Consider the following 44,742-nt stretch of genomic DNA (forward strand, 5'->3'; position numbering starts at 1 on the left):
GCTCCTACAGGTTGGGGGGTGTCAGAGGGTCATCGCGGCCAGCCAGCCGAACGCCAGCAACGGCAGGTTGTAGTGCAGGAACGTCGGCACCACCGTGTCCCAGATATGGTGATGCTGACCGTCGACATTCAGGCCGGAGGTCGGACCGAGGGTGGAATCCGAAGCAGGCGAACCGGCATCACCCAGTGCACCGGCCGTGCCGACGATGCACACGATGGCCACCGGGCTGAAGCCCAGTTGCACACACAGCGGCACAAAGATCGCGGCCAGGATCGGCACCGTGGAAAACGACGAGCCGATGCCCATGGTCACCAGCAGGCCCACCAGCAACATCAACAACGCGCCGACACCACGGTTGTGGCCGATGAACGCCGCCGAAGTTTCCACCAGCGAGCGCACGTCGCCCGTGGCCTTGAGCACTTCGGCGAAACCCGAGGAGGCGATCATGATGAAGCCGATCATCGCCATCATCTTCATGCCTTCGGTGAACAGGTCGTCGGTATCGCGCCAGCGCACGATGCCCGACACCGAGAAGATCAGGAAGCCGGCCAGGGCGCCGATGATCATCGAGTCCAGCCACAGTTGGATAATGAACGCCGAGGCAATCGCCAGGCCGGCCACCAGCAGGGTCAGCGGGTTGTATTGCACCGCCACCTGCTCGACCCGCTCGATTTTTTCCAGATCGTACACGCGCTTCTTGCGGTAGCTGATAAACACCGCCACCAGCAGGCCCACCACCATGCCCAGCGCCGGCAGGCTCATGGCGTGGGTGACGTTGACCTGGCTGATGTCCACGCCGCTCTTGGCCACGTTGGCCAGCAGGATCTGGTTGAGGAAGATATTGCCAAAGCCTACCGGTAGGAACATGTAAGGCGTGATCAGCCCGAAGGTCATCACGCAGGCGATCAGGCGGCGGTCCAGTTGCAGCTTGGTCAGCACGTACAACAAGGGCGGCACCAGCAACGGAATAAACGCGATATGAATCGGCAGGATGTTCTGCGACGCAATCGCCACCACCCACAACAGGCCGATCAGCAGCCATTTGACATGGCTACCGCCGTTGGCTTCCTGGCGGTCCACCAGCAGCAGCGCCTTGTCAGCCAAGGCGTGGGCCAGGCCGGATTTGGCAATCGCCACGGCGAAAGCTCCGAGCAAGGCGTAGGACAATGCCACGGTCGCACCACCACCCAAGCCGCCGTTGAAGGCCTTGAGCGTGGCGTCGATGCCCAGGCCACCGGTCAAGCCACCCACCAGGGCGCCGACAATGATGGCGATGACCACATGCACGCGGGACAAACTGAGCACCAGCATGGTGCCGACCGCGGCAATGACTGCGTTAATCATGGTTACCTCAAGCAGAAAAACATAAAAAACAGGCATGCCCGCGCCCAGGCGGCCATAGGGTGGCAGCCAGCGTGCAGGCTTGAAGGAGGTCTTATTAGAGGGCGCGCACTTTGCCGGACGCAGGTTCACATGTCAAAAAACGGACCTTTGTGGTGAGCAGCCTTGCTGTGAAAAGGGAGCTTCTGTGCTGAGCAGCCTTCTGTGGTGTGAGCAGCCTTCTGTGGTGAGCGAGCTTGCTCGCGCTGGGCTGCGCAGCGGCCCCAAAAAGGGCGGGAGCGCTACGCACTCCAGCGCGAGCAAGCTCGCTCACCACAGAAACGCCCTCTCCACAAAAGCAGGTTTAAATTGACTGTATGAATAAAGAAAACTCCAAAACCGCCGATATAGAGCCTCTATGTGTTTTCAGGTAAGGATGTACCGATGTCGCTTAGACAGCTCTCCATTCAATGGAAAATCACCCTGCTCGCCGGCCTCTGCCTGCTGGGAATCGTGACCCTGCTGGTGGGTCTGTCGTTGTATCGCATGGAGCAGAGTTCGCAGCAGGTCAAGGCATCCAGCATGCAGATGCTGGATGAGGCCGCCCAGGCGCGCATCGAGGCCCAAGGCGAAGTGCAGGCATTGGGCATTCGTCGCCAATTCATGGACGCCTATCAATACGGCCATGGCTTTTCCCGCCAGGTGCTGTTCTTGCGTGAGCAGGCCGAAAAGCGCTTTCTCGACGCTTTCGACACCCGTGAAGACCTGACCCGCCAGGTCAAGGCTGCGTTGCAGGCCAACCCGGATTTGCTCGGTCTGTCCCTGGTGTTCGAAGCCAACGCCCTGGACGGCAAGGATGAGCTGTTCGCCGGCCAGGCCGAGTTGGGCAGTAACGACAAAGGCCGCTTCGCCCTCTACTGGTCGCAGCCGACACCCGGCAAGCTGGAGTCGATGGCGCTGCCGGAAAGCGACATGTCCGACACCAGCGTCGGCCCCAGCGGTGAAAAGGCCAACGCCTGGTTCACCTGCCCACGCACCACGCTCAAGCCGTGCGTGATCGAACCGTATTTCTACAGAATCAACGGGCAAGACGTGCTGATGACCAGCATCGTCTTCCCGTTGATGGTCAACGGCAAAGTCATCGCCTCGCTGTCGGTGGACATCAACCTCAACAGCCTGCAGGCCGTGAGCCAACAGGCCAGCCACAAGCTGTACGACGGCCAGACCCAGGTCAGCATCCTCAGCCCCACCGGTTTGCTCGCCGGCTACAGCCCGGACGCGAGTAAACTCAGCCAACGCTTGGACCAAGTCGATACCGCCAACGGTGCGCAATTGATCAGCGCCCTGGCCAGCAGCACGCAAATCCGTAGCCTGCGGACTGACCACCAGTTGAAGGTACTGGCACCGTTCGCGCCAATCCCGGACGGCAAGTCCTGGGGCGTGTTGCTCGATGTGCCGGAGAAAGTCCTGGTCGGCCCTGCTGAAGCGCTGAAAGCACAGATGGACGCCGATAACACCCGTGGCACCTTGCTGGAACTGGGCCTGGGCCTGCTGGCTGCGGTGGTCGGCTTGATCCTGGTGTGGTTGATGGCACGCAGCGTGACCCGCCCGATCCTCGGCGTGGCCCGCATGCTGGAAGACATCGCCAGCGGTGAAGGCGACCTCACCCGCCGCCTGGCCTACGACAAACAGGACGAGCTGGGCCAGTTGGCCGGCTGGTTCAATCGCTTCCTCGACAAGCTGCAACCGATCATTGCCGAGGTAAAGCGCTCGGTGCAGGACGCCCGTGGCACGGCGGATCAATCCGCTGCGATTGCCACTGAAACCAGCGCCGGCATGGAACAGCAGTACCGCCAGGTCGACCAGGTGGCCACCGCGTCCCATGAGATGAGTGCCACGGCCCAGGACGTGGCGCGCAGCGCTGCCCAGGCGGCACAAGCCGCCCGCGACGCCGACCAGGCCACCCGTGATGGCTTGAAGGTGATCGACCGCACCACGCGTAATATCGGGGAGTTGGCGGCGGACATGAGCACGGCCATGACCCAGGTCGAAGGCCTGGCCGCCAACAGCGAAAAAATCGGTTCGGTGCTCGAAGTGATTCGCGGCATTGCCGAGCAGACCAACTTGCTAGCCCTTAACGCCGCCATCGAAGCCGCTCGCGCCGGTGAGGCCGGCCGTGGCTTTGCGGTGGTGGCCGACGAAGTGCGCAACCTGGCGCAACGCACCCAGGAGTCGGTGGAAGAAACCCGCGTGGTCATCGAGCACCTGCAAAGCGGCACCGAAGAGGTGGTCGGCGCCATGGGCAACAGCTATCGCCAGGCCCAGGGCAGTGTCGAACAGGTTGGGCAAGCCGTGACGGCCCTGCGCCAGATTGGCGACGCCGTGACGGTGATCAGCGACATGAACCTGCAGATCGCCAGCGCCGCCGAAGAACAAAGCGCCGTGGCCGAGGAGATCAACAGCAATGTGGCGACGATTCGCGATGTGACTGAGTCGCTGTCGGAACAGGCGAATGAATCGGCACGGGTGAGCCAGGCGCTGAACAGCCTGGCGAATCAGCAGCAGGGGTTGATGGATCAGTTCAGGGTGTGATCAGCCCCTTGTCGGAGCGACAGGCTTATCCCTGACGCTTCGGCAATTCGATCAGCACTTTCAGCCCGCCCAACTCGCTTTCCTGCAACTGCAACACCCCGCCCCACACCTCGACGATGTCCCGCACGATCCCCAACCCCAGGCCATGGCCATCGATCTGTTCATCCAGGCGCGTGCCTCGGCTGAACACCTGGTCGCGTTGGGTTTCAGGAATGCCAGGACCATCATCCTCCACCGCCAACCGGTAGCTGTGCTCAGCCTCGGTGACGGTCAAGCGCACCTCGGCATCCGCCCATTTGCAGGCGTTATCCAAGAGATTGCCGAGCAGCTCCAACAGGTCTTCACGGTCCCAAGGCAGTTGCAGGCCTGACGCAGCGTGGTAGCTCAGGTCCAGGTGTTCGCCGTGGATCATGTTGAGCGTGGCGAGCAGGCCGGGCAGTTCTTTTTCGCAATCAAACAGCGCGCCCGGCAGGGTTTCCCCAGCCAGGCGCGCACGGTTGAGCTCACGGTTGAGGCGTTGTTGCACCTGCTCCAACTGATCGCGCAACAGCTTGCTCAGTTCGGGACGATCCTTCAGCGCCTCGCTCGATGCGGCGCTCAACAGTACCGCCAGCGGAGTCTTGAGGGCATGGCCGAGGTTGCCCAAGGCATTGCGTGAACGCTTGAGGCTGTCTTCGGTGTGCGCCAGCAGGTGGTTGATCTGCGCCACCAGCGGCTCCAGTTCAAGCGGCACCTGGGTGTCGAGCTGTGAACGCTGGCCCTGTTGCAGTTGAGCGATCTGGTTGCGCGCGGTTTCCAGCGGACGCAAGGCCCGGCGCACGGTGACCCGTTGCAGGATCAGCACCAGCAGCAGAGCCGCCAGCCCGAGCACCAGGCCGATCTGACGCATGAGACGAAAGCTTTCCCGCACCGGGGTGTAGTCCTGGGCCACGCTGATGGAAATCGGTTGGCCAAAGCGTTTGTAGTCCGAACGCAGCACCAGCAGTTGCTGGCCTTCCGGCCCCAATTGCAGATTGCCCTTGATTCCGGCTTCGGGCAGGCGCGGCAGTTCCTGATCCCACAGCGAGCGCGAGCGCCAGTGGGTATCGGCAAAGTCGATGCGGAAGTAATGCCCGGAAAACGGACGCTGGTAGGCTGGCGACAGGCGTTGTTCATCCAGCTGAACGCCGTTCGGTCCACGCACCAGCGCCACCAACAGGTTTTCGGCGTCGTTGCGCAAGCCGGCTTCCAGGTAACGCTGCAAACCGGCTTCAAACAACCACAAGCTGGTTTGTGCCAGCACCACGCCGACGATCACCATCACACTGATCAGCCCCAGGCTCAGGCGTCGCTGGATGGACTTCATGCAGGGCTGGCGCCAAACCGGTAACCCTGGCCGCGCCGGGTTTCGATCACGCTGCGGCCCAATTTGCGGCGCAGGTGGTTGACGTGGACTTCCAGCACATTGGAGTCGCGCTCAGTCTCACCGTCGTACAAATGTTCGGCCAAGTGGCTTTTGGACAGGATCTGTTCGGGATGCAGCATGAAGTAGCGCAACAGGCGAAACTCGGCGGCGGTCAGTTGGATTTCCGCGCCATCGCGCAGCACGCACTGACGGCCTTCGTCCAAGTGCAGGCCAGCCGCTTGCAAGGTGGGTTGGTTGGCTTGGCCATGGGAACGGCGCAACAGCGCCTGAATGCGCAGGTGCAGTTCCTCGGGGTGAAAGGGTTTGCTCAGGTAATCATCGGCGCCCGCCTTGAGCCCTTCGATGCGCTCAGCCCAGGAGTCGCGGGCGGTAAGCACCAGGACCGGCGTGGTCAGCGCAGCAGCGCGCCATTGCGCCAGCACCTCAAGGCCGGGCAGGCCCGGCAGGCCGAGGTCAAGAATGATCAGGTCGTAGGGCTCGCTTCGGCCCTGGTACACCGCGTCACGCCCGTCCGCCAGCCAGTCGACGGCATAACCCTGGCGCTGCAGGCCGGCCAGCAGTTCATCGACCAGAGGCACGTTGTCTTCTACCAACAGCAGGCGCATCAGTCTTCCTCGTCTTTGATCAGCACACCGGTGCTGGCGTCCAGCTTGATCTCGCGCACTACGCCTTCGGTGGTCACCAGCTCCACTTCATAGGCATATTGGCCGTGTTTCTTTTCCAGTTCAGCCTCCAGCAGGCGTGAGCCGGGGTAGCGCGCCATGGCCTGCTGCAACAGTTGCTCCAGCGGCAGGATCACCCCCTGCTGACGCAGCGCCAAGGCCTCATCCTGATTGAGGTCGCGGGCCGCCAGGCTGGAGCAGAATGCCATGAGCACCAGCGCGACACGACTGCTGGCGCATAGATTTACCTTCATTACGTATCCTGATGATTCTTGAGAACCCGCCCGGTGAGCGCGTCCAATTCAACGTCCCATTCGATGCCCTGGGCATCTTCCAATTCGACCTCGTAGACGTACTTGCCGTAGGCCTCGTCCAGGTCGGTGTCCAGCAGTGTCGAACCGGGGTGCAAGGCCAGGGCCGTGGCTTCCAGTTGATCGAAGGCGACAATAGTAACAGCGGCCGGCACTTTCAGTGGCTTGTCGGGGTCCACGGCTTGGGCCTGGGTCGCCGTGAGGGCGATGATACCGGCAGCAAACAGCGCGGTGAGGCGCTTCATGATAAGTCTCCGTTACAGGATGTTTTCCTACGCCGGTCACCGTACGCGCTGCAACTTAACTGAAACTGAATTGCCACCATGGCAATTCCCTGCAAGGCCTTTTCACACATTCCGCGAGATTTTCTATAATGCCCCGCTCGCTCGAACAGAGACCGGTATGACAGCCATCCACATCAAGTTTCCCGCGCTGACGCTCAAGGCCGGCAAACGCGCCTTTGCCCGCATTCGCGAGCAAGGCCTCACGCCGGCCGACGTCGGCATCCTGCCCGGCGCAGCCGGCGGCCCCAAGGCACTGGGTATCCAGGGATTGGACCTGGCGCTGTTCGGCGACTGGTTACCCCGCGCGCCACGGGAGCGGGCGTTGGTCGGTGCGTCCATCGGCTCCTGGCGGTTTGCCAGCGCGTGCCTGCCCGACCCGGTGCAAGGCCTGCTGGACCTCGGTCGCCTGTACAATGAGCAAAGCTTTGCCAAAGGCGTGTCGATGGCCGAGGTCAGCCAGAGCTGCCAGCGCATGCTCGACGACTTGCTGGCCGGTCGCGATGCGCGGGTGCTGGACAACCCGAACTATCGCCTCAACATCATGGTGGTCAAGAGCCATGGTCTGCTCGCCGATGACCACCGTGGGCGCCTGGGGCTGGGCCTGTCGTCGGTGATCGCCGATAACCTGCGCGGCCGCGCGCGACTGTCTCGACACTTTGAACGGCTGATCATCCACGACCCCCGCCAGGCGCCACCGGTACATCCACTGAAGGACTTCCCGTCGCGCTTCCTGGCCCTGGAATTGGGCAACCTGCGCCAGGCCCTGCTGGCCTCGGGCTCGATCCCCATGGTGATGCAAGGCGTGCGCGACCTGCCGGGTGCAGGCGCCGGCACCTACCGCGACGGCGGCCTGCTGGACTATCACCTTGATCTGCCCTACCACGGCGACGATATCGTGCTGTACCCGCACTTCACCGATCGGGTCATCCCCGGCTGGTTCGACAAGGGCCTGCCATGGCGACGCAGCAACCCGCAGGGTTTGCAGGATGTGTTGCTGCTGGCGCCGTCCAAGGATTACCTCGCCCGCCTGCCCCACGGCAAACTGCCGGATCGCAGCGACTTCAAGCGTTTCATGGGCGATGACCCAAGCCGCAACAAGTACTGGCAGACTGCGATGAGCGAGAGCCAGCGGCTGGGCGATGAGTTTCTGCAACTGGCGGATAACGGCCAATTGGGCGAGAGACTACTGGCCCTCTAGGCGCTGGCTTACCGCTAACCACGATGCGAAGCGAGCCGCTCTTGATCTTGACTTGCTTTTGATCTCAGGCGCCCCGTAAAACACGCTGGCCGGAATCTGACAGGGATTTGGGGGGTAAACCGGCAGGGATGCCGGTTTAGCCGCCCCGCGCCATGGATGGCGCGTGGCGGCGGCCCCCCAAATACCTGTCGGATTACGGGTACACCGAGCCTGGGCGAGGTGCCGAGTGTTGGGGCAAGAGCGTTTTGCTTACTTTGGGGCTTTTCCAAAGTGAGCCGCCGTAAGGGCGGAACCATTAGCAGCCGTTACCCAAATAACGGATATGTACCCGGTCTGATCCCACATCCAGGTCGGCTGTCAGGCCGCCTTCGCAGGCAAGCCAGCTCCCACATTTGGATTGCTGGGCAACAGTTAGAGAGTGGTCGGCTGTCAGGCCGCCATCGCTGGCAAGCCAGCTCCTACAGTTGGATCGCGGGGTGATAGTTAGATTGTGGTCGGCTGTCAGACCGCCAGCGGCAGCAAGCCCCCTCGCCACCTGCCATCAACATTTCGCCCGCAAGCCGCCCCCTACAGAGGGACGGTATGCGCAGCAACGAATCAAACTGTTAAACTCGCCGCCTGCCAGACATCGACCGAGCTGAAAACACTGTGGAAATCTTCAAGGAATTTACATTCGAATCCGCCCACCGCCTGCCCCACGTACCGGAAGGCCACAAATGCGGGCGCCTGCATGGGCATTCGTTCAAGGTGGCGATCCACCTGAGCGGCGACCTGGATCCCCATACCGGCTGGATTCGCGACTTCTCGGAGATCAAGGCGATTTTCAAGCCGCTCTATGAACGCCTCGACCACAACTACCTCAATGACATCCCAGGCCTGGAAAACCCCACCAGCGAAGTGCTGGCCAAGTGGATCTGGAATGAATTGAAACCCCTGCTGCCTGAGCTCAGTGCAATTCGTATCCACGAGACCTGCACTAGCGGTTGCATCTATCGCGGCGAGTAAACCTGCGATGTGAAGAAACCACCCTGCGCGGTGGTTTTTTTGTGCCTGACACGCCTCCATGTAAAGCACCCTTGACACAGCAATAGCCTGTGCCTAATGTAAAGCACCCTTTACTCATGGAGATGATTATGTCGGTCAAGCGCTTCCTGGTGGAATTCACGGTGACCCTGCTGGCGTATCTGGTGTGCGTCGTGGTTTCCAGCGCCTATATGTCGTCCATGCCCGACGGCGCGGGCAAAATTGCCCTGACGTTGCTGCCGGTCATTCCGATGATCGCGATGGCGATTGCGATCATCCGTCGGTTGAACGCCATGGATGAAATGGGCCGCAAGATCCAATTGGACGCGCTGGCGGTGGCCTTTGTGTGCACGGCGTTGACGACCTTCAGCTACGGCTTCCTGGAAACCGCTGGCTTCCCACGGCTGTCGGCCTTTATGGTGTGGCCGATCATGGGCGGCGTCTGGTGCGTCGCCACGATCATCGGCACAAGGCGCTATCAATGAACAACCTGATGCGCCAGTTGCGCTCGGAACTGGGTTGGTCCCAGGCTGACCTCGCCGAGCGCCTGGGGGTGTCGCGCCAAACCGTCAACGCCATCGAAACCGGCCGCTACGATCCGAGCTTGCCCTTGGCGTTCAAGATCGCCAAGGTGTTCGAGCGGCCTATCGAAGGCATCTTCGAAGCGCCGGCAGACTGATCGACTGTCCAGAGGAGCCCGCTGCAATGATGCGTCCCGCCACTGCTGCTGATGTTGCTGCCATCGAGGCCATTGTCCAGGCGGCCTACTCGCCTTATATCGAGCGGATCGGCCGCGAGCCCGGGCCGATGCTGGAGGATTACCGCCAGTTGGTGCAGAACGCAGGCGTACATGTGCTGGAAAATGCCGGGAGCGTTCAGGGCTTTATTATCCTGCTGGATGATGGCGATACGCTTTTGCTGGATAACCTGGCCGTCGCCCCGGACGCCCAGGGGTTGGGCTACGGGCGATTGCTGATGGATTTTGCCGAATGCCAGGCGCTCACTGTCGGGCGCGCGGCCATCCGTCTATACACCAACGAAGCCATGAACGAGAACATCACGCTGTACACCCGTCGGGGCTATGTCGAGACCCACCGGGCCGAAGAACATGGCCTGCGGCGTGTGTACATGACCAAGCAACTCCGGGAGTAAACCATGGAAAACACTTGGCTGGCCCAGGCCAAACGTTTGCAGGCGTTGGCGTCCACCGGGCTGCACTTTTGCACCGATGATTTCGAGCGCGAGCGCCTGGAAGAAATCGCCGAGATTGCTCACAACATGCTCGCGCAATTGGGCAATGTGCCCTTGGAGCGCATCACCGGGTTGGTCACGGATTTTGCCAAACGCTACTCGACGCCGATGATCGACGTGCGCGGGGCGGTCATCCAAGGCGAGCGGATTCTGCTGGTTCGTGAATTGACCGATGGCTGCTGGGCGTTACCGGGAGGTTATGCGGATATCGGCTTGTCGGCGGCGGAAAACATCGTCAAGGAGATTCGCGAGGAAGCCGGGCTGACGGTAACGGCGCGGGCCCTGTACAGCGTGACGCACAAGGCAAAGGGTTTGTATCGACCGGATGTGCGCGACTTCTACAAACTCTACTTCCTGTGTGAACCGGTGGATCAGTCGGCACCGATGGCGGGGTTCGAGACCACCGAAGTGGGCTTTTTCCGTCTGCACGAGCTGCCACCGCTGTCACGGGGGCGCACTATTGAAAGTGATCTGGAGGCCGCATTCGCCTTCCACCGTGGCGAGACCACCCAGACGCTGTTCGACTGATCCAATTTGTATCACTGCTGCACCGCTTTCGTGCCCAATTGGGCACGGCGAACATTCCTGCCTGCGTTGTCCCCCCTGTTTAGCTATAAATACTGTGCACGGTGCACAGCACCCGTCGTGCGCTCGTCACTGCTGCCGGTTTGGCACGCGCGGTGCAATAGGCCTGCGTCACTCATTCAGGGAGCAAGGCACATGACGCAGCAAGAACCGGGCAACGATTACCCCCTCAGCGAAGTCCCGATGCATGCGCGCAAAGGCCTGGCGTCTACCGCCATGGTGCTGCTGGGCTTTACCTTTTTTACCGCGACCATGTTTGCTGGCGGCAAGCTGGGGGTGGCGTTCAGCTTTACCGAGATGCTCGGCGTCGTGGCCCTGGGTAACCTGCTGCTGGGTATCTACGCCGCAGGCCTGGGTTACATCGCCTTCAAGAGCGGGCTGAATTCGGTGTTGATGGGGCGCTTCTGCTTTGGCGAAGTGGGCAGCAAGCTCAGTGACTTGATCCTCGGTTTCACCCAGATCGGCTGGTACGCCTGGGGCACCGCCACGGCCGCCGTGGTGCTGGGCAAGTATTTCGAACTGAACCAGGGCAGCGTGCTGGCGTTGATGGTGCTGTTCGGCCTGGTGTTCTGCGCCACGGCGTACGTTGGTTATCGCGGGCTGGAGATTCTGTCCTACATCGCAGTACCGGCGATGGGCATCCTGTTGTTTCTGTCGATGTGGGTGGCCACGACCAAAGTCGGCGGGCTGGATGGGCTGCTGGCGGTGGTGCCGACCGGTGAACTGGACTTGTCCACGGCGATCACCCTGGTGTTCGGCACCTTTGTCAGCGGTGCGACCCAGGCCACCAACTGGACACGTTTTTCGCGCTCGGCCAGGGTGGCGGTGCTGGCCAGCCTGATCGGTTTCTTTATCGGTAACGGCTTGATGGTGCTGATCGGCGCCTACGGTGCCATCGTCTATCAACAACCGGATGTGGTCGAAGTGTTGCTGCTGCAAGGTTTTGCCATGGCAGCAATGGCCATGTTGCTGCTCAACATCTGGAGCACCCAGGACAACACCATTTACAACTTCGCGGTGGCCGGCTGCAACCTGCTGCGCACCCAGCGTCGCAAGACCGTGACCCTGGCCGGCGCGGTGATCGGCACGCTGCTGGCGTTGCTCGGCATGTACGACATGCTGGTGCCGTACTTGATTCTGCTGGGCACGGTGATCCCGCCGATTGGCGGGGTGATCATGGCGGACTTTTTCTATCGCTATCGCGGCCAGTACCCGCGCCTGGCAGATGCGCGTCTACCGGCATTCAACTGGCCGGGGCTGGTGGCCTATGGGGTGGGTACCGTGCTGGCGTTCAACTCGCCTTGGGTCGCACCGTTGGTGGGTATCGTCGCCGCGTCGTTGACCTACATCGTGCTTACCGCCGTATTACGCGTGCGTGCGCCTTTGGTTGATGTCCAGGCATGAGCCTGACCCTCGCCGATGTGCTGGCCTTGCCGGGCCTGGAGTCCATGTGCCTGCGTGCCGGCGCGGCTGGCCTGGATAACGGCGTGCGTTGGCCGTATGTGGCGGAAAACAGCGGGATCGCCGAGTGGGTATTGGGGGGCGAACTGGTGTTCGTGACCGGGATCAATCACCCACGCGACGAGGCCAACCTGCTGCAACTGCTAGAGGAAGCCTGCGAACGTCAGGTGGCCGGACTGGTGGTCCTGACGGGGCCCGCGTATATCCAGGCGATTCCCCCGCGTTTGCTCGACGCCGCCGAAGCCGCGGGCATGCCGCTGATCGAACAGCCTTACTCACTGAAAATGGTGTTGGTGACCCAGGCCATTGGTTCAGCACTGATCCAGTCCGAGCAGTTGGGGCGTTCGAAGCATGATGTGCTGGAGCGTTTGCTGACTGGCGATTACCAATCCCTGGAGGTGTTGCTGCATCGAGCCTCGCAACTGGGCATGCCATTGGCCGGGAATTGGCAGGTGGTTCAATTGCAACTGGAGGGCAGTGAGTTGCTGTTTGCCCACGGTGATGCGGCCTGTGTGGAGGTGCATTTGGCCCGCCAACATGACGGTATCAGCCGTCGATTGCGTCAACTCTCGGCCGGTTTACCGGTATTGGGCCGTGCCGGGCAATGGACGATGCTGCTCCCTGCTCCGGATGCTGTCGCAGCATTGGCTAACCGCCACCAATTGGCCAACTGGCTCAAGCCGCTGAACCTGCGCCTGGCACCGCTCAAACTGTTTATCGGCCTGAGCGCCGCCGCTCATCCACCGGCACACCTGGCCCAGGCGCAGGATGAAGCCCGCCAGGCGCTGGCCGCTGCGCGACGCTTCAGCGAGCGCGCCGGGTTGTGCGTGTACGACGAACTGGGCGTACTCAAGTTGCTCAGCGGCGTGCGTGATCGCGCCCTGCTCGACCAGTTCCTCAATGAGCGCCTGGGCCCGCTACTGCGCCATGACCTGCACCATGGCCCCAGCCTGATGCCCACCTTGGAAGCCTGGTTTCACGAGAATGGTAACCTTGTGGCCGCCGCTCAGCGGCTAGCCGTGCACCGCAACACCCTGACGCACCGCGTCCAGCGCATCGAAGCCCTGTGCGGCCTGACGCTGGATAATGCTTATGATCGCCTGGACATCGGCATTGCGCTGATGATCTGGCGGCTGTCTGCCTGATTGTTTTTAGCCAAGAGGAACTTGCCCATGCACATCATCAACGCCCGCCTGCGCAACCGTGAAGGCCTGCATGATCTGCACCTGGAACATGGCCGGATCGCCAGCATCACGCGGCAATCGGGGACACCGACTGCGGCGGCCGACGACCTGAACGCCGCCGGCAACCTGGTGATTCCCCCCTTTGTCGAACCGCATATCCACCTCGACGCCACCCTGACGGCCGGCGAACCGCGCTGGAACATGAGCGGCACCCTGTTCGAAGGCATCGAGTGCTGGGGTGAGCGCAAAGCTACCATCACCCAGGAAGACACCAAGACCCGCGCCAAAAAGACAATCCAGGCCCTCGCTGCCCACGGCATCCAACATGTGCGTACCCACGTCGACGTCACCGACCCGGACCTCACGGCGCTAAAGGCCATGTTGGAAGTGCGCCAGGAAAGCGCGCACCTGATCGACCTGCAGATCGTCGCTTTCCCCCAGGAAGGCATCGAGTCCTATCGCAATGGCCGCGAGTTGATGGAAGAAGCCATCCGCCTGGGCGCCGACGTGATCGGCGGTATCCCGCACTTTGAATACACCCGCGACCAGGGCGTGAGTTCGGTGAAGTTCCTCATGGACCTGGCTGAACGTACCGGCTGCCTGGTGGACGTACACTGCGACGAAACCGACGACCCACACTCACGCTTTCTCGAAGTGCTGGCCGAAGAAGCCCGCAGCCGTGACATGGGCACCCGCGTCACTGCCAGCCACACCACGGCCATGGGCTCCTACGACAACGCTTACTGCGCCAAGCTCTTCCGCCTGCTGGGGCACTCGGGAATCAGCTTCGTCTCTTGCCCAACCGAGAGTATCCACCTGCAAGGTCGCTTCGACAGCTTCCCGAAACGTCGCGGCGTCACCCGGGTCAATGAGCTGCTGGAGGCCGGCATGAACGTGTGTTTCGGCCAGGATTCCATCGTCGATCCCTGGTATCCCCTGGGCAACGGCAACATCCTGCGGGTACTGGAAGCGGGTTTGCACATTTGCCACATGCTCGGCTACCGCAACCTGCAAACCGCCCTAGACCTGGTCACTGACAACAGCGCCAAAGCGATGGCCCTCGGTGACCGCTACGGCCTGGAGCCCGGACGGCCAGCCAACGTGTTGATCCTTTCGGCGGACAGCGACTACGAGGTCATCCGCAGCCAAGGCTTGCCGCTGTACTCGATTCGCAACGGCAAGGTGTTGATGAAGCGCCAGCCGGCGCAGGTGGAGTTTGCGTAAACGCCTGGCTCAGACGATCGAATCGATATCCAGTGTTTGCGCCCTCCCCCATTCGTGATGAAGCGCAGGAGGAATGCGGGCGACCTGCGACAGTTCATGGTTTTCACGGTGGCTGAACCAGCGCTTGAGGCTGGGTTGCAAGTGGGCGCTATGGGCTTGACTGCCATAGACATCACGGGCATCCAGGCGTCGCCAGCGCAGGGTCGCAAGGCGCTCTCGACTGATGTGCAAGCGGTCTATTTCGGTATTCAGAGCTTCGCTGTGTTCATAGCTTCGGTCGTTGACAGGCCTTAGACGCGCCAGTTCCCGGCGCTTGTTGCGCAGTTGCTGGCGCATGGTCTCAAGCGCCAGGTCGAGTAACTCGAACTCTCTTGGCGTGATCAGCGGGCCGTTGTTTTCCTGGGTTTGTTGCCAACGACGCAGCGTCGCCCAGGCCGCCGGAATGTAGCTGGCGGTCATGAAGTGCTGATTGGCCTGGAACAGCTGTTTCAGCAAGTTATCCCGCTCGGGCATGTCGCCATGGAGTTGCAAGGCTCGGTTGCAACCGGCCTCCTGGATGGACTCACACCCAGGCTTCCACAACACCGATGACTGCGTGCCGTCCGGCAACATGATCGGCATGAAATGGTGTTGTTCGCCGTGGTGTTGGTAAGGGTTTCCACCCAAACGCACCATACCGGCGGCGAACAACAGGCCGCCCGGCGCAGGGGCGCTGAACAGTGTGATGGCGCCAGGGATCCAGAGTTTGGCGGTGGTGTTCATCCACGGGGCCGGCACGCTGGGGACCGGGTCGTTGTGATTGACGATGCGGTGGTGGACCAGGGTTGAGGCGCCCTCGGTGAACTCGGCGTCGGCGGCGCGGGGGGCGCCGTAGGTGTAGAGGAGGATGTTGTAGTTGCCCTCGGGCGCTCGGCGTAACCCTTCCGCCAGGAGCAACGCGATTGCGCCGCCCAGGCTGTGGCCGCAGATGATAATTCGTTGGCCTGTGTAGAATTGGTCGAGGTAGCGCAGCACGAAATTGCGCATTGCACGGTACGCTTGGTAGAAACCTTCATGTGCCTTGCCGACACCTTCCACAAAAGCTACTTGATGGGCGTTTGCATCACGCATCCCATCTGCGGCGCTGGCGGTTCCACGCACTGCGATCAGGATTACCTCATCGTGATGGGTGATAAACGCCTGGGTATCCGTACCAAATTTGTCATCATCGAAAAAATGCAGATTCGCCGGATGCTCCTGTTTCTCCCCCAGCTCGGGTTGGTTTTGTGGATACAGTTCAGGATCGAAGGGAAGGATCTCAAATCGCTGGGAGTAAGGGACCTCTTCGTAAATGGGGTAGAAACGCTGCACTTGCTCTGCATCAAATCGCCAACCCTCGTGGTAACCCGAGAGCTGTTCGGCGAATAGATGACCGACGCTGGGATCAAGGGGGAAGCGAACTTGGTCCTGGGGTTTTTTAGGTGGTTCTTGGCCGAAGTTGCAATAACTCAAGGTGGCCATCAATGCCAGTTGATAAAGATTCAAGGCGCAGAAACCGTCTTCGATTGAAAGCATCGGACGGAAGGCTCGCAGTGGCCGGACCTCCAAAGCAGTGTGGTTGTTGGGAAACAACACGACTCCTGCCAAGTTTGATTGGGGCGGTCCAAACCCCAAGTCGCCCATCATTTTTAATGCGTGCCGCTGGGGTTGATGACTCCGCTGCGCAATCGGTGGCAAGTGGGCGACATGACGGACTAAATCGCGCACTTCGACCTGATAGAACCGGTTGGCCTTTTGCTGAGCAGGATTACTTTCGGAGCGCCGACCATCAGCGACAGTAAAGCGAGTCTGCTCAGCCCGAACTTGAAGCTCAGTGATAGGGAGCTTGTAGGTGGAGCGCAACATGAGCCGCTGATACGGCTGTTCTGTTCCTGAGTACATATCGTCGAAAACAAGCACCACAGGCCCGCAAAAAAGATTGTGTAGCTTGGCAAACCCCTCTGCATTCAACCTGCCTTTGTACTCCTGCCCAGCGCTATCGTGGACGGTGTAAGGCAGGCCACCGTACGCCGTGCCCTCGCCCAACTCATTGACCAGACTAAAGCTCACCCAGTGTCCGCGCACTGGACAGGCCGGCTTGCTTTCATTGAAAAATGATTGCCTCTGTGCATCCTGCATCATGGACTTACTCCTTGTTAATTGCATGACGGATAGACATCACAAACGCGACCATCCGGCATTTTTATAGGCTTAACGTCGGTGGTATTGCCGTTACAAAACGCATCCATATCTTCAAAGCTTTTACCTCTACAACGCTTCCAACCGCCCGGAACGACTACCCAGTTATCACCAACAGCCGGTTCTTCCTTATCAGTGACGGTCAGCGTCAACCTGAGCGTTTTTCCCGCTAATTGATCACGGTGAGCAACACCACCCGCCACAGACTTCTGCAACTGTCCCTGTTCATTTATCGAGCGACATTGCAGAAGCTTCCTGATCGCATGAAACGGCCCCACCGTCCTGAACCGCCAATGACATTGCCCAACCAATTCCTGGACACCCGACTCAGGCATTCCAGATTGATCATCCCCGCGATCTCGAATGGCGATACCTGCACGATCTCCACCTACGTCCGTATCACGCTTTCCCCACTTCGCATAAAACTCAAACTCCAGACTTCGCAGTACCGAAGGGCAGCCCTCGATTTTTTCGCTCAGCGGCAACTCAAAACTCACCCGACTTGCCAGAGGTTTGTAGTCCGTAAAAAAGACTTTCCGCTCAGGCCTCTTTCCTCGACGCCGCGGCAAAGTGCAGATTTCACCCGTAGCGGGAAAATAATTTGCGGCCGTTTTAAGCTCAAACTCCGGCGGCAAATCCACCTCCAGCGTAAAGCGGTCAACCGCCTTGCCCGCACACCCCGTCAGCCCCAGCATCCCCACCACACCCCACACACCTAGCCTTCGCCTACTCATCTTTTTTCCCCATCAGTCTCCACTGCTCCACTACCCGCTCAAAGTGATCCGCCGGTGCCTCCCCAGCCAGCGGTTGCCACCGAATGACACTCTCCCGTATGGCCTCCTCCAACCGTCGCACCACCAGAAACGCCAATCGCTCGGCCCCCCGCCATTGCCAGACACGCGCCTGCTCCAACACCTGGCTCAGCCAGATTCTCGGGTCCTGGAATTCCACCAATGCAACCAGGTCTTCGCTGTGTTCGGCCAACAGGTAACGCAGGATATTGGCGTGCAGGATGGCTTCTGCGTTTGGGTTGGGTGTGTTCAGCCAAGGGACCGGGTCGGGCAGCGAGTTCTCGCCAGGGGCCGGGTTGTCCGCGATGCGCCAGCGGTCTTCGTGCCAATAACAGACGCTGATCAAGGGGCCGAGGAATGCCGGCCAGTGCTCTGCAGACATATAGGCCAGCGCACGCGCCAGGGTGCGGTTGTCGTGAAAGCGGTACAGCGATTGCGCTTCTTCCGGTCCCGTCAGCAAACGATCGCGCCAATGTCGAGTCACGGCCGTCAGGTCATCGCTCGGCAAGCTGCCCAGCCAACCCCAGTTACTCTCGGGCTGTTGCAGGAGGTCTCCTAATGCAGGCTCGTTCATCTGCTTCAGCCGCAGGATCACAGGGCCTTCCATCGCGAGTTCCGCCAGTACCGTCTCACCATAGACGCTGCAATAGTCCGACAAGCTGCGCACCGCCAGCAGCGGCGCGCGCGCGGCGCTCTGCCCGTCGAGGATCAAACACAGGTGCCGCCCGACCTGCTGTTGTTGGGCCATCCAGTGGCCTGGCATGTCCTGCATCAGGCAGCCCTCGCCGGCAAATCACACAGGCCTTCACGGCAGCGCGCGCACACCGGGCAGTAGTCCGCCCCCAATTGCCTGGCCAGGGTCATGATCGCGCCCTGTACCTTGGAGACCTCTGGCGCACCGGCCACGCTCAAGGCGCTCGCCGATTGGGTCGCAGACGGTAAACCGCCAAGGGCGATGGGACGACTGCTGAAGATGCCTCCAGCCTGGATGACCAGATGCTCTCCACCAGCCTTGAGGTTCAGTTGCGCCCCGGCATCGATTACCAGGCTGGCACCGGATTTAAGGTGGAGTTGCTGCCCAGCCTCAATGACCAAGGTCTGCGCCACGTGGGTCCGGCTATCGCCCTGCACATCAAGGTAGTCGCTCGCCTTGAGCAGCACTTTGCGATCGCCGGTGACCTGACGATGCTCTTCGTTTTCCAAGTAAACCGTGCTTAGCCCATGGATGACTTCTCGCCGCTCCCCCACGACCTCCAACCGGCTGTCATGACCGACCCGTTGCTCCAGGTCCCGTTGCGCACGCAGGTAGACAAGCTCCTCGCCACGACGGTCTTCCAGGTACACCTCGTTGGCGCCGTCACCACCACGGGAAGTGCGACTACGCAAAACGCTGCGGGTCTTGTGCTGCGGCAAGGAATAGGCCGGCCGGTGCAACGCATTCGGCAGGCAGCCGTTGATCAAAGGGCGGTCGGGATCCCCGTCCAGGAAGGTAACCAGCACTTCCATACCGACCCGCGGGATCATCGTTGCACCAAACCCGTCACCGGCCCACCCGGACGCCACGCGCACCCAACAACTGCTTTTATCATCCGTGTTGTCCAGGCGGTCCCAGTGAAAGCGCACCTTCACCCGGCCATGGGCATCGCAATGCACGTCCTCACCGGCAGGCCCGGTCACGGTTGCGGTCTGGCTGCCATTGATGGTCGGCTTGGGATGCCTGAGGGGCGGCCGATGCACAGCCTGCCAAGGCGTTGCGGTAAAACGATTGCGATAGCCTTGGAACAGGTCGGTTGTGGGCGTTGCTTCCTCCAGCACCTGGGGTTGATAACCCTCATGACGCACTGACGTGATCAACCACAGGTCGTTGCAGGATGGGTCGGGGTGGTCTCGTATCTCAAGGAAGTGCCCGCTGCGCAGAATTGGCTGATCACTCTTGCCCAATGCCCGATGCCGGTCGCGCTGGTGACGCTCCAGGCTCCGACATGCCAATTGCTTGCCACGGGTATGACCGGTGAATCCTGCGGGATACTGATAGTCCTCAAGGGGGAGTGTCGACGCGACACCCGCGCTGTCGTGCAGATGCAAGGAGGGATGTTCGAAGTCGTAATCACGACGCACCGTTTTTTGGCTGCGAATGCCCAGGCGTACGTCGAAACGCTGGATAACCGGCGCATCTGCTTGTGGCCCGCCAGGAGCGCTATAGCGTTGCACGGGTAAACGCCGAAACACGGTCTGGTCATCGCCAAACACCAGCAGATGAGTGTCCACGCTGTGACGAAAATGATAGTGAATTCCCTCCTCCTCACACAACCGCTGGATGAAGTGAAGATCACTCTCTGCGTACTGCACACAGAACTCGCGCGGCGGATAAACCACGGGGCCAAGCTCGAAAACGTAAGCGTCCGCCAGGATGCCATGTTGCTCAAGGACCTCTGCGATGATCTGTGGCACGCTGCGCTGCTGGAAAATCCTCTGGTCACGTCGGTGTGCAAGGTAAGCCAGCCGGGGTGCCAGGGTCAGGTGGTAGCGCGTGGTGCGCCGACCGGGGTCATCACGGCCAATGGCATAGATCAACCCGTGCAGGCCCCCGTTCGTTTCGCCGAAATCCAGGTAGGCGGGTTGGTGGAGCAGCGCCTCCAGATCAAGAAAAGGGTTTTCGCTGACCACCTGTATGTGGATGAAATACAGTTGATCGAGGGTTTCACTGCCTTTAAATGCCAGGACTTGCGAATCGATGTTGAGGGGTGGAAGAACCAGATTGAAACGTGAAGAAACAAACGCGTTAACCATCCGTTGTTACCCGCCGTTAATGAAGGAAAACCCTGAGATATTCCCTCGCGCCAAATGTGAAATCAGTGGCCGAGAAAAAGTGCTGGAACGCCCCAAAGCTTAGTCATTTCAGACAGGAATCGACCGCTTAAAAATAAAAAAGAAGTTTCGTACGGCGAAGTTGGAAGTATCTTTTACAAAACAATAAAACGAGCCAGTGTGCCATCCCCTTAATAACAAGAAATGTCCTACACAAACTTACACCAGCATAACTAACTAACATAGAAACGGCCGACACTGATTTACAGCGTCAGCCGTTAAAAAACTTCATGCCTGCAGCTGCGCAGTGCCGAACAGACTGACGCTCAACAACGTCTCGCCCTGAGTGAGCAAGCGAACCGGCGCAATGCCACCTGGCATCACCACCGACACCTCGCCACTCTCGACCCAGCCCGCCCGCCAAGCGGCACACGCCACCGCACTGGCGCTGGTTCCGGAAGACGCGGTGGGCCCCTCTCCCCGCTCGAACACCCGCGCGATGACTCGATTGCCGGGCAGGCGCGCCGCCCATTGCAGGTTCACCCCTGCTGCACAGGGCCGACCACTACCCGCAGGCGGCGCAAACGCAATGGCCTTCAAGGGTTCGAACAGGGCGGGTTGCTGCATCTGTGTGTTGTCCGGCAACGCCGACACCAGCTCGACCAGCGTCACGCAATGGGGGTTACCCACCCGTACAAATTGGCTGGTTGCCCACTGTGGGTCGATCGCCGCCAAGTCGCTCACATGACTCAGTCCAGTTTCATCCACATCCCTCTGCGCGCCCACCGCCTCGGGCCCGAAACCCGGCCTCCCCAACTCAAGCCAGAACCCCGCGACCTGTTCAAGGATTGCCGGTTCAACCCGTGTCGACACGGGTGATGCCGCGTCCGATTTGTCGTGGTGCACCCGCAACTCACAGGCCTCGCTCATCAGGGCCTGGTCGGTGAGTGCCTGAGCGAAAATCGTCAAGCCGTTGCCACTGCGTTCGGCCAGGGAGCCGTCGGTGTTGACGATCAGCAGGTCAAACGGCGGCTCGGCCTGGAACGGCCCGACCAGCAAGCCATCACAGCGATGAACCTTGGCACCGGCCGGACGTGGTAGCGAGCCCCAACTGCATTCGGCGGCGATAGCCGACGATGTCCAGTTGTTGCGGGTACGCGCAGCCCGCGCAGCGCTCTCGGGTACAGCAATGCCCGCGTCTCTCAATGAGGCCGGGCTGACCACGCCGTAGATATTGCCGCGGGCGTCGTAGAACAGTGCCATGAGGTCGTCCACCTGGGCATGTGCTGAAGGAGGAGCAGATTGTGTGGGATCTCGACGCTATACACCATCCTGCAAGCACTACACTCTCAGTTCCCCTGGATGGACGTTTTCATCAGGCCGAAGTCCGTGCGCAGTCGAGCAAACGCCGTCCTCTCACGCTAGAGGATGCAAGCATGAAGACAATCACCCCACACAGTCCCGTTGAAGCCTTATACCGAGAAGGCCGCAAGACATTTATCGAATTGGTGCCGGATGGCGGTGCACGGTTGGATGCGCTGTTCCATACGGCACCCGCCCTCGGTGAGTTGGCGGTAGGCGTGGTGTACGGCTATCTGCATAGCCGCCCCGGCCTTGACCCACGCTTGCAAGAGGCCGCGATCTTTGCCGCGATTGTGGCAGCGGGCATGGTTGGGCCGCCGCTGAGCGTGCACTTCAAGACCAGTCTCGCAGAGGGCCTTGCGCCGGGTGAACTGACCGAACTGCTACTGGTTGCGTCAGCTTTCACAGGGTTCCCCCGTGCGGTGGCGACGGCCGATCAACTCAACCAACTGTTCGCCAGCGCGGGCCTGCCTTCTCCTCCGCCACCGGCACCACGCGCAATCGTCATGGCTTTTTGCGCCAGTGTACGCAGGGGCCAGCCTTCCTTCCCGGTGGACGCCGAGGTCCGCAAACTCCTGCGCAATCCTCGCCGCCTGTCACTGCACGCCACAGCGGCGGATAGAGTGGTGATCGAGAGTTACAAGGGTAAGGAAACCCACCCCAGAGGGATGCTACTGGTGCGTGTGGTGGGCGCCGAGGTGGTTGAGGTCAAGGTCTATGGGCCAACGTCTGCCTGACCAGGTGCCGAAGGCGGCCTGGAAGGTGGTAATCCACCGCGAGAACCCTGGGGTTCAAAAGCCCCCACAGGGATTACGCACCTTCCAGACCGCCTCCTACACATTCGATACTGCTTGTGTGGCGGCGCGCCGTACTGACGTTCCAGATGTGTAAAAATAAAATTCCCGACCGCCGCAATCCCAAGGGAACCCGGCTCGCGTGCCACGGCCTGATGTGCAAGGATGTCACGCCGGACATCGTTCGTAGAACGCAAAACCAAGGATTTTTCATGACTGCCATCCCCACCTCAGCGCCCGTGGTTCCCGGACGGCTGGAGCAAATGTCGACCCGTATCGCTTTCTTCATTGCCGGCTTCGGCATCGCAGCCTGGGCGCCGCTGGTGCCCTATGCCAAGGCCCGTGCCGATTTGAGCGAAGGCACACTGGGCCTGTTGTTGCTGTGCCTGGGTGTCGGCTCGATCATTGCCATGCCGGCCGCCGGTGCGTTGGCATCGCGTTTTGGCTGCCGTCGCGTGCTCAGCGCCGGGACGATCATGATCTGCCTGGCATTGCCGATGCTGGCGACGGTCAGCTCAATTCCGTTATTGATGGCGGGGCTGTTCCTGTTCGGCGCCGGCCTCGGCACCGTGGACTCCACGGTCAACCTGCAGGCGGTGATCGTCGAGAGAGCCAGCGGCAAGACCATGATGTCGGGCTTTCACGGGCTGTTCAGCCTGGGTGGGATTGTCGGAGCGGCGGGCGTTTCGGCGTTACTGGGGCTAGGACTGTCGCCACTGCAGGCGACCCTGGTAGTGATCGTCATCACGCTGGCGGCACTGCTCAAGGCCGCGCCGCACTTGCTGCCCTACGGCAGCGAGAGTTCGGGCCCGGCGTTTGCCGTGCCCCACGGCGTGGTGCTATTCATCGGTTGCCTGTGTTTTATCGTGTTCCTGGCCGAAGGTGCGGTACTCGACTGGAGCGCAGTGTTCCTCAGTGCCGAACGCGGCGTGGACGAAGCCTATGCGGGTTTGGGTTACGCGGCCTTTGCCTTGACCATGACGGCCGGGCGATTGACCGGCGATGCCATCGTGCGCCGACTGGGCGCTACGTGGGTGATCGTAGCCGGTGGCGCACTGGCGGCGGCCGGTACATTCCTTGCCACATTGTCTCCGGCCTGGGAAATGGCCTTGCTGGGTTATGCATTGATAGGCGCCGGTTGCTCCAATATCGTCCCGGTACTCTATACCGCTGTTGGCAAGCAGACCGTCATGCCAGAACATATCGCCGTGCCGGCCATCACCACCCTGGGCTATGCAGGGATATTGGCTGGGCCGGCGGTAATCGGGTTCATCGCCCATGGCAGCAGCCTGGCCACCGCCTTCCTGTTAATTGGAGGGTTACTTGTGGCGGTGGCTGCCAGTGGAAAAGTCTTGCGGGTCTGAACGTAAGGCGACATCGTCGGCTTGAGGCTTTCAAGCCGCTGATGCGCGCCTGCATACCTTACTTCCCCTTCTCTGCCTTGTCGTTCTCCAGCCAGCGGTCAATGCTGTAGTTCTTCAACCAGCCATCGTCGTTATGACTGCCGAAGATGTTGTAGCCGTTGGCTTTATGACTGTCCAGAGAGGCTATCAATCCTGGTCGTTCCATCAGATTCTTGGCCAGGTAGACCTGTTGTTCGCTGTACTTTTTCAAGGGAAACCCGGTGCGCACATCGCGTAAAGGCTCGCCTTTCTTATCAGTCTGGTTCGGATCCTTGCTGATCTCGATGATTGTGTCTTTTTTGACGTACCGGTGTTTTTCGAAAAAGAATGTGCGGTCTTCGGACTTATCCCTGAAATCATCAAACATGCCTTTGAATGCCTGGACGACCTGAGCGTCGGTTTTCGCATGGAACGGGTCCGCGCTTTGTGTATTGGGGTTGGTATTGCCGATCTGTGCGTCGCCAGCCTTGGTCAGGCTGTCATGAGTGATTTCGCCACCCTTGGCAATAATCGCATCGTTCAATCGGGGCCGGTTGAGTATCTCTCGCGCCAACATAATGGTGCGCTCTGAGACCTTGCTGCTGCTGGGTTCCTCTTTGGCTATCTCTTGTAAGGAGTCCTGGGTCAGCCGGCCATCTTTCTTGAAGGCGTCCAGCAATGGCAGGTTGTTCTTCAAGTCGGTCGCCAGCAGATGGTCGTCCGAGCTGACGAAGGGGTTGCCAACTTTTGTCATGCCTCCATACATATTCTGGCCGTCGAAGTGTCGGTCGGCGCCGTTCGCGAAACGGGTGTTGAATGGCTGCGCCGCCGGCAGCGGCTTACCCAGCGCACGCGCATCGACCTCAAAGCGAGACTGACCGCTCCCCGTTGGCCCAGTTTGCGTATATCTCAGATTATTGAAACGACTAATCATGATTCACCTCCACCCTATCTAGATTTCGTAGCCTGGGCCTTGATTGCCTGATCTTCGAAAAGGCCTCGAAATCAAGATGGCACAAGCAGCTATTGAGTGGTCCCCAGAAAACAACGGTTCCGAAGACTGTCATCCAAAACACTGGATATGCCCCAGGGAATGTTAAGCGCTTGTAACCAGATCCCCCGCCGCGCATCTCTACCCTGGAAAATCTCATTGTTCAAAAACAACGACATCTAGCGCCGGGACAACTTGCTCCAAAAACTGGCTAATATGGAAATCACAGAACTGGGCGCCGACTCCTCCGTCAACACCCGAGAACCTTTGTCAAAATCTTCGGCGGTGGGCGCCTTGAAGCTGAACTTCGGCGAGGATGTGAGGTTGAGCCCCTTTGGCTCTCTTGGATTTTTTACCTCTTGTGCAAGTGCAGCCAAGTTCGGGGCGTTGTACTGAGAGTATCGGGATTCAAATGTTGTCGAGTTCATGGTCCAGACCTAATCCGGTAGATGAAGGCCCCCATCGGCATTCAATGGCCGGTGGATATTTTCTTGGTGGTAGCTCTTTGCAACCAGCTCCACCTGATTGGAGGGTATGGCTGCGCCAAGCGCTTGCGGCCCCCTGCCGCGTAGTGCACCGCAGGGGGCCCCAGGTCTAACGAAGCAGTGCGTACAATTCCTGTCGAGAGATCTTCCCATCGCGCTGCCAACTGTGAACGTTGTCCATAGCCGACATCAGGTTCGAACGCGCCATGACCTCCTGCGCCAACTGGATGAGATGATCGCTGCGTGGATTGCCGGTCAACGGTCGCATCGCAAGCGCATGGAGGTCACGAAGCTTGATCGTGCCGCTGAAGAATCCACCTTTCAATTCATTGAAATGGTTCAGCATTTCCTGAACGATTTGCTTGTCGTCTTTCGATTTCAACGGGTTGTCTGACTGAATAAAGCTCCTGATATCGTCCTTGGACAAACGCCCGTCCAGTCCACCGGTGCTGCCATTTCGATCGAGCGATTGCAGCAGCCCAGGACGACGCAGCAGTTCGTTCGCCAGCCGAATATTCGCGTCCGTTGAAGGGTTACCGGTCAACGGTCGATTGGCCATTTTTTCCAAACTCTGTTGCGTGACGGAGCGCGAAGGCCAGCGCCCCCTGAACGCGTCATAATTGTTCAAAAGCGCCTGGGCCAATTGCTCGTTGCTCTGCTTTGAATAATGAGGGTCCGGCAATACCGGGGTCGGACGCGGAGGTGGGCCGGGGTTCGGGCACACATTTTCTGGGAGTGGGCGCGGCGGTGGGCCGCCGAATATCGGGCCGCAATGACTGGAATGCGAGGTGAAATGGATGCCTGCCGAGACTTGAGCACGTGTTGCGGTGGCAGACCGTTCGTTACTGGGTTTTTCCGCTCCGGGGGATGTGCTATCAAAATTAGGAGCGACGTTCTGATTGTATGCTGATACCGACATTCCAGTTCTCCAGTTCGGTGTATTCAAGTGCCTGACCTTGAATCGCCAAGGAAGCCAGCGAAGGCAGGCATTTGCTGAGTGGCAGAACGGTAGGAGCCGGTTCCTGAGAGCGCTGAAATTTTCCAGAATTGAAGTAGGAAGAGCATCTGGACGAGTGAGAGACAACCCACTCTATCGGCAGGACTTGCCGCTCTCCTTGATCAGGAAGAGCGGCGCTTTTTCAATCAGAACCCGACGCTGGCCTGTACGAAGAACGTACGCGGCTCGCCCAGGTACAACCCGGCATTGTTGTCGCTGGAACGGGTGTAGTGCTGTTGATCGAAGACATTTTTTACGCCCACACCCAGCTTCAGGTTGGACAATTGCTCGCCAAAGTCATAACCGCTGCGCACGTTGACTGAGACGTAACCGGGGATATCACCGTACTGACCGTCAGCTGTGCCCTGAGTGACGTAGGTGCTTGTCGTGCCTGGTGCGCGCTGGCCGGACTGGGCGTACACATCCAGGTTATGGGTCCAGCGGTTGACGTCGTAGCGCAGGCCCAAGGTGGCCACTTCACGTGAATACAACGGCAGGTCACGGCCCTTGAACGGTACGTCGCCCTCCGAGGTGGCCTTGGTGTAGGTGAAGCCGGCATTCGCAGTCAGGCCATCCAGGCGTGGGTCCAGGTTCGACAAGTCGTAATGGGCCGAGGCTTCGATGCCGGTGTGCTTGGTCGCACCGAGGTTGGTCCAGCCCACGTCGTTACTGACGTATTGCAGCTCATCCGAGAAGTCGATGTAGAAGAACGTCAGTTCGCCGCCCCACACATTGTCGTTGTAACGCGTCCCCACTTCGTAGGTCTTGGCCTTTTCCGGGTTCAGGCCATTGGCAGTCTGATCGCCTGTGCCGCCCTGGCCCAGCTGGAAGTATTGCAGGCTGCCAAACGAAGTCTCGTAGTTGGCGAACAGTTTCCAGGCGTCGGAGACGTGGTACATCACGCTCAAGGCCGGCAGCGGTTCGTTGTTGTGGACTTCACGGCGTTTTTCCTGGGTGCGCGTGCCGTTCAAGGCAACCACCGGGCGGTCGTGCCATTCGGTACGGATGTCCTCGAAGCGGATACCGGGCGTAATGGTCCACTTGCCGATATCGACTTTGTTATCGATATAGAACGCGTTGGCCTCGGTGCCCCCGGTGCGGTCCTGGTAGACGTGACCATCGCTCTGCCCACCCGGCGTCGGCACATTGTTGACCAGGTTCAGGCTGGTGGCCTGCTCATGCATGCCTTCCTTGAGGTAGCGATAGCCCAGGCTGACTTCCTGGGTACTCGGGCCCACGTCGAACACATGGGACACCCGCGGCTCGATGCCAAAGGTGTAGTAGGTGCGCGGGTAAGAGCCGATCGTCTTGAGGTCGCGGTTGGCGATGTTGCTACCGCGGAAACTGTCGGAATAGTAAGTCAGCACTTCGGCCTGAGTGCGGTCGTCGATCTGGCGGATGTACTTGAAGGACACGTCCTTGCGGCGACCGCTGAAGTTGTCCCAGTCACGCACCGATTGGTACGGGTTGGCATCGAACTGCTTCTGGGTCAGGCCGCCGGGCATGTCGGCGCTGGCGTCGTAGTAGTGGAGGTTCAGCGAGAAGTCGTCTTGATCGGTCGGCGCCCAGTGGGTCTTGAAGATCACGTCGTCGATGTCGTTGGAATTGTTGCTGTTGCGGTAACCGTTGCCATTGACCCCGGAGTACAGCAAAGCGGCGCCGATACCGTTGTCGGCGGTGCCGCCGATAAAAGCGTTGTCCACGTGCTTCCAGCCGCCGTGGGCGGAGGTTTGCAGGGTGGTGCCGACTTCGCCGGAGAATTTCTCGGGAATGGCACGGGTCACGAAGTTGATCACGCCGCCGACGTTTTGTGGCCCATAACGCACGGAACCGGCACCGCGCACCACGTCGATGCTGTCCAGGTTACCCGCTGAAATCGGCGCCATCGACAATTGCGGCTGGCCATAAGGCGCAAACGCGGCTGGCACGCCGTCGATCAGAACCGTAGAACGTGGCGATAGGCGCGACGTCAGACCACGTACGCCGACGTTGAGGGAAATATCACTGCCGCCGGTGCCGTTGGATTCCTGCACCTGCACGCCTGGCACTCGACGCAACACGTCGCCGACGTTCATTGCGCCCTGCTCTGCCATGGCTTCGCGGCGAATCACCGTGCGGGCGCCGGGATGGTTCTGCACGACTTCAGCGTTGGCATCGCCGAGCCAGTCGCCGACCACCTTGATGTCGGTGGCGCCCAGCTCGAGGGGCGAGCCGGCTTCACCGGTGCCGCTGTTCAGCGGGCGCAAGGTGACAGAACCGGCGTCGATCTGGTAGTCCAGGCCGCTGCCTTGCAGCAATTGGCGCAGGGCTTGTTCAGGAGAAAGGTTGCCGTCTACTGCCGGCGCCTGCTTGCCCGCGACCAGCTCGGGGCTGAAGAACACTTGCAGGGAAGTCTGCTGGCCCAACTGGCTCAGCGCCGCGCCGAGGGGCTGGGCCTGGATATGAATGGCGTCGGCCGCATAGGCCGTTGGGAGCGCGGCACTGACCGCGAGCGCCAGGGCCAGCGGCGCCCAGCGGGAGATTTTATTGTTGTTAACGGCGAGTTTTTTCACGTCGAACCTAGTCCTGTGATCGCAAGAGTATGCGGCTGTTAATGCAAACCAGTTGCAGTTGCAGGAGAAGACGAAGAACTCGAAAAAAACCTGAATGTCAGCGTGAAATGATTTCCTGGCTGCCGTCCGGTAAGGTACGCAAGGCCACCGGCAGTATATGCGGCAAGGCCTTGAGCAAGGCGTCGGTGTCGTTGGCCTTGAACACGCTGGTCAGGCGCAGGCTACCCACCGCAGGCGTACTGACCCGCAGCGGTTGCTCGCGATAGCGCGAAACCTCGCGCGCCACTTCGCCCAGCGAAGCGTTGTTGAAGACCAGCTTGCCCGTGCGCCAGGCGGTCAATTCTTCGGTGTTCACGGCGTAGGCCGCGGCCACCGACCCTTTGTTGTCGACGTGGGTACCCAGGCCTGCCGTCAGCGTCACCACCTTGTCCGCTGAATGCCCTTGCACCTTCACGGTCCCGGCCTCGACCATCACGCGAGTCTGGTCTTCATCACGACGCACATCAAAGCGCGTGCCGGTTACCGTCACCTGCCCTGCCCCGGCGGCCACCACAAAGGGTCGACTGGTGTCATGCTCGACGCTGAACATCGCCTCGCCCTGCTTGAGTTCCACGCCACGCCGGCCTTTTTCAAAATGCACCGCGACCACGCTGCGGCTGTTGAGGTCCATCACCGAACCGTCGGGCAAGGCCACCTGGCGATGTTCACCCAGGCGCGTGCTGAACTCGGCACTGTAGAGGTTGGGATGATCGAGCCCGCTGAACAGGCCCAAACCCAGAGCGACGGTGACCACACTGGCGGCGACCGCATAACGCAACACGGCGCGGCGCTTGGGCCGCTCCACCGGGGTCTCACACAACGCCCGCAAACGCGCCTTGGGTAGCAAGTCGGTGGCGCTCCACAGGCCTTGCAACACATCGAATTCATACTGGTGATCGGGATGCTCGTTGCACCATGCATCAAAGCGTTGGCGATCGGCAGCGCTCAATTCGGCGTCTTGCAGGCGCACAAACCATTGCGCGGCTTCGTCTCGGGCACGGTTATCCATCATGGAAGATCCTGTTTCAAAGCGGGCAGTCATGGCGCCATCGCGTCCAGGCGGTCGCGCAGATGCCGCAGGGTGCGGATCATATACTTTTCCACCATGTTTTTAGACAGCCCCAGGCGTCCGGCGATTTCTTGCTGCGTCAGGCCTTCGATCTTCTGCCAGATGAAAATCTTGCGGCAGTTGAGCGGCAGCTCAGCCAAGGCCCGCTCGATTGAGTCCGCCAACTGGATCGCGTGCATGAAATGCTCCGGGTCGCCGCTGTGGGGCGAGCGCTGATCAAAGGCTTCCAGCGTGATGGCCCCGCGACGGTCTTCGCGTCGATAGGCATCCACTGCGATATTGCGCGCAGTCTGATGCAGATAGGCGCGCGGTTGCTCAACCTCGGAGGAAGTTGACTCCAGCACCCGCAAAAAGGTGTCATGGGCCAGGTCTTCGGCCTGCTGACGGTTTCTCAGGCGGCGCGTCCAGGTTCCGATCAACTCTTCGTAATGTTCGAAAAAGCCTGTTCTGCGGGGCGGCTGAGGGATCATCGCGGGTGCACTGGGGAGGCGGGGCGTGAATAGTAATGCTTCCTATTAAGTGGGGCAATTGCTACCCGCCGGATGACCTCAAACTAATGGGTGCTGGTCACCTGCTTGAGTCGGCTGAGCTTTTCGCGGCTGCCGCACACGCTCATCTGGCACCATTTGCGCTGCTTGTTCTTGGAGATATCGAAGAACACCCAATCGCAGTCAGCTGCGCCGCAAATGCGCAATGCGTGCAGATCACCAGAGACCAGTAACTGCGTGGCCTCGATGGCCAAGCGCCCGAGCACCATGGCCGTCAACTCCTGCGCCGTGGTGCAGGGCTTCCACGTCCAGGCAGGTTTGCCCTCCACGGAACGGAGCACCCGCCAGGCAACGCCTTGCTGGAACATCTGGTTTATATGCTGCAAAGCGTCATCGGGCGCGGCCCCCTGTAACGACAAGGGATAAAACACCGCGTACAGGCACTCCCTGAATGCAATGATCGCGTCCAGGTCCGGCTGGTAGGCCATGGATGACGCAAATACCATCGGCTTATAGTCGTCAAACTCTCGGGCCGAGATCAACGACGCATGCAATGCCCACTCGAAGAAGAACTGAAAGCTGGTGAGTCGCTCCTCTATGACCTTGAGCGAAGTGCCAGGGCGACGCCCATTGGTGGTATTGATGAAGTCCAATACACGGGCTCCACCAATCAGACGGATCGATTTTGCAGTGCCCGTGAAATGTGTCATGCCTACTCCTGAAAAAACGCGTTCTCCCTGCGATGGCGCAGATTACCTTGTTTTTTCAGCGTGCAAAGCGTGTCATCCCCGCGCAAAGACAGACGGCTAAGTGCGAACGTCGTTATGCGCAAGCCAATCAAGAATCGTCGCAACCGACTGTTCCACTGAAAGCGCCTGGGTGTCCAAGTGCACTTCCGGAAATACCGGTACATCGTAATTGGAGTCGATACCGGTAAAGTTCTTGATCAAGCCCGCTCGGGCTTTTTTATAGAGGCCCTTTGGATCACGTTGCTCGGCGGTTTCCAACGGCGCGTCCACATGCACTTCAACAAAGCACTCATTGCCGATGATCGAGCGCGCGTAGTGTCGGCTCGCCGACGAGGGTGAAATCAGCGCCACGATCACGATCAGCCCCGCCTCCAGCATAAGCCGCGCCACCTCGGCGACACGCCGGATATTCTCGTCGCGGTCGCTGTCGGTAAAACCCAGGTCTCGGCACAGCCCGCCACGTACCGAGTCGCCGTCGATAATCGCAGTGATCCGGCCCTGTTCCTGCAGGGCATTGTCCAACGCATCGGCAATGGTCGACTTGCCGGACGCGGAGAGCCCGGTCATCCAGATGACCACGGGGTTGTGTTTCATGCCAGCGCGGTGACTGAACGCAAACGCGTGCAGGTTCCGGTGCGGCGTGTCTGGAAAATAACTCATGGCTGCTCGCTCTCCTTGACCGAAACAGGCTGTTTACCCAACAGGAACACCATCACGCATTGCACGAACAGCAACAGTGCCACCACCCAGTAGACCGTCGAGAAGGACCCGGTCAAATCCTTGGAGAACCCGCCCAGGAAATTACCGCACACACCGCCCAAGCCGATCAGCACGTTGGCAATACCGAAGGCCTGGGTCAGGCGGCTGACCGGCACGATTTGCCCGATGTAACTGGGGACCAGCCCGAAGATAGGATAAAACGCCAGCGCAAACAGAAACGCCGCCAAGTAGAACAACGGCAGGCTGTTGAAACTGAACACCAAGGCGGCAGCCAGTCCCGCGCTCAGGAAACACATCGCCAACGACGCACGTACGCCCACCTTGTCGGCAATCCACCCCACCAGGAAGCCCGACGCCATGCCCACCGCACCGATGGTGGTCCAGATAAACCCGGCGTCCTGTACCGACACGCCCAACTCATCACGCAGGAACGGCGCCAGGTAAGTCTGGAACGGCAGCAACGCCATGCCATTGAGAAAGGCGATGGCCCAGGTCAGATACAACGAACGACTGAGCCAGGGCTGCCGACTGTCGAAGGCGGTGGCGCGCTCCCCGGAAAACCCGGTGTCCTGGCTCGCGGCGAGGTTGCGTAACAGAAACCAGGCCACCACGCACAGGACCACCGAGATCAGGCCCGCGGTGAGCCAGATCGAGCGCCAGCCACCATTCAATGTCAGGAACGACACCAGCAAACCGTTGATGAATACGCCGTAGCTGGTGCCGCTGGAAATCAGCCCCATGACGCGGGAGCGATTTCCCGGGCTGAAGCCTTTGGTGACGATCTCCGCCAACGGGATGTACACCGAGGCGGAACAGCCACCGAGCAGGATCAACAACGCCCCCGACAACCAGATGCTGTGACTGACGCTCAACCCCAGCAGTGCCAGGGACGTCATCACCGTAGATACCAGGCTGATCTTCCAGCCCTCGAAAAACCGGCTTATATAGCTTGTAACCGATGAAAACAGCAGGAAACCAATCTGCGCGCCGCCGGTGATCAGGCCCACCGTGGTGTAGTCGAAACCGATGTCGCGGCGCATGTCCACCACCAGGTTGGCGAACAGGTAGACGCCAAAGCCATAAGTGCTGGCCACGAACCCGGTAAGGACCACCGCCAATACGACGCTGTCCAAGGGCCGGGCATTGCTCTGTACGAGTGTGCTCATCAAGCCCTCCTTATTCGGCGCGCGCCGTGTGGATGACGAAATCACAATCCATCATGTCGTAGTCACGCTTGAAGTCGCCGTAACTCTCATGGTGAGTGAACCCGGACTTGAGCACTTCCCCCTTCAATTCACCCGGCAACAGGGGATAGACCTGCAACCGGTACTGTTCTGCGTTATCAAAGGAATAGATGAACTCACACAGACGCTCATTGACCTCCCCCAGACTGACCGACGCATTCGTACCGCAGTAATAGTAATTTCCGCTGGCCTTGTACTTGCCGGCACGAATGGCGAAAAAATTACGCTGATCCACAATCAGCAAGCCACCCGGCTTGAGCAAGGAGCGGAATTTCGCCAGCACCCGCAACCGATCGTGGGCGGCAAAGACATGACACAACGAGCTGCCCAGGCACACCACAGCATCGAACTGGCCAAGCTCCTGGGAGTCCAGTGAATGCCAGTCTCGGTAATGGGACTGAATGTCCAGGCCATGCTTGCGAAAGTTCGCCCGCGCCTTGGTCAACATGGTGCTACTGCCGTCCGTGGCCACCACTTCGAAGCCCGCCTGCTTAAGCTGGACGGCATGGAAACCGCTGCCCGTCGACACGTCGATCACCGAGTGCACACCGTGGCTACGCAGCAGGTTTTCAAAGAACCCGTCCTCCCCGGCCTTGCGTTTATTCCAATCGATCAACTCATCCCAACGCTCGACGAAATCCGGTGAGTACTGCGTGGCATAACTGGCAACTTCGCTGTGCTTGTTTCTGAAAACTTGATTCATCACACACCTACCAGGTCGAATTCTTGAAGGACAGGTATTTGCTCGCCAGTTCGCGGGCAAATTCGGCGGACTGCTCGATGGCCATGGTGTTCTTGGAATACCCCAGCATCGATTGCATGACGGCCATGCACTGCGGGTTGTAAGTGACCGAACCATCACAATGGATTTCGTCAATGCCATCCTGGCTTTGGCAGATGCTATTGATGCGCACCGCCTCGTCCTGTGGGCACGCTTCGGAGAACTGCACCTGGATCCGCCCATCGTGCAGCCACACCGGATACCCGCCCGGAAGCCCAAGAGGCCCCGGCGCATGCACCAGGACCGGCACGGGCGAAAACAGCCCTTCGATGACCGTGACCGCAGAGCACGCGGTGAGGAACTGCCCATCCACCCCGCCCAGGCGACGGAACTCGGATTTCACCGTCGAGAAAATCGCCTCGGCCGGCAGGCGCCCCACTTCCGGGCGATCGCGCACTTCATACAACAAGCGGTAATTGGCACGCGGCGGCAAACCACCGCGCGGCACGTAGTGGCTGAAGTAATGCTGGGCATACAGCTGCACCTGCACATCAGTGGGTGCACATTCGAGCAACCGTGCAATGGAAAAACACACAGCCGGAATCAGGTTGGCCACATTACCGACGCCAATGTCCGGCGCCAGGCCGATGCGCGCCAGGATCGGGTTGACCGCATCGGGGAACGCCGCGTTCACAGTTTTGGTGCTGATGCCGGAGGCTTTCACCGCCTGCATCAGGCAATGCATCAACGTCAGGTGCATGGGCAGCCAGGGGCCGAACTGGGCCTGGTCGAGCTTTTCGAACGACAGCTTGGGCAGCCCGGTGATCACCCGCCATGACTGCAGCGACGCACAGTTCACCAGCATATCCGGGGCTTCTTCACGCAGCAGCTGCGTGACCTTGCCGACATCTGTCAGATCGGCAACGACGGGCTTGATGTCGATAAACTGGCCCAACTGCGCACACGACAACGCCACCAGATTGCACAAGCGGATCGTGGCTTCTTCATTGCGCCCCAGCACCACAAAGTCGAACGCGTTTTTCGGCCCCAGAATCTTGAGTATCTGCAGGCACAGGTTGCCGGCGCCCACCAGCAACAGCTTTTTCTTGCGCACCGGAAGACTCATCGCGGGTAGGCTCCGTTGTCGACCGGGATGACCCTTCCGGTGATGTGACGCATCGCATCGCCCAACAACAGCAAGATAACCTCAGCCACGCCACCGGGCAGGATGGGGTCCTTGAGGACTTCCTGGCGGGCGTACTCAGCACGTCGGTATTCGGGGATGGTGCCGTAGATGGCGGTTTCATGGATCAGCGCCGGGGACACCACATTTACCCGCACGAACGGCGCGAAGTTCCAGGCGTTGGCCTTGCTCAGGCCGATCACTGCCGCCTTCGTGGCGCCGTAGAGCGCGTCGCAACTGCCCACTTCACCGGCCACCGAAGCGATGTTGACGATGCTGCGCGGGGCTTCGTGCGGCATTTCCCGCTCGGCGAAGTCTTTGGAGAGATAGACCAGCGCCTTGAGGTTGACGGTGAGGATCTCGTCTATCTGCTCATCGGAGTAGGCATAGACACTTTTACCGTGATAAATACCGGCGTTATTCACCAAACCATAAATACTTGCATGGCGCTCATAGAGTCGTGGAATGAACCCCTTGATAACGGTCATATCCGAAAAGTCGGTAATGTGCGCCTCGAACACATCAGCGCCATAGAGACCTTGCAGTACTTTCAAGCCCTCGGCATCCTTGTCCGCGCCGATAACAAAATAGCCCTGTAGAATCGCCAGCTCCACAGTGGCCCGGCCAATCCCGTTGGCCGCTCCGGTAATAATCAACTTCTTCATGCAACAATCCCTATTGGCAAAATTCATTCATGCGCGCGTAAAACGTACGGTGATATTCGTACATCGCCTTTAAATTCGGATATTGATCAAATGCTTTGATATCAACGTGCGGAGTATCTGGAGAAACAATCCGCTCACTGTTTTCCGCGTCGACATGCCAACGTCGCCACGTTTTCCATTGTTGTGGGCACTCACGCTTCCACGTCATCGCATGTGGCATAAACTCTATATTCAAATGATCACAGAGTTTACGGATCACCCGTTCCGGCTCTGCGGCCAGGTCATCCGCATTGATCACATAAGGCACTTTGCCGGTCAGCTTGGTGACCACGCAAAATATGTCGTATAGCGCTTTATGCCCAATAGCCTGTAACGGCATATCGGGATGCACCCGATGATGGGAAATAATGCTGCTGGCGGGTTCACGAATAAGAAAGATATTGTCCTGTTGCGCGAGAAAGCCAACATCCACTTTCAAGTCATCCAAACAGTGATAACACATGTCTTTATGAAAAACGTTCGCACGCTCACGGGCATTAAGCAGATGCTCTTTTATGCCTGGGTAAGTGGTGGGCAAACTGTGATCCCACTCATCCGAGGGAATCGCCGAGTCCTCGGAAAACGCCATATGCGCAAACGGCTCATGGAAGACCTCGAAATCGCCCCGCTCGATAAACACACGTTCGAGCACCGTGGAGCGCGAACGTGGGTGTGCCCACAACCCGATCATCCTGTTCATGCGATCACCCCGAATTCAGCGGCGAGCAACGCGTTGAGCGCACGCTTGAACGGCGTCGTCACTGGGCAGAGCCGAACGCAGTAATCCGCCAGGCGCCGATGCGCGCTGTTGGCTTCATTGCAGGCGTTGATAAAGGCTTCATGGTTACCGAAGTCGTAGGGTTCGATGCTGTCGACAAAGTAGGCTTCGTAGAAATACGGAATGCGGATCAGCTTTGCGAAGGTCGACGCCGGCGGTTTCTGAGGTTCCAGCGCGGGCACGACGGGTTTGCCATGGCTTTCGCGCTCGATCAGGAACTCCACTACCTCCGGTGTCAGCGTGTAGCAGGTCGCCGTATGCCCGGTCTTCTCCAGGTGCCAGCAATGTTTGTTGCCACGCTCGTCCACATCGACCTTTATGCTGGACAGCAGGGTCTTGACCGGCGTCTTCGAGGCCGCCACCAGCGCCTGGATCTGCTCGTAGATCATCAACTCAGCCCAGCGCAACTCCTCGGCACTCAAAGCCAGACCACGCTCGGCGGCCTGCAGCGTAAACTCGGGCTGGCAGGCGAAACGCCCGATCATGAACGTAATGACGTACTTGCAGCGCGCAGTGTCGATACCATTGCTGCGGGCAGTCGCCCTACCGCGCTCGATGGCCTGGATACCGGCCTGGAATTGCGCAACCGTGAAGCAGAACGTGATATTCACCGAGCCGCCCTGGGCCACCAGGTGTTCAACCGTTACCAGCCCTTCCAGGCTACCCGGCACCTTGACCATCACGTTCGGCGCCAGGCGCTGCAGTTCCAATCCCCGGGCGCTCATGCGCTCAGTGCAGCGCACGTCAACCGGGTCGACCTGGGCGGAAATCCACCCTTCGGCCTGCGCCGACTGAATCCAACGCGGCTTGAGCGTGGCGGCCCCTTCGACGATGACTTCGTTGTACAGCTGCTTGCGTAACTCGCTGGGAGACAGCTTGCCCACGTTGAAACGTGAGGACCAATACTCGCGCTTTTCGAGGATGACGGCCGTCACTAACCGAGGGTTGGTGGTCACACTGCACAAGCCCCAGGGCTGGGAGAATTCATCCGGCATCAACGCTTCTATATAAGTCACAGCGGCCGGGTATTTTTCCAGCAGGTGTTTTTTATACGGTAGGTATACGGTAGGCGATGAATCCCACCACACTTCTGAAGATTGATCGTTGCGTTTGAGCCGTTCCGGGTAACCAAGTGTGTTCACGACGCCTCCTCCCTGAGTCAATTAAAAATGGTCAATACTTCACGCATGTCAGCAATCGGCAATGCTCCGGCCGCGGCCAATTGCGCATGCCGATGCGCGGGACCAAAGCCCAACACTTTTATATTGGCCGCTACAGCAGCCTGGATACCCGTCACACTGTCTTCCACCACCAGCGCATCACTCACGTCAATGCGGTAAGTTCGGCAGGCCGTCAGAAATACCAGGGGATCAGGCTTCCAACTACCCAACTCGTAACAACTGAATATTCGCCCTTCAAAATAAGAAAACAGCCCAGCCAGGCGTAAGCAATGCTCTATCTTGTTGCGGGGTGCACTTGAGGCTACGCAATAAGGAACTTCCAACTTTTGCAATACTTCCAGCACCCCATCCGAGGCTTTCAAACTGAGTGTCAGTGCTTGCAACGCCCGCTCGCGAAAGTGCTGTTCAAACTCTGTATCCAAACTGATATTTAATATCTGTTCAGCTTCGCGCAAACATTCGGCAATCTTCCGCCCACGGAAGCGCTCGATAAAACAGGTGACATCAAGCAGCGGGTCGCCCTGAACAAGGGCATTAAGCATGGAGATCAATACAGACAGGGTTATTTCTTCACTTTGGACGAGAACACCGTCGCAATCGAAGATAACTAACTTAGGCACGCCAACTAAGGCCGCTGCTTTTACCTGAACTGGTAGTTCCCCTATATCGGCCGAAAGGCACATAGAAATCTCTTAGAGGTGGCCCCGCGATGACTTCCGAACTACCAACGGAGCGGGTTGATGTGTGCCTATAAGACACGGGGCGAAAAAGCCTGTCAAACGCTTTTGAGCGGTTTTTTAGTATCTTATGGTTGTTTTTTATAGTTCTGTTATTCCATTTTTCACCATGGTTGTAGTCGCTAATTTCACACGGGTGAACTTCCCTTGCGCGCGATCAGTCAGCTACTTGAACTCACGAATTTAAGGTCGGTGAGCAATGCGTATCTCGTTGGAGCAACAAGTGGCGCTGGTGACCGGTGCCAGTTCCGGAATCGGCGCCGGCGCGGCCAAGGCTCTGGCGCAAGCCGGAGCAGCCGTGGTGCTGAACTACAACAGCCAGGCCGCACCGGCCGAGGCACTGGCAGAGCAGATCAATGCCGAGGGCGGCCGGGCGATTGCCATCGGCGCCAACGTTTCTAAAGAAGAAGAGGTGGAAAGGCTTTTTGCCCAGACCCTCGATGCCTTCGGCCACCTGGACATCCTGGTGGCCAACTCCGGGATGCAGAAGGACGCCAACCTGGTGGACATGAGCCTGGATGACTGGAATGCGGTGATCGGCGTCAACCTTACCGGCCAGTTCCTGTGTGCCCGCGCGGCAGTGCGCATCTTCAATCGCCAGGGCATGCGCGAAGGCGTGTCGCGGGCGGCGGGCAAAATCATCCACATGAGTTCGGTGCACCAACTGATCCCGTGGGCCGGGCATGTGAACTACGCGGCTTCCAAGGGCGGTGTGGAGATGCTGATGCGCACCCTGGCCCAGGAAGTCAGTGAACAGCGCATCCGCATCAACGGGATTGCGCCGGGGGCGATCCGTACCGCGATCAATCGAGCCACCACCGAAGGCGCGGCAGCACAAGAATTGCTCAAGTTGATTCCCTATGGGCGGATCGGCGATGTGGAAGACGTCGCCAACGCCGTGGTGTGGCTGGCCAGCGATGCGTCCGATTATGTGGTCGGCAGCACACTCTTTATTGACGGCGGCATGAGCCTTTATCCCCAAGGCTCTTATTAAGGAATTCCGTGGCAATGGTTGATTTGAAGAACGAACAACAAAGCGCCATCGATGCCCACGGCATCATCGGCGATATGCGCAGTGCCGCATTGGTGAACGATAAAGGCAGCATCGACTTCTTCTGCTGGCCGGAGTTCGACAGCCCGTCGATCTTCTGCTCGCTGCTGGACAGCCCCGATGCCGGCATTTTCCAGCTCACCCCGGACCTGCCCAACGCGCGCCGCGAACAGATCTACCTGCCCGACACCAACGTACTGCAAACCCGCTGGCTCAGCGATGAGGCCGTAGTAGAGATCACCGACCTGCTGGCTATCAGCGAAGAAATCGATGACCTACCGCTGCTGATCCGCCGCGTGCGTGTGGTCAGCGGCAAGGCCGATATTCATCTGCGCTGTGCGGTGCGCCATGACTACGCGCGCACGCTCACCCAAGCCACCCTTGACAACGGCACGGTTTGCTTCAGCGCCGAAGGCCAACCCGGCCTGCGTTTGTCCGGCAGCCACCCCTTGCAGATCAAAGACGGCGGCGCCGTGGCCAGCTTTACCCTGGGCCAGGAAGAAGGTGCCGAATTCGTCCTCGGCGGCCAAGAGGATGAACGGGTGGACAGCAGCTGCACGGACCTGGCGTTGGCCCATACCTTGAAGTTCTGGCGCGGCTGGATCGCGCAATCGAACTACCGTGGGCGCTGGCGCGAAATGGTCAACCGTTCGGCCCTGGCGCTCAAACTGCTGACCTCGCGTAAACACGGCGCGATCATCGCCGCCGCCACCTTCGGCCTGCCGGAAACCCCCGGCGGCGAACGCAACTGGGACTATCGCTACACCTGGATCCGCGACGCATCGTTCACCGTGTATGCCTTCATGCGCCTGGGGTTTGTCGAGGAAGCCAACGCTTATATGCGCTGGCTCAAAGGCCGCGTGAGCGACTGCTGCGACCAGCCGACCAAGATCAACATTTTGTATGGCATCGACGGTCGCCAGGAATTACCCGAGGCCGAGCTTGAGCACTTCCAAGGCCACGGCGGCGCCAAACCGGTGCGCATCGGCAACGAGGCGTTTGACCAGATCCAGCTAGACATTTATGGCGAGCTGATGGACGCGGTGTATCTGGTCAACAAGTACGGTGAAGCCATCTCCCATGAGGGCTGGAAACATACAGTAGAAGTTGCCGACCAGGTCTGTGAAATCTGGAACACTAAAGACGTGGGCATCTGGGAAATGCGCGGCGAGCAGCATCACTTCCTGCACTCACGACTCATGTGCTGGGTAGCGCTGGACCGCGCCATCCGCCTGGCCTCCAAGCGTTCGTTGCCGGCGCCGTTTGCACGCTGGGACCAGACCCGCCAGGCGATCTACGCCGACATATGGAGCAATTTCTGGAACGAAGAGCGCGGGCATTTCGTGCAGCATACCGGCACCACCGCGCTCGACGGTTCGATGTTATTGATGCCGTTGGTGAGGTTTGTCGCGGCCACCGATCCACGCTGGCTCTCGACCCTGGAAGCCATCCAGAAAAGCCTGGTGCGCGACGGCATGGTCTACCGCTATCGTAACGACGACAGCCAGATCGACGGCCTGCAAGGCACCGAAGGCGCGTTTGCGGCCTGCTCGTTCTGGTACGTCGAATGCCTGGCCCGCGCCGGGCAAGTTGAAAAGGCCCACCTGGAATTCGAGCAACTGCTGCGCTACGCCAACCCGCTTGGCCTGTACGCCGAAGAGTTCGACACCCAGGCCCGCCACCTGGGCAATACACCCCAGGCCTTGAGCCACCTGGCGTTGATCAGCGCAGCGACGTTCCTGGATCGCAAGCTCAGCGGGGAGAAAACCACCTGGCAACCCTGAAGTGGCCTGTGCACAATGGGCGGCCACTCGACCACGGACAGGAACGCCATGCGCCAGGTACTGCTGATCATCGACGTGCAACCTTCCTTCAACCCGCCCACGTGGCTGGTGGACGGCATCAACACCCTGCTGGGGCGCATGCCGTCAGTCGCCACCGTGGAGCGCCACGACGAGAGCGTCACGCCCTTCGCCCGGCAACTCGGCTGGCAACCGGCGCCGAACGACCAAAGCCTGGTGGCCGCTGATCGCATCTTTATCAAACACGGCTATGCGCCAACCCCCGAGACCGTTTCCTACCTGAAAAGCCTCGCGCCGCAACGTGTACTGGTGTGTGGTATCCAGACCGACACCTGCGTGCTGGCGGCGGGGTTCGCGCTGTTCGACGCGGGGTTGCAGCCGACCTTGATCAGCGACCTCACGGTAGGTTCGTCGCTGGACCGGTCGGGGCAGTTGGGGGTGGATCTGTGGCGGCATCATTTCAAGCATGTGCTGCACAGCACCGAGCTGAGTCTAGACAAGTAACACCACTGCGTTTATCTGCACGCCATTGCGTCATACCTTTGGACTAGAGTTCCAGCATCTAACAGGAGCCTCCGATGACGATCGCCACCTCGCTGCTGTACGCACGCACGCCCATGCTCGATATCGCCTACGAAGCCCACGGTCCCCTCGACGGTGAGCCGGTGATCCTGCTACACGGTTTTCCCTATGACCCGCGCGGCTATGACGCGATTGCGCCGGTACTGGCCGAGCGTGGCTACCGGGTACTGGTGCCGTACCTGCGCGGTTACGGCCCGACGCGGTTTATCAACGAGCAGGTGATGCGTTCCGGGCAGCAGGCCGCATTGGCCAAGGACCTACTGGACTTCATGGATGCGCTGGCGATCCCGCAAGCCACCCTCGCCGGGTACGACTGGGGTGGGCGAGCCGCGTGTATCGTCGCGGCGTTGTGGCCACAGCGCGTGCGCGGGTTGGTGACCGGCGATGGCTACAACATCCAGGACATCGCCAAGTCACTGAAGCCCAGGGCGCCAATGACGGAGCATCGCTTGTGGTATCAGTTCTACTTTCACACCCAGCGCGGCGTGGACGGCTTGACCGCCAACCGTGGCGAACTGTGCAAGTTGCTGTGGTCGTTATGGTCGCCGTCGTGGGCCGAGGGGCCGGGACTGTATGAGCAGACCGCGCCGTCGTTCGATAACCCGGATTTTGTCGAGGTGGTGATTCACTCCTATCGCCACCGGTTCATGTATGCGCCCGGCGACCCGACGTTGGAAGCCATCGAGCAGGCGCTGGCTTTGCAGCCGCCGATCTCGGTGCCGAGCATTTCGCTGTGCGGCGCCGATGATGGGGTGGGGCCACCGCCTGAAGTGGATGATGATGTCGAGCATTTCAGCGGGTTTTACCGGCGTCAGGTGCTGCCCGGCGTGGGTCACAATATCCCTCAGGAAGCACCGCAAGTCACGCTGGATGCGCTGCTGGAGTTGCTGGGCGAAAAGCGTTCGCGGTAAGCCTGGGGCGTCACCGACAAGGCGCGAAGGAAGCTGCGGCGCAAGGTTTCTTCACAGCCAAAACCACACTGCACGGCGATACGTTTGATCGACGCCGCGCTGTCAGCCAATTGCCGACGCGCGGTTTCGACGCGGATCAATTCGACGGCACGTGCCGGGGTCTGACCGGTTTCGGCGCGGTAGTGGCGTACAAAGCTGCGTTCGCTCATGCCGGCTTGGGCGGCCAGGGTGGCGATGTTCAGGTCCAGGGTGAGGTTTTCGGCGATCCAGGCGTGAAGTTCGGCGAAGCGGCTGTCGTCTTTTTGCAGGGACAGGGTCACGCTGAATTGGGACTGGCCGCCGGGGCGCTTAAGGAACACCACCAGGTGCCGCGCCACTTCCAGGGCCACAGCGCGGCCCAGGTCTTCTTCCACCAGCGCCAGACACAGGTCGATGCCAGCAGTGACGCCGGCGGACGTCCATACGGCGCCTTGCTGGATGAAGATCGGGTTGGACTCCACCGTCAACGACGGGAATTTGCGCGCCAATTCTTCGCAACGTGTCCAATGGGTGGCCACGCGACAGCCATCGAGCATGCCACTGGCGGCGAGCAGGAACGCGCCGGTACACACTGACGTCATGCGCCGGGTGTGACGGGCTTTCTCGCGCACCCACTCCACCAGCGCCGGATCTTCGGCGGCGCCGTATACGCCCCAGCCGCCGGCAATCACCAACGTATCGCACGGCGCATCGACGGCGGGCAGCGGCTCGGCCAGCAGTGCCAAGCCAGCCGACGTCATCACCGGCTCCGCTTGGGCAGCAATCACCGACACGGCGTAAGGCAACGGCAGGCCGCGCTGACGCGCCAGGTCATTGGTGGAGGCGAACACCTGCAACGGTCCGGTGACATCAAGCACCTGGGCGTTATCGAAAGCGAGGACGTGGACGATTCTGGACATGATTGGCGTGATTCGTGGGATCAATGGCGTATTCGCCAAAGCCTAGGCCTCTAGAGTGAAGCCGTCCACCCCTTTGACGGAGCGCTATTAATGACCCTGCAGATTGGCTTTGTATTGTTCCCCGGTATCCAGCAACTGGACCTCACCGGTCCTTATGACGTACTGGGTTCGCTGCCGGATGTGCAGTTGCACTTGGTGTGGAAAGACCTGGAACCGATCACTTCCAGCACTGGCCTGGTGTTCACACCGACCATGACCTATACCGACTGCCCGCGCCTGGATGTGATTTGCGTGCCTGGCGGCTCCGGTGTTGGCGCGTTGATGGAAGACCCGCAGACCCTGGACTTCCTCAAGGTCCAAGCTCAGACCGCCCGCTATGTGACGTCGGTGTGCACCGGCTCGCTGGTGCTCGGTGCCGCCGGTTTGTTGCGCGGGCGCAAGGCGACCACACACTGGGCCTACCACGACCTGCTCGCCCCGCTCGGTGCAATTGCAGTGCAGGAACGCGTGGTGCGTGACGGCAACCTGCTGACCGGTGGTGGCATCACTGCCGGTATCGACTTTGCGCTGACGTTGGCTGCCGAGTTGTACAGCGAAGCGGCGGCGCAACTGGTGCAATTGCAGATCGAATATGCGCCGGCACCGCCGTTTGATTCCGGGCGTCCGGACACGGCGCCCAAGCATGTGTTGGAGGAAGCCAACAAGCGCACGGCTGAATCGCGCAGGGTGCGTGGGGAGATCGTTGCGCGGGCGGCGGCTCGGTTGGGGTGATTCGGCATAGCTCCTGTGGATACTGCAAAAGCGATGTTTGGGTCGGGCTGGGGACATATCCGTTATTTGGGTGATGGCGGGTATTGGTTCCGCCCTTACGGCGGCTCACTTTTGAACAGCGCAAAAGTAAGCAAAACGCTCTTGCCCCAACACTCGGCACCTCGCTTAGGCTCGGTGTGCCCGTAATCCGACAGT

At 59.9% G+C, this 44,742-nt stretch carries 41 protein-coding genes and 2 pseudogenes; 18 read left to right on the plus strand and 25 right to left on the minus strand.

From position 1 onward, the window contains the following. Nucleotides 1-21: 21 nt before the first annotated feature. Entirely contained in the window at nt 22-1,341 is a 1,320-nt protein-coding gene (locus tag WH299_RS25905) for a Na+/H+ antiporter family protein (RefSeq protein ID WP_164393630.1), read from the minus strand. 642 nt (nt 1,342-1,983) lie between these two features. Between WH299_RS25905 and WH299_RS29795 the strand changes: the two are divergent. Both WH299_RS29795 and WH299_RS29800 read left to right on the plus strand, forming a co-directional pair. Next, a pseudogene (locus WH299_RS29795) lies at nt 1,984-3,054 on the plus strand (HAMP domain-containing protein); the annotation flags it as partial. Between the two features lie 276 nt (nt 3,055-3,330). Further along, a pseudogene (locus tag WH299_RS29800) lies at nt 3,331-3,912 on the plus strand (methyl-accepting chemotaxis protein); the annotation flags it as partial. Between the two features lie 25 nt (nt 3,913-3,937). On the opposite strand, the gene WH299_RS25915 reads toward WH299_RS29800, so the two are convergent. From WH299_RS25915 to WH299_RS25930, 4 genes are read right to left on the minus strand one after another with little or no spacing between them, the layout of a single operon-like run. Further along, nucleotides 3,938-5,257 carry a sensor histidine kinase gene (locus tag WH299_RS25915; protein WP_122724178.1) on the minus strand — a complete coding sequence of 440 codons (1,320 nt, stop codon included), beginning with the start codon at nt 5,255-5,257 and terminating at the stop codon, nt 3,938-3,940. Beyond that, complete coding sequence (locus tag WH299_RS25920) at nt 5,254-5,922, minus strand: response regulator transcription factor (protein WP_028619570.1); 669 nt, start codon at nt 5,920-5,922, stop codon at nt 5,254-5,256. Before WH299_RS25920 ends, WH299_RS25915 begins: the two co-directional genes overlap by 4 nt. Beyond that, entirely contained in the window at nt 5,922-6,233 is a 312-nt protein-coding gene (locus tag WH299_RS25925) for a PepSY domain-containing protein (RefSeq protein ID WP_028619569.1), read from the minus strand. Before WH299_RS25925 ends, WH299_RS25920 begins: the two co-directional genes overlap by 1 nt. Next, nucleotides 6,233-6,535, minus strand: coding sequence for a PepSY domain-containing protein (locus WH299_RS25930; RefSeq protein ID WP_122724176.1), 303 nt, complete (start codon nt 6,533-6,535; stop codon nt 6,233-6,235). Before WH299_RS25930 ends, WH299_RS25925 begins: the two co-directional genes overlap by 1 nt. A gap of 157 nt (nt 6,536-6,692) precedes the next feature. Here WH299_RS25930 and WH299_RS25935 point away from each other — a divergent pair, with 157 nt between their 5' ends. From WH299_RS25935 to codA, 9 genes are all read left to right on the plus strand, one after another. Beyond that, nucleotides 6,693-7,772, plus strand: coding sequence for a patatin-like phospholipase family protein (locus WH299_RS25935; protein ID WP_122724173.1), 1,080 nt, complete (start codon nt 6,693-6,695; stop codon nt 7,770-7,772). A gap of 648 nt (nt 7,773-8,420) precedes the next feature. Next, complete coding sequence (gene queD, locus WH299_RS25940; RefSeq protein WP_003190259.1) at nt 8,421-8,777, plus strand: 6-carboxytetrahydropterin synthase QueD; 357 nt, start codon at nt 8,421-8,423, stop codon at nt 8,775-8,777. A 128-nt stretch (nt 8,778-8,905) separates the two neighbouring features. Next, a complete protein-coding gene (locus WH299_RS25945; RefSeq protein WP_339551690.1) occupies nt 8,906-9,280 on the plus strand; it encodes a hypothetical protein in 375 nt (124 codons plus the stop codon). Further along, complete coding sequence (locus tag WH299_RS25950; protein ID WP_016980040.1) at nt 9,277-9,474, plus strand: helix-turn-helix transcriptional regulator; 198 nt, start codon at nt 9,277-9,279, stop codon at nt 9,472-9,474. Before WH299_RS25945 ends, WH299_RS25950 begins: the two co-directional genes overlap by 4 nt. Nucleotides 9,475-9,500: 26 nt before the next feature. Further along, entirely contained in the window at nt 9,501-9,947 is a 447-nt protein-coding gene (locus WH299_RS25955; protein WP_339551692.1) for a GNAT family N-acetyltransferase, read from the plus strand. 3 nt (nt 9,948-9,950) lie between these two features. Then, on the plus strand, nt 9,951-10,574 hold the full coding sequence (locus WH299_RS25960; protein WP_339551694.1) for an NUDIX hydrolase: 624 nt from the start codon (nt 9,951-9,953) through the stop codon (nt 10,572-10,574). Between the two features lie 192 nt (nt 10,575-10,766). Next, on the plus strand, nt 10,767-12,035 hold the full coding sequence (codB, locus tag WH299_RS25965; RefSeq protein WP_122724164.1) for a cytosine permease: 1,269 nt from the start codon (nt 10,767-10,769) through the stop codon (nt 12,033-12,035). Beyond that, nucleotides 12,032-13,237, plus strand: a complete 1,206-nt coding sequence (locus tag WH299_RS25970) for a PucR family transcriptional regulator (RefSeq protein WP_126571267.1) — start codon at nt 12,032-12,034, stop codon at nt 13,235-13,237. Before codB ends, WH299_RS25970 begins: the two co-directional genes overlap by 4 nt. A gap of 27 nt (nt 13,238-13,264) precedes the next feature. Then, a complete protein-coding gene (gene codA / locus WH299_RS25975) occupies nt 13,265-14,500 on the plus strand; it encodes a cytosine deaminase (RefSeq protein ID WP_122724159.1) in 1,236 nt (411 codons plus the stop codon). 9 nt (nt 14,501-14,509) lie between these two features. On the opposite strand, the gene WH299_RS25980 is transcribed toward codA, so the two are convergent. The 5 genes from WH299_RS25980 to WH299_RS26000 all read right to left on the minus strand — a co-directional run bounded on the left by WH299_RS25980 (nt 14,510) and on the right by WH299_RS26000 (nt 21,579). Further along, nucleotides 14,510-16,660, minus strand: a complete 2,151-nt coding sequence (locus WH299_RS25980) for a lipase family protein (RefSeq protein WP_339551696.1) — start codon at nt 16,658-16,660, stop codon at nt 14,510-14,512. A 14-nt stretch (nt 16,661-16,674) separates the two neighbouring features. Continuing rightward, nucleotides 16,675-17,451 carry a hypothetical protein gene (locus WH299_RS25985; RefSeq protein WP_339551698.1) on the minus strand — a complete coding sequence of 259 codons (777 nt, stop codon included), beginning with the start codon at nt 17,449-17,451 and terminating at the stop codon, nt 16,675-16,677. Next, nucleotides 17,444-18,280: a DUF4123 domain-containing protein gene (locus WH299_RS25990; RefSeq protein WP_339551700.1), complete on the minus strand. Its 837-nt coding sequence runs from the start codon at nt 18,278-18,280 to the stop codon at nt 17,444-17,446. The genes WH299_RS25985 and WH299_RS25990 overlap by 8 nt, the downstream gene beginning before the upstream one ends. Next, a complete protein-coding gene (gene tssI, locus WH299_RS25995) occupies nt 18,280-20,298 on the minus strand; it encodes a type VI secretion system tip protein TssI/VgrG (protein WP_339551701.1) in 2,019 nt (672 codons plus the stop codon). The genes WH299_RS25990 and tssI overlap by 1 nt, the downstream gene beginning before the upstream one ends. 306 nt (nt 20,299-20,604) lie before the next feature. Then, on the minus strand, nt 20,605-21,579 hold the full coding sequence (locus WH299_RS26000; protein WP_339551703.1) for a diaminopimelate epimerase: 975 nt from the start codon (nt 21,577-21,579) through the stop codon (nt 20,605-20,607). A gap of 173 nt (nt 21,580-21,752) precedes the next feature. Between WH299_RS26000 and WH299_RS26005 the strand changes: the two genes are divergently transcribed. Beyond that, the gene (locus WH299_RS26005) at nt 21,753-22,415 is read left to right on the plus strand and encodes a carboxymuconolactone decarboxylase family protein (protein ID WP_123474252.1); all 663 of its coding nucleotides are present in this window, start codon (nt 21,753-21,755) and stop codon (nt 22,413-22,415) included. A gap of 269 nt (nt 22,416-22,684) precedes the next feature. Beyond that, on the plus strand, nt 22,685-23,836 hold the full coding sequence (locus WH299_RS26010) for an MFS transporter (RefSeq protein ID WP_339551705.1): 1,152 nt from the start codon (nt 22,685-22,687) through the stop codon (nt 23,834-23,836). Between the two features lie 58 nt (nt 23,837-23,894). On the opposite strand, the gene WH299_RS26015 is transcribed toward WH299_RS26010, so the two are convergent. From WH299_RS26015 to WH299_RS26080, 14 genes are all read right to left on the minus strand, one after another. Then, nucleotides 23,895-24,788 (minus strand): hypothetical protein, encoded by an 894-nt coding sequence (locus tag WH299_RS26015; RefSeq protein WP_259696509.1) that lies wholly within the window; start codon nt 24,786-24,788, stop codon nt 23,895-23,897. A 651-nt stretch (nt 24,789-25,439) separates the two neighbouring features. Then, complete coding sequence (locus WH299_RS26020) at nt 25,440-26,249, minus strand: hypothetical protein (protein WP_240037305.1); 810 nt, start codon at nt 26,247-26,249, stop codon at nt 25,440-25,442. Nucleotides 26,250-26,473: 224 nt separating this feature from the next. Continuing rightward, nucleotides 26,474-28,879 carry a TonB-dependent siderophore receptor gene (locus tag WH299_RS26025; RefSeq protein WP_339551707.1) on the minus strand — a complete coding sequence of 802 codons (2,406 nt, stop codon included), beginning with the start codon at nt 28,877-28,879 and terminating at the stop codon, nt 26,474-26,476. 97 nt (nt 28,880-28,976) lie between these two features. After that, nucleotides 28,977-29,930, minus strand: a complete 954-nt coding sequence (locus WH299_RS26030; protein WP_339551709.1) for a FecR family protein — start codon at nt 29,928-29,930, stop codon at nt 28,977-28,979. A 26-nt stretch (nt 29,931-29,956) separates the two neighbouring features. Beyond that, entirely contained in the window at nt 29,957-30,457 is a 501-nt protein-coding gene (locus WH299_RS26035) for a sigma-70 family RNA polymerase sigma factor (protein ID WP_123474256.1), read from the minus strand. An 83-nt stretch (nt 30,458-30,540) separates the two neighbouring features. Beyond that, on the minus strand, nt 30,541-31,185 hold the full coding sequence (locus WH299_RS26040; protein WP_122724132.1) for a CGNR zinc finger domain-containing protein: 645 nt from the start codon (nt 31,183-31,185) through the stop codon (nt 30,541-30,543). A 96-nt stretch (nt 31,186-31,281) separates the two neighbouring features. Continuing rightward, nucleotides 31,282-31,884, minus strand: coding sequence for an adenylyl-sulfate kinase (gene cysC / locus WH299_RS26045; protein ID WP_123474257.1), 603 nt, complete (start codon nt 31,882-31,884; stop codon nt 31,282-31,284). Beyond that, nucleotides 31,881-33,110 (minus strand): MFS transporter, encoded by a 1,230-nt coding sequence (locus tag WH299_RS26050; protein WP_126571276.1) that lies wholly within the window; start codon nt 33,108-33,110, stop codon nt 31,881-31,883. The genes cysC and WH299_RS26050 overlap by 4 nt, the downstream gene beginning before the upstream one ends. A 10-nt stretch (nt 33,111-33,120) precedes the next feature. Beyond that, on the minus strand, nt 33,121-33,891 hold the full coding sequence (locus WH299_RS26055) for a class I SAM-dependent methyltransferase (protein ID WP_123474259.1): 771 nt from the start codon (nt 33,889-33,891) through the stop codon (nt 33,121-33,123). Between the two features lie 7 nt (nt 33,892-33,898). After that, nucleotides 33,899-35,035 carry a hypothetical protein gene (locus tag WH299_RS26060; RefSeq protein ID WP_339551714.1) on the minus strand — a complete coding sequence of 379 codons (1,137 nt, stop codon included), beginning with the start codon at nt 35,033-35,035 and terminating at the stop codon, nt 33,899-33,901. Next, the gene (locus WH299_RS26065; RefSeq protein WP_339551716.1) at nt 35,032-35,757 is read right to left on the minus strand and encodes an SDR family oxidoreductase; all 726 of its coding nucleotides are present in this window, start codon (nt 35,755-35,757) and stop codon (nt 35,032-35,034) included. The genes WH299_RS26060 and WH299_RS26065 overlap by 4 nt, the downstream gene beginning before the upstream one ends. A 10-nt stretch (nt 35,758-35,767) precedes the next feature. After that, nucleotides 35,768-36,496 carry a sulfotransferase-like domain-containing protein gene (locus WH299_RS26070; RefSeq protein ID WP_122724123.1) on the minus strand — a complete coding sequence of 243 codons (729 nt, stop codon included), beginning with the start codon at nt 36,494-36,496 and terminating at the stop codon, nt 35,768-35,770. Further along, nucleotides 36,493-37,716, minus strand: a complete 1,224-nt coding sequence (locus WH299_RS26075) for a transaldolase family protein (RefSeq protein WP_323625262.1) — start codon at nt 37,714-37,716, stop codon at nt 36,493-36,495. Before WH299_RS26075 ends, WH299_RS26070 begins: the two co-directional genes overlap by 4 nt. Before the next feature lie 17 nt (nt 37,717-37,733). Further along, on the minus strand, nt 37,734-38,438 hold the full coding sequence (locus WH299_RS26080) for an HAD family hydrolase (RefSeq protein ID WP_323625263.1): 705 nt from the start codon (nt 38,436-38,438) through the stop codon (nt 37,734-37,736). A 253-nt stretch (nt 38,439-38,691) separates the two neighbouring features. Here WH299_RS26080 and WH299_RS26085 point away from each other — a divergent pair, with 253 nt between their 5' ends. From WH299_RS26085 to WH299_RS26100, 4 genes are all read left to right on the plus strand, one after another. Next, complete coding sequence (locus tag WH299_RS26085) at nt 38,692-39,486, plus strand: glucose 1-dehydrogenase (protein WP_122724115.1); 795 nt, start codon at nt 38,692-38,694, stop codon at nt 39,484-39,486. A 14-nt stretch (nt 39,487-39,500) separates the two neighbouring features. Continuing rightward, nucleotides 39,501-41,327, plus strand: coding sequence for a glycoside hydrolase family 15 protein (locus WH299_RS26090; RefSeq protein WP_122724112.1), 1,827 nt, complete (start codon nt 39,501-39,503; stop codon nt 41,325-41,327). A 48-nt stretch (nt 41,328-41,375) separates the two neighbouring features. Continuing rightward, nucleotides 41,376-41,849: an isochorismatase family protein gene (locus WH299_RS26095; RefSeq protein ID WP_122724110.1), complete on the plus strand. Its 474-nt coding sequence runs from the start codon at nt 41,376-41,378 to the stop codon at nt 41,847-41,849. 74 nt (nt 41,850-41,923) lie between these two features. Continuing rightward, the gene (locus WH299_RS26100) at nt 41,924-42,838 is read left to right on the plus strand and encodes an alpha/beta fold hydrolase (protein ID WP_339551720.1); all 915 of its coding nucleotides are present in this window, start codon (nt 41,924-41,926) and stop codon (nt 42,836-42,838) included. Here the strand turns inward: WH299_RS26100 and WH299_RS26105 are convergent. Continuing rightward, a complete protein-coding gene (locus WH299_RS26105) occupies nt 42,772-43,776 on the minus strand; it encodes a GlxA family transcriptional regulator (protein ID WP_339551722.1) in 1,005 nt (334 codons plus the stop codon). The genes WH299_RS26100 and WH299_RS26105 overlap by 67 nt on opposite strands. 90 nt (nt 43,777-43,866) lie before the next feature. Here WH299_RS26105 and inhA point away from each other — a divergent pair, with 90 nt between their 5' ends. Beyond that, nucleotides 43,867-44,547, plus strand: coding sequence for an isonitrile hydratase (gene inhA, locus WH299_RS26110; RefSeq protein ID WP_122724103.1), 681 nt, complete (start codon nt 43,867-43,869; stop codon nt 44,545-44,547). Nucleotides 44,548-44,742: the final 195 nt, after the last annotated feature.

It is taken from the genome of Pseudomonas sp. MYb541 (assembly GCF_037479595.1).
Lineage (GTDB): Bacteria > Pseudomonadota > Gammaproteobacteria > Pseudomonadales > Pseudomonadaceae > Aquipseudomonas > Aquipseudomonas canadensis.

Excerpts from the sequence above, each read along its gene's own strand:
- WH299_RS25970 (WP_126571267.1), top strand. The coding sequence starts at position 12,032 with ATGAGCCTGACCCTCGCCGATGTGCTGGCCTTGCCGGGCCTGGAGTCC.
- WH299_RS26060 (WP_339551714.1), bottom strand. The coding sequence starts at position 35,035 with ATGAGTCTTCCGGTGCGCAAGAAAAAGCTGTTGCTGGTGGGCGCCGGC.
- WH299_RS26005 (WP_123474252.1), top strand. The coding sequence starts at position 21,753 with ATGAAGACAATCACCCCACACAGTCCCGTTGAAGCCTTATACCGAGAA.
- WH299_RS25950 (WP_016980040.1), top strand. The coding sequence starts at position 9,277 with ATGAACAACCTGATGCGCCAGTTGCGCTCGGAACTGGGTTGGTCCCAG.
- WH299_RS25915 (WP_122724178.1), bottom strand. The coding sequence starts at position 5,257 with ATGAAGTCCATCCAGCGACGCCTGAGCCTGGGGCTGATCAGTGTGATG.
- WH299_RS26035 (WP_123474256.1), bottom strand. The coding sequence starts at position 30,457 with ATGATCCCTCAGCCGCCCCGCAGAACAGGCTTTTTCGAACATTACGAA.
- WH299_RS26055 (WP_123474259.1), bottom strand. The coding sequence starts at position 33,891 with ATGAATCAAGTTTTCAGAAACAAGCACAGCGAAGTTGCCAGTTATGCC.
- WH299_RS25960 (WP_339551694.1), top strand. The coding sequence starts at position 9,951 with ATGGAAAACACTTGGCTGGCCCAGGCCAAACGTTTGCAGGCGTTGGCG.
- WH299_RS26095 (WP_122724110.1), top strand. The coding sequence starts at position 41,376 with ATGCGCCAGGTACTGCTGATCATCGACGTGCAACCTTCCTTCAACCCG.
- codA (WP_122724159.1), top strand. The coding sequence starts at position 13,265 with ATGCACATCATCAACGCCCGCCTGCGCAACCGTGAAGGCCTGCATGAT.
- WH299_RS26080 (WP_323625263.1), bottom strand. The coding sequence starts at position 38,438 with ATGTGCCTTTCGGCCGATATAGGGGAACTACCAGTTCAGGTAAAAGCA.
- WH299_RS25935 (WP_122724173.1), top strand. The coding sequence starts at position 6,693 with ATGACAGCCATCCACATCAAGTTTCCCGCGCTGACGCTCAAGGCCGGC.
- WH299_RS25990 (WP_339551700.1), bottom strand. The coding sequence starts at position 18,280 with ATGCAGGACATGCCAGGCCACTGGATGGCCCAACAACAGCAGGTCGGG.
- WH299_RS25955 (WP_339551692.1), top strand. The coding sequence starts at position 9,501 with ATGATGCGTCCCGCCACTGCTGCTGATGTTGCTGCCATCGAGGCCATT.
- WH299_RS26010 (WP_339551705.1), top strand. The coding sequence starts at position 22,685 with ATGACTGCCATCCCCACCTCAGCGCCCGTGGTTCCCGGACGGCTGGAG.
- WH299_RS26090 (WP_122724112.1), top strand. The coding sequence starts at position 39,501 with ATGGTTGATTTGAAGAACGAACAACAAAGCGCCATCGATGCCCACGGC.
- inhA (WP_122724103.1), top strand. The coding sequence starts at position 43,867 with ATGACCCTGCAGATTGGCTTTGTATTGTTCCCCGGTATCCAGCAACTG.
- WH299_RS25945 (WP_339551690.1), top strand. The coding sequence starts at position 8,906 with ATGTCGGTCAAGCGCTTCCTGGTGGAATTCACGGTGACCCTGCTGGCG.
- WH299_RS25930 (WP_122724176.1), bottom strand. The coding sequence starts at position 6,535 with ATGAAGCGCCTCACCGCGCTGTTTGCTGCCGGTATCATCGCCCTCACG.
- WH299_RS26100 (WP_339551720.1), top strand. The coding sequence starts at position 41,924 with ATGACGATCGCCACCTCGCTGCTGTACGCACGCACGCCCATGCTCGAT.
- tssI (WP_339551701.1), bottom strand. The coding sequence starts at position 20,298 with ATGGTTAACGCGTTTGTTTCTTCACGTTTCAATCTGGTTCTTCCACCC.
- WH299_RS25985 (WP_339551698.1), bottom strand. The coding sequence starts at position 17,451 with ATGAGTAGGCGAAGGCTAGGTGTGTGGGGTGTGGTGGGGATGCTGGGG.
- WH299_RS26085 (WP_122724115.1), top strand. The coding sequence starts at position 38,692 with ATGCGTATCTCGTTGGAGCAACAAGTGGCGCTGGTGACCGGTGCCAGT.
- WH299_RS26040 (WP_122724132.1), bottom strand. The coding sequence starts at position 31,185 with ATGACACATTTCACGGGCACTGCAAAATCGATCCGTCTGATTGGTGGA.
- WH299_RS25925 (WP_028619569.1), bottom strand. The coding sequence starts at position 6,233 with ATGAAGGTAAATCTATGCGCCAGCAGTCGTGTCGCGCTGGTGCTCATG.
- WH299_RS26030 (WP_339551709.1), bottom strand. The coding sequence starts at position 29,930 with ATGATGGATAACCGTGCCCGAGACGAAGCCGCGCAATGGTTTGTGCGC.
- WH299_RS26105 (WP_339551722.1), bottom strand. The coding sequence starts at position 43,776 with ATGTCCAGAATCGTCCACGTCCTCGCTTTCGATAACGCCCAGGTGCTT.
- WH299_RS26020 (WP_240037305.1), bottom strand. The coding sequence starts at position 26,249 with ATGTCGGTATCAGCATACAATCAGAACGTCGCTCCTAATTTTGATAGC.
- WH299_RS26050 (WP_126571276.1), bottom strand. The coding sequence starts at position 33,110 with ATGAGCACACTCGTACAGAGCAATGCCCGGCCCTTGGACAGCGTCGTA.
- codB (WP_122724164.1), top strand. The coding sequence starts at position 10,767 with ATGACGCAGCAAGAACCGGGCAACGATTACCCCCTCAGCGAAGTCCCG.
- WH299_RS26000 (WP_339551703.1), bottom strand. The coding sequence starts at position 21,579 with ATGGCACTGTTCTACGACGCCCGCGGCAATATCTACGGCGTGGTCAGC.
- WH299_RS26065 (WP_339551716.1), bottom strand. The coding sequence starts at position 35,757 with ATGAAGAAGTTGATTATTACCGGAGCGGCCAACGGGATTGGCCGGGCC.
- WH299_RS26070 (WP_122724123.1), bottom strand. The coding sequence starts at position 36,496 with ATGAACAGGATGATCGGGTTGTGGGCACACCCACGTTCGCGCTCCACG.
- WH299_RS25920 (WP_028619570.1), bottom strand. The coding sequence starts at position 5,922 with ATGCGCCTGCTGTTGGTAGAAGACAACGTGCCTCTGGTCGATGAACTG.
- WH299_RS26015 (WP_259696509.1), bottom strand. The coding sequence starts at position 24,788 with ATGATTAGTCGTTTCAATAATCTGAGATATACGCAAACTGGGCCAACG.
- cysC (WP_123474257.1), bottom strand. The coding sequence starts at position 31,884 with ATGAGTTATTTTCCAGACACGCCGCACCGGAACCTGCACGCGTTTGCG.
- WH299_RS25980 (WP_339551696.1), bottom strand. The coding sequence starts at position 16,660 with ATGATGCAGGATGCACAGAGGCAATCATTTTTCAATGAAAGCAAGCCG.